Source organism: Salinispora fenicalii (assembly GCF_000514815.1).
Lineage (GTDB): Bacteria > Actinomycetota > Actinomycetes > Mycobacteriales > Micromonosporaceae > Micromonospora > Micromonospora fenicalii.
Map to the genome: position 1 here is coordinate 226,829 of NZ_AZWQ01000010.1, position 57,671 is coordinate 284,499.

General features: G+C 70.6%; 46 protein-coding genes and 1 pseudogene (2 of these 47 running past the window's edge). 32 read left to right on the forward strand and 15 right to left on the reverse strand.

Going from position 1 to position 57,671, the window contains the following annotated elements:
* From B116_RS0104160 to ilvA, 3 genes are all read left to right on the forward strand, one after another.
* Positions 1-713: the 3' portion of a cystathionine gamma-synthase gene (locus tag B116_RS0104160; RefSeq protein WP_018721128.1), read on the forward strand. 430 nt of this gene lie to the left of the window's left edge; only the last 713 of its 1,143 coding nucleotides appear in the window; the start codon falls outside the window, past its left edge; the stop codon is at positions 711-713.
* A 17-nt stretch (positions 714-730) separates the two neighbouring features.
* Positions 731-2,140 (forward strand): amidase, encoded by a 1,410-nt coding sequence (locus B116_RS0104165; RefSeq protein ID WP_027659292.1) that lies wholly within the window; start codon positions 731-733, stop codon positions 2,138-2,140.
* An 85-nt stretch (positions 2,141-2,225) separates the two neighbouring features.
* Entirely contained in the window at positions 2,226-3,446 is a 1,221-nt protein-coding gene (ilvA, locus tag B116_RS0104170) for a threonine ammonia-lyase (protein WP_018721126.1), read from the forward strand.
* Between the two features lie 96 nt (positions 3,447-3,542).
* Here ilvA and greA read toward each other — a convergent pair whose 3' ends face one another.
* Positions 3,543-4,040: a transcription elongation factor GreA gene (greA, locus tag B116_RS0104175; RefSeq protein WP_011904834.1), complete on the reverse strand. Its 498-nt coding sequence runs from the start codon at positions 4,038-4,040 to the stop codon at positions 3,543-3,545.
* A 126-nt stretch (positions 4,041-4,166) separates the two neighbouring features.
* Positions 4,167-4,601, reverse strand: a complete 435-nt coding sequence (locus B116_RS0104180) for a DUF4307 domain-containing protein (RefSeq protein WP_018721125.1) — start codon at positions 4,599-4,601, stop codon at positions 4,167-4,169.
* 297 nt (positions 4,602-4,898) lie between these two features.
* On the opposite strand from B116_RS0104180, the gene mca reads away from it, so the two are divergent.
* The 6 genes from mca (at position 4,899) to purE (ending at position 12,679) form a co-directional block, all read left to right on the forward strand.
* Positions 4,899-5,741: a mycothiol conjugate amidase Mca gene (gene mca, locus B116_RS0104185; protein ID WP_033667279.1), complete on the forward strand. Its 843-nt coding sequence runs from the start codon at positions 4,899-4,901 to the stop codon at positions 5,739-5,741.
* A gap of 83 nt (positions 5,742-5,824) precedes the next feature.
* On the forward strand, positions 5,825-6,115 hold the full coding sequence (locus tag B116_RS0104190; protein ID WP_018721123.1) for a hypothetical protein: 291 nt from the start codon (positions 5,825-5,827) through the stop codon (positions 6,113-6,115).
* 186 nt (positions 6,116-6,301) lie between these two features.
* On the forward strand, positions 6,302-8,827 hold the full coding sequence (locus B116_RS0104195; RefSeq protein WP_027659294.1) for a putative bifunctional diguanylate cyclase/phosphodiesterase: 2,526 nt from the start codon (positions 6,302-6,304) through the stop codon (positions 8,825-8,827).
* Positions 8,828-8,852: 25 nt separating this feature from the next.
* Positions 8,853-10,952, forward strand: a complete 2,100-nt coding sequence (locus tag B116_RS0104200) for a thioredoxin domain-containing protein (RefSeq protein ID WP_027659295.1) — start codon at positions 8,853-8,855, stop codon at positions 10,950-10,952.
* A gap of 57 nt (positions 10,953-11,009) precedes the next feature.
* On the forward strand, positions 11,010-12,191 hold the full coding sequence (locus tag B116_RS0104205; RefSeq protein WP_027659296.1) for a 5-(carboxyamino)imidazole ribonucleotide synthase: 1,182 nt from the start codon (positions 11,010-11,012) through the stop codon (positions 12,189-12,191).
* Positions 12,188-12,679, forward strand: coding sequence for a 5-(carboxyamino)imidazole ribonucleotide mutase (purE, locus tag B116_RS0104210; RefSeq protein WP_027659297.1), 492 nt, complete (start codon positions 12,188-12,190; stop codon positions 12,677-12,679). Before B116_RS0104205 ends, purE begins: the two co-directional genes overlap by 4 nt.
* Before the next feature lie 80 nt (positions 12,680-12,759).
* Here the strand turns inward: purE and B116_RS0104215 are convergent, their stop codons facing one another.
* Together B116_RS0104215 and B116_RS0104220 are read right to left on the reverse strand one after the other, a co-directional pair.
* Positions 12,760-17,658 carry an SCO7613 C-terminal domain-containing membrane protein gene (locus tag B116_RS0104215; protein WP_027659298.1) on the reverse strand — a complete coding sequence of 1,633 codons (4,899 nt, stop codon included), beginning with the start codon at positions 17,656-17,658 and terminating at the stop codon, positions 12,760-12,762.
* A 125-nt stretch (positions 17,659-17,783) separates the two neighbouring features.
* On the reverse strand, positions 17,784-19,211 hold the full coding sequence (locus tag B116_RS0104220; protein WP_018721117.1) for a UDP-glucose dehydrogenase family protein: 1,428 nt from the start codon (positions 19,209-19,211) through the stop codon (positions 17,784-17,786).
* A gap of 246 nt (positions 19,212-19,457) precedes the next feature.
* On the opposite strand from B116_RS0104220, the gene B116_RS0104225 reads away from it, so the two are divergent.
* Positions 19,458-20,621 (forward strand): acyl-CoA dehydrogenase family protein, encoded by a 1,164-nt coding sequence (locus tag B116_RS0104225; RefSeq protein WP_027659299.1) that lies wholly within the window; start codon positions 19,458-19,460, stop codon positions 20,619-20,621.
* 77 nt (positions 20,622-20,698) lie between these two features.
* Here B116_RS0104225 and B116_RS0104230 read toward each other — a convergent pair whose 3' ends face one another.
* Positions 20,699-21,337, reverse strand: coding sequence for a hypothetical protein (locus B116_RS0104230; RefSeq protein ID WP_027659300.1), 639 nt, complete (start codon positions 21,335-21,337; stop codon positions 20,699-20,701).
* A gap of 56 nt (positions 21,338-21,393) precedes the next feature.
* Between B116_RS0104230 and B116_RS0104235 the strand changes: the two genes are divergently transcribed.
* Both B116_RS0104235 and B116_RS0104240 read left to right on the forward strand, forming a co-directional pair.
* Positions 21,394-21,912, forward strand: coding sequence for an acyl-CoA thioesterase (locus B116_RS0104235; protein WP_018721114.1), 519 nt, complete (start codon positions 21,394-21,396; stop codon positions 21,910-21,912).
* A 150-nt stretch (positions 21,913-22,062) separates the two neighbouring features.
* Entirely contained in the window at positions 22,063-24,060 is a 1,998-nt protein-coding gene (locus B116_RS0104240; protein ID WP_027659301.1) for an acetoacetate--CoA ligase, read from the forward strand.
* A gap of 18 nt (positions 24,061-24,078) precedes the next feature.
* Here B116_RS0104240 and B116_RS0104245 read toward each other — a convergent pair whose 3' ends face one another.
* Complete coding sequence (locus tag B116_RS0104245; RefSeq protein ID WP_018721112.1) at positions 24,079-24,768, reverse strand: TIGR03089 family protein; 690 nt, start codon at positions 24,766-24,768, stop codon at positions 24,079-24,081.
* A 147-nt stretch (positions 24,769-24,915) separates the two neighbouring features.
* Here B116_RS0104245 and B116_RS0104250 point away from each other — a divergent pair, with 147 nt between their 5' ends.
* Positions 24,916-26,061, forward strand: a complete 1,146-nt coding sequence (locus B116_RS0104250) for a glycosyltransferase family 4 protein (protein ID WP_026321501.1) — start codon at positions 24,916-24,918, stop codon at positions 26,059-26,061.
* A 55-nt stretch (positions 26,062-26,116) separates the two neighbouring features.
* Positions 26,117-27,214: a mannose-1-phosphate guanylyltransferase gene (locus B116_RS0104255; protein WP_027659302.1), complete on the forward strand. Its 1,098-nt coding sequence runs from the start codon at positions 26,117-26,119 to the stop codon at positions 27,212-27,214.
* Here the strand turns inward: B116_RS0104255 and B116_RS0104260 are convergent.
* Complete coding sequence (locus tag B116_RS0104260) at positions 27,183-27,782, reverse strand: NUDIX hydrolase (RefSeq protein WP_027659303.1); 600 nt, start codon at positions 27,780-27,782, stop codon at positions 27,183-27,185. The two genes, B116_RS0104255 and B116_RS0104260, sit on opposite strands and share 32 nt — an antisense overlap.
* A 63-nt stretch (positions 27,783-27,845) precedes the next feature.
* On the opposite strand from B116_RS0104260, the gene B116_RS0104265 reads away from it, so the two are divergent.
* Positions 27,846-28,880 (forward strand): hypothetical protein, encoded by a 1,035-nt coding sequence (locus tag B116_RS0104265; protein WP_026321500.1) that lies wholly within the window; start codon positions 27,846-27,848, stop codon positions 28,878-28,880.
* Positions 28,881-28,932: 52 nt separating this feature from the next.
* On the opposite strand, the gene B116_RS0104270 is transcribed toward B116_RS0104265, so the two are convergent.
* Both B116_RS0104270 and cofD read right to left on the reverse strand, forming a co-directional pair.
* Positions 28,933-30,021, reverse strand: a complete 1,089-nt coding sequence (locus B116_RS0104270; RefSeq protein ID WP_027659304.1) for a coenzyme F420-0:L-glutamate ligase — start codon at positions 30,019-30,021, stop codon at positions 28,933-28,935.
* Positions 30,018-30,965, reverse strand: coding sequence for a 2-phospho-L-lactate transferase (cofD, locus tag B116_RS0104275; protein ID WP_027659305.1), 948 nt, complete (start codon positions 30,963-30,965; stop codon positions 30,018-30,020). Before cofD ends, B116_RS0104270 begins: the two co-directional genes overlap by 4 nt.
* A 99-nt stretch (positions 30,966-31,064) precedes the next feature.
* Here cofD and B116_RS0104280 point away from each other — a divergent pair, with 99 nt between their 5' ends.
* From B116_RS0104280 to B116_RS0104290, 3 genes are all read left to right on the forward strand, one after another.
* The gene (locus tag B116_RS0104280; protein WP_027659306.1) at positions 31,065-31,964 is read left to right on the forward strand and encodes a hypothetical protein; all 900 of its coding nucleotides are present in this window, start codon (positions 31,065-31,067) and stop codon (positions 31,962-31,964) included.
* 92 nt (positions 31,965-32,056) lie between these two features.
* The gene (locus B116_RS0104285) at positions 32,057-34,567 is read left to right on the forward strand and encodes a bifunctional FO biosynthesis protein CofGH (protein ID WP_027659307.1); all 2,511 of its coding nucleotides are present in this window, start codon (positions 32,057-32,059) and stop codon (positions 34,565-34,567) included.
* Between the two features lie 768 nt (positions 34,568-35,335).
* A complete protein-coding gene (locus tag B116_RS0104290) occupies positions 35,336-35,593 on the forward strand; it encodes a WhiB family transcriptional regulator (RefSeq protein ID WP_011904858.1) in 258 nt (85 codons plus the stop codon).
* 56 nt (positions 35,594-35,649) lie between these two features.
* On the opposite strand, the gene B116_RS0104295 is transcribed toward B116_RS0104290, so the two are convergent.
* On the reverse strand, positions 35,650-36,099 hold the full coding sequence (locus tag B116_RS0104295) for a metallopeptidase family protein (protein WP_018721102.1): 450 nt from the start codon (positions 36,097-36,099) through the stop codon (positions 35,650-35,652).
* Between the two features lie 151 nt (positions 36,100-36,250).
* Here B116_RS0104295 and B116_RS26205 point away from each other — a divergent pair, with 151 nt between their 5' ends.
* Positions 36,251-36,622: a DUF3499 domain-containing protein gene (locus B116_RS26205; protein WP_026321499.1), complete on the forward strand. Its 372-nt coding sequence runs from the start codon at positions 36,251-36,253 to the stop codon at positions 36,620-36,622.
* A 31-nt stretch (positions 36,623-36,653) separates the two neighbouring features.
* Here the strand turns inward: B116_RS26205 and B116_RS26210 are convergent.
* A pseudogene (locus tag B116_RS26210) lies at positions 36,654-37,017 on the reverse strand (aspartate aminotransferase family protein); the annotation flags it as partial.
* A gap of 43 nt (positions 37,018-37,060) precedes the next feature.
* On the opposite strand from B116_RS26210, the gene B116_RS0104310 reads away from it, so the two are divergent.
* Together B116_RS0104310 and B116_RS0104315 are read left to right on the forward strand one after the other, a co-directional pair.
* Positions 37,061-37,405, forward strand: coding sequence for a YciI family protein (locus B116_RS0104310; RefSeq protein ID WP_026321498.1), 345 nt, complete (start codon positions 37,061-37,063; stop codon positions 37,403-37,405).
* Positions 37,406-37,461: 56 nt separating this feature from the next.
* Positions 37,462-38,622, forward strand: coding sequence for an RNA polymerase sigma factor (locus B116_RS0104315; RefSeq protein WP_027659309.1), 1,161 nt, complete (start codon positions 37,462-37,464; stop codon positions 38,620-38,622).
* 491 nt (positions 38,623-39,113) lie between these two features.
* Here the strand turns inward: B116_RS0104315 and B116_RS0104320 are convergent, their stop codons facing one another.
* The 3 genes from B116_RS0104320 to B116_RS0104330 are packed head-to-tail and all read right to left on the reverse strand — an operon-like array spanning position 39,114 to position 42,299.
* The gene (locus tag B116_RS0104320) at positions 39,114-39,473 is read right to left on the reverse strand and encodes a DUF779 domain-containing protein (protein ID WP_018721098.1); all 360 of its coding nucleotides are present in this window, start codon (positions 39,471-39,473) and stop codon (positions 39,114-39,116) included.
* Entirely contained in the window at positions 39,473-40,978 is a 1,506-nt protein-coding gene (gene exaC / locus B116_RS0104325; protein WP_027659310.1) for an acetaldehyde dehydrogenase ExaC, read from the reverse strand. The genes B116_RS0104320 and exaC overlap by 1 nt, the downstream gene beginning before the upstream one ends.
* Before the next feature lie 40 nt (positions 40,979-41,018).
* Positions 41,019-42,299: a GAF domain-containing protein gene (locus tag B116_RS0104330; protein ID WP_027659311.1), complete on the reverse strand. Its 1,281-nt coding sequence runs from the start codon at positions 42,297-42,299 to the stop codon at positions 41,019-41,021.
* 75 nt (positions 42,300-42,374) lie between these two features.
* Here B116_RS0104330 and B116_RS0104335 point away from each other — a divergent pair, with 75 nt between their 5' ends.
* On the forward strand, positions 42,375-43,814 hold the full coding sequence (locus B116_RS0104335; protein WP_027659312.1) for an aldehyde dehydrogenase family protein: 1,440 nt from the start codon (positions 42,375-42,377) through the stop codon (positions 43,812-43,814).
* A gap of 233 nt (positions 43,815-44,047) precedes the next feature.
* On the opposite strand, the gene B116_RS0104340 is transcribed toward B116_RS0104335, so the two are convergent.
* On the reverse strand, positions 44,048-45,019 hold the full coding sequence (locus B116_RS0104340) for an NAD(P)-dependent alcohol dehydrogenase (protein ID WP_027659313.1): 972 nt from the start codon (positions 45,017-45,019) through the stop codon (positions 44,048-44,050).
* A 273-nt stretch (positions 45,020-45,292) separates the two neighbouring features.
* On the opposite strand from B116_RS0104340, the gene B116_RS0104345 reads away from it, so the two are divergent.
* The 10 genes from B116_RS0104345 to B116_RS0104390 all read left to right on the forward strand — a co-directional run.
* Complete coding sequence (locus B116_RS0104345) at positions 45,293-46,333, forward strand: hypothetical protein (RefSeq protein ID WP_027659314.1); 1,041 nt, start codon at positions 45,293-45,295, stop codon at positions 46,331-46,333.
* Positions 46,334-46,429: 96 nt separating this feature from the next.
* The gene (locus B116_RS0104350) at positions 46,430-47,815 is read left to right on the forward strand and encodes a phosphomannomutase/phosphoglucomutase (RefSeq protein WP_018721092.1); all 1,386 of its coding nucleotides are present in this window, start codon (positions 46,430-46,432) and stop codon (positions 47,813-47,815) included.
* 59 nt (positions 47,816-47,874) lie between these two features.
* Complete coding sequence (locus tag B116_RS0104355) at positions 47,875-48,060, forward strand: Trm112 family protein (RefSeq protein WP_018721091.1); 186 nt, start codon at positions 47,875-47,877, stop codon at positions 48,058-48,060.
* Complete coding sequence (locus B116_RS0104360; protein WP_027659315.1) at positions 48,057-49,253, forward strand: SIS domain-containing protein; 1,197 nt, start codon at positions 48,057-48,059, stop codon at positions 49,251-49,253. Before B116_RS0104355 ends, B116_RS0104360 begins: the two co-directional genes overlap by 4 nt.
* A 43-nt stretch (positions 49,254-49,296) precedes the next feature.
* Positions 49,297-50,268 (forward strand): cation diffusion facilitator family transporter, encoded by a 972-nt coding sequence (locus B116_RS0104365; RefSeq protein ID WP_027659316.1) that lies wholly within the window; start codon positions 49,297-49,299, stop codon positions 50,266-50,268.
* 3 nt (positions 50,269-50,271) lie between these two features.
* Positions 50,272-51,435, forward strand: coding sequence for a mannose-6-phosphate isomerase, class I (gene manA, locus B116_RS0104370; RefSeq protein WP_027659317.1), 1,164 nt, complete (start codon positions 50,272-50,274; stop codon positions 51,433-51,435).
* Positions 51,436-51,709: 274 nt separating this feature from the next.
* Entirely contained in the window at positions 51,710-53,200 is a 1,491-nt protein-coding gene (gene ahcY / locus B116_RS0104375; RefSeq protein ID WP_018721087.1) for an adenosylhomocysteinase, read from the forward strand.
* 329 nt (positions 53,201-53,529) lie between these two features.
* Positions 53,530-54,219, forward strand: coding sequence for an MtrAB system response regulator MtrA (gene mtrA, locus B116_RS0104380; protein ID WP_011904877.1), 690 nt, complete (start codon positions 53,530-53,532; stop codon positions 54,217-54,219).
* 12 nt (positions 54,220-54,231) lie between these two features.
* On the forward strand, positions 54,232-55,971 hold the full coding sequence (mtrB, locus tag B116_RS0104385; protein ID WP_033667284.1) for an MtrAB system histidine kinase MtrB: 1,740 nt from the start codon (positions 54,232-54,234) through the stop codon (positions 55,969-55,971).
* Positions 55,968-57,671: the 5' portion of an LpqB family beta-propeller domain-containing protein gene (locus B116_RS0104390; RefSeq protein ID WP_027659319.1), read on the forward strand. The gene runs 66 nt beyond the window's last position; the window shows 1,704 of its 1,770 coding nt (coding positions 1-1,704); the start codon lies at positions 55,968-55,970; its stop codon lies off the right edge, out of view. The genes mtrB and B116_RS0104390 overlap by 4 nt, the downstream gene beginning before the upstream one ends.

The following is a 57,671-nucleotide window of genomic DNA, read 5'->3' on the forward strand; positions in this document are numbered from 1 at the left end:
GGGTGGAGACCCCCACCAACCCGTTGCTCGGCATCGCCGACATCGCCGCCCTTGCGGCGATCGCCCACGAGGCGGGTGCGTTGCTCGTGGTGGACAACACCTTCGCCTCCCCGTACCTGCAGCAGCCGATCACGTTCGGCGCCGATGTCGTCGTGCACTCGACGACCAAGTACATCGGTGGACACTCCGACGTGGTCGGTGGTGCGCTGGTCGTTGCCGACCCCGAGCTCGGTGCCGAGCTGGGCTATCACCAGAACGCCATGGGTGCGATCAACGGGCCGTTCGACGCCTGGCTCACCCTGCGCGGCATCAAGACCCTCGGCGTACGAATGGATCGCCACTGCGACAACGCCGAGCGGATCGCCACCTTCTTGGACGGGCACCCGGCGGTCGCCTCGGTCAGCTACCCCGGCCTGCCCACCCACCCCGGGTACGAGGTGGCCGTGAAGCAGATGCGTCGCTTCGGCGGGATGATCTCCTTCCGTGCGGTCGGCGGCGAGGAGCAGGCCGTGCAGATCTGTAACCGGGCGAAGCTGTTCGTGCTCGCCGAGTCGCTCGGTGGGGTGGAGTCCCTGATCGAGCATCCAGGTCGGATGACACACGCCGGTGCGGCCGGCTCGCCGCTTGAAGTTCCCGGCGATCTCGTGCGACTGTCTGTCGGCATTGAGACGGTAGACGACCTGCTGGCTGATCTGGAGCAGGCGCTGGGCTGAACGCGGGGCTGGGGAGGGTGGCCGTGCAGGACATCGTGCCGACCTGGGTGGGGGCGACCGCCAAGCAGATCGCTCGCGGCGTACGTCGCGGCGACATCTCCGCCACCCAGGTCGTCGCCGACCATCTCGACCACGTCGCCCGGGTCGACCCCGACCTGGCCGCGTTCCGACGGATTCGGGCCGGTGCGGCGGTCACCGAGGCGGAGAAGGTCGACGAGTTGGAGGACCTGGCTGACCTTCCCCTGGCCGGGGTGCCGGTGGCGGTCAAGGAGAACACCGCCGTCGCCGGGCTGCCCACCTGGAACGGCTCGGCCGCTGCCCGGACCCCGGTGGCGGAGGCCGACCACGAGGTGGTCCGGCGGCTGCGTGGTGCGGGCGCGGTGATTCTCGGTGTCACCCGGATGCCGGAGCTGGGTCTGTGGGGGGTGACCGACGACTCGACCGCGGTGACCCGAAACCCGTGGGACCCCGGCCGTACCCCCGGCGGCTCGTCCGGGGGTTCGGCCGCGGCGGTGGCCGCGGGGCTGGTGCCGATCGCCCACGCCAACGATGGGCTCGGGTCGATCCGGATCCCGGCGGCCTGCTGCGGTCTGGTCGGCCTCAAGCCCGGACGCGGGGTGGTGCCCTGCCAACTCGGCGCGGACGACTGGTTCGGCCTCACCGAGCACGGGGTGCTGACTACCACCGTCGCCGACGCGGCGGTCGGCTTTCAGACGCTCGCCGGCCGCCGGCAGGAGAAGCTTGTCCCGCCGACCCGGCTCCGGGTCGGTGTGTCCCTGCGCTCCCCGGTACGGGGCGTCTCGCCGGATGCGCCGAACCGGGACGCGGTCGCCGCCGCCGGCCGACTGCTCGCCGCCGCCGGGCACGACACCGTGCCCGCGGACCCGAGCTACTCGACGGCACTCGGCCTGCAGGGCCTCGCCACCTGGTTCGCCGCGGCTGCCGCGGATGTCCAGGCAGCCGACCTGGACCGGCGGAGCCTACAAAAGCGCAACCGCCAGCACGTCCGGATCGGGGAGTGGGTGCAGCGCCGGGGGTACGTACGCCCGGACGACCGGGCGGCCTGGCGGGAGCGTTCGATCGGATTGTTCACCGACCACTCGATCGATCTGCTGCTCACCCCAGCCCTGGCGAGCCTCCCGCCGGCGGCGATCAGCTGGTCGGCTCGTTCCTGGCGGGCGAACGTACTGGCCAACCTCCGCTACGCCCCGTACTTCGCGCCGTGGAATCTGGCCGGACTGCCCGCGCTGGTGGTGCCGGTGGGCCGCCGCCCGGACGGGCTGCCGGTGGCGGTCCAACTGGTCGGTCCGCCCGGCTCCGAGCTTTTGCTGCTCGGGGTGGCCGGCCAGTTCGAGATGCAGGCACCCTGGGCCCGGCACGCCAATGGCTATCCCCGGGGCGGGACGCCTTCGCCGGCCGCGGGGTGACCCGCCGCCGGTCCCACCACAACGGCGAGGACCGGTGGCGGTGGCCAGGCCCGGCGCTGGTCGGCAATGGTGGCACCATCAGGGCATGACGAAATTGGTCAGCCTGGACGACGTACGGGCCGCACGGGAGCTACTTGCTGGTGTCGTTCGTACCACCCCATTGGAACCGTCCCGTCCCCTCAGCGCGGCGCTCGGTGGGCCGGTGTGGCTCAAGTGCGAGCACCTTCAGCGGGCCGGCTCGTACAAGGTGCGGGGGGCAATCGTCCGGATCTCCCGGCTGTCGGCGGCGGAGCGCGCAGACGGTGTGGTCGCGGCCAGCGCCGGCAACCACGCCCAGGGCGTGGCACTCGCCGCCGGCCTGGTCGGCACGCACGCCACCGTGTTCATGCCGGTGAACGCACCCTTGCCGAAGGTGGAGGCCACCAAGGGGTACGGCGCGCAGGTCGAACTTGTCGGTAACACGATTGACGAGTCGCTGGTGGCCGCGCAGACCTACGCCGAGCGCACCGGGGCGACGCTGATCCACCCGTTCGACCACAACGATGTGATCGCGGGGCAGGGGACGGTGGCGCTGGAGATCCTCGAACAGTGCCCGGAGGTCCGCACGATCGTCACCGGGGTGGGGGGCGGCGGACTGGTCTCCGGCGTCGCGGTCGCGGTGAAGGCACTGCGCCCAGATGTGCGTGTCATCGGGGTGCAGGCGGCCAGCGCCGCCGCCTTCCCGCCCTCGCTGGCCGCGGGTGAGCCGGTGCGGCTGCCGTCGTTCGGCACGATCGCGGACGGAATCGCCGTCGGCTGCCCCGGCGAGCTGACCTTCCGGCATGTCCACGCGTTGGTCGATGAGGTCGTAACCGTGCGCGAGGAGGAGATCTCCCGCGCGCTGTTGATGTTGCTGGAGCGGGGCAAGCAGGTGGTCGAGCCGGCCGGTGCGGTGGGGGCGGCGGCGCTGCTGGCCGGCGCGGTTGACGTCGAGGCGCCGGTGGTGACGGTGCTCTCCGGTGGCAACATTGATCCGCTGCTGATGCTGCGAGTGATCGAGCATGGGCTTGCGGCGGCCGGGCGCTACCTGCGGGTCACCGTCCGCTGCTCGGATCGACCGGGCCAGCTCGCCCTGTTGCTCAACGAGATCGCCGAGCAGCGGGCGAACGTCGTGGATGTCGAGCACCAACGTGCCAACCCGCACCTGCGGCTTGGCGAGGTCGAGGTGGCGCTGTCGGTGGAGACCCGCGGCACCGAACATTCGGACACGCTGATCAGTGTGCTGCGGGCCAGCGGCTACCAGGTGGTCTTCGCCGGCGAGGCGTGAGGCCGCCGGCCCGGGCCCCGCGGGACCCGAAACGCCGACGTGCCGGTGGCCATGGGGCCACCGGCACGTCGGGACGGATGGGTTCAGCCGCTGCGGTTAGCCGCCGAAGGGCTCGAAGGCGACCACGGTGACCTTGATGTCCGCGCCGCTGGGTGCGGTGTAGGTGCAGGTCTGGCCCGGGCGGCAGCCCAAGATCGCCTGCCCGATGGCGGACTCGGGACTGTAGACCGTCAGGTCCGTGGTCGACGAGATCTCGCGGGAACCGAGCAGGAAGCGCTCGGTGTCATCCTTATCGTCATCGAAGTAGATCGTCACTACCATGCCGGGTGCGACCGTGTCGGCGGTCGGCGCCTCGCCCACCTGAGCGGTGCGCAGCAGCTCCTTCAGGTAGACGATCCGTCCTTCGGCCTTGCCCTGTTCCTCGCGAGCGGCGTGATAACCACCGTTCTCCCGCAGGTCGCCCTCCTCGCGCCGGGCGTTGATCTCGGCGGCGATGACCGGCCGATTGGCGATCAACCCGTCGAGTTCCGCCTGGAGACGGTCGTGCGCCTCCTGGGACAGCCAGGTGGCCGGCGCCTCATTGCCAGTGGACACAGGCGATCTCCTCAGTCGTGCTGGCGGCAGGTGAAATTCCAAGTTACCAGTGCCCGCCGACGTCGTCGGCCCGACGATCAACGTCCGGCCCCGCCCGCGTCGCCCCGCCTCGGCTGTCGGGGCAGGTCAGGCCGGGGGACGACAGCGAAGTATCTCGCCGATGAAAGGGCGTCCCTCGGTCACCAGGCGGTGCTGCGCCTGTACCTGTCGTTCGTCCGGCTGGGCGGTCACCGTGACCTGCTCCCGGGCCACCTCGGCGCCGTCCCGGTCCCGGGCCCGCAGCACACAGACCGCGGACCCACCCGGAGGTACGGTGACCCGGAAGTCGATCAACACCTGCGAGTCGGTGATGTCGGTGTAGGTGACCACGGTTGCGTCGTACTCCACGCCGCCGTACTGCTGGTAGAGCCGGACCACGATCGTGCCGAGGGCTGCCACCAGGGCCAGCCCCACCAGCGCGGTCAGTACCGGACGGCGGCGGCGGGATTCCCGCCGACGGCCGTACCGGCCGGGTGGGAAAACCGGCGCGCCGGCTAAATGTGTGGCGTGCGTCTCGCTCACCGGCGGGCATCTCCTGGCGTCGTTGTCGGAAGCATCAGCAAGAATGGTTTGGTAAGAGTGACAGTTTCATTCTCCCAGCCGTCCGGGCACGTTAAGCATCGCGGGCACGTCCGGCATCGCGGGAACTCCAGCAGCGCGCCGCAAGCATCGCAGGTCAGCGCCGGTGGAGTGCCCAGGGGTGCGGGGGTGCGCGGTGGGCAGGGCGACGGTGGGGGGCTGTTCCATAGTCGGGCGGCCTGGGTAGGACCGCCGGGGCAGAGATGAGGAGCGCCGACGTTGGCAGAGCGACTGCGACTCATGGCCGTCCACGCACACCCGGACGACGAGTCGAGCAAGGGCGCCGCGACCACCGCGAAGTACGTAGCCGAGGGGGTGGACGTCCTGGTTGTGACGTGCACCGGCGGCGAGCGGGGGAGCGTGCTGAACCCGAAGATGGACCGGCCCGACGTCTGGGCCAACATCGCTGACATCCGCCGTGCCGAGATGGACGCCGCGCGGGCCATTCTCGGTATCGAGCAGGCCTGGCTCGGCTTCGTGGACTCGGGTCTGCCCGAGGGGGATCCGCTGCCGCCGTTGCCTGAGGGCTGCTTCGCCCTGCAGGACGTGGCCGATGCCGCCGGCCCGCTGGTGCGGCTGATGCGTGAGTTCCGTCCGCACGTGGTCACCACCTACGACGAGGAAGGCGGTTACCCCCACCCCGACCACATCATGACTCACAAGATCAGCATGGCGGCCTTCGATGCCGCCGGTGACCCTGAGCGCTACCCCGACCTCGGCGAGGCCTGGCAGCCGCTCAAGCTCTATTACGACATCGGCTTCTCCAAGGGCAAGATCCTGGCGCTGCACGAGGCGCTGCTCGCCGCCGGCAACGAGTCGCCCTACGGGGAGTGGCTTAAGCGCTGGGAGGGACGGCCGGACAAGGGGCCCCGGATCACCACTCGGGTCGGCTGCGCCGAGTACTTCCCGGTCCGCGACGACGCGTTGCGTGCCCACGCGACCCAGATCGACCCAGACGGATTCTGGTTCCAGGTGCCGATGGAGCTGCAGCAGCGCGCCTGGCCCACGGAGGATTTCCAACTCGTCCGGTCCCTGGTTGACAGCCCGCTGCCCGAGTCGGACCTCTTCGCCGGTGTCGCCTAGCCGGCGTACGCCCCAGAGGGGGTCCATCGGCCCTGCTCCGGGGGCGTACTAGGCTGGTCACCACTCGCGTAACGGAGGACGTCATGCTGACCGCCGCTGAGGTGCTCGCCCAAAACAACTTCGGGAACACCCGCACGGGCGGGCTGGCCGGCCCGATGGGCCTGTTCCTGATCCTCGTGCTGGCGATCGCCACCGTTCTGTTGATTCGCAACATGAACGCCCGACTGCGCCGACTGCCCAACCAGTTTCCGTCCGCCTCCGGCTCCGTTGCATCCGATGCTGGCCAGGTAGCCGTGGCCGACAGTGAGGTGACCGGCGGCACCCAGGCGCGGGATTCATCGCTGAAATCCGGCACCGGGCCCCAGCAGCCCTGAACGGGTCTTGACCGCATGATTTACGACTATCGGCGCCCTAGCCCCCTGTTGCGGTAACCGGTATTGGCCTAGCCTTCCCGCCGGGGACGGAAAGTTTCGTCGGCCTGGGTAGGAGGGGGCGCCGATGACCAGCACAGCTGCGGCTGCCCGCCGTACGGCCGTGGAGCTCGAGGCCGGAGCGGGGCGGTGACCTCCGCTCCGCCCGGCCAATCGCGGGCTGTTCCCCCCGACCGGTCGAAGTGGGCCCTCGTGTTCACGGCGGCAGTGCTGGCCACGGCCCTGGCCGCAGCCGTGGCGGCGGTCATCGCGCCGAGCGGTCTGCCCAGCGACGACCCGCTTGGTGGCCCCGCGCGCTTCGGAATCGCGGTCGCCCTGTTCGCGTTCGCGCAGCTCGCCCGACTCCAGTTCCGGGCTGCGGCCGGAGCGGTGAGCCTCACCTGGGGTGAGGCCGCGCTCGTCATCTGCCTCCACCAGGTGCCCGCTGGCTGGATTCCGGCGGCCACCCTCCTCGGCGTCAGCCTGGCCTGGTCCGGGATGTCGCTGCTCGGCACCCACCGGCCGCCGTTGGAGATCGCCCGGATCGCCGCCTCGCTGACCGTGGCGACGGCATCGGCCGGGTTCGTCACCACCCTGCTGGATCGGCCACTGCTGGCGGCGCCAACCCCACCGCTCGCGCTCGCGATGGTCGCGGGCGCGGTCACCTACCTGCTCGTCAGTGTCGGGCTCGGCGCGGTCACCGTCAACCTGCACCACGGCGCCCCGATCGGTGCCCTGCTGGGGGAGGCGCTGCGCGGCAAACTGATGACGTTCGTCGGGAACGTTGTGGTGGGTCTGGTCGTGGTCGCTCTCATCGAGGTGGACCCCCGTTGGTTGCTGATCCTCCCGCTGCCGCTCTGGCTGCTCCAGCAGACCTACCGCCACCGGCTCCGTGCCGACCGGGAACGACGTGCCTGGCGCGCCTTTGCCGAGGCGACCGCCGCGCTCAATCACCGCGACGAGCGGGGTATGGCGACGGCGGCGGTGAGCGGCGCGCTGAGTTTGTTCCAGGCCGAGCTGGTCACCTTGGAGGTCGCCGGCGGCGACGGTCGATGGCATCGGTACCGGGGTCACGCCGCCGGTCAGCTCTCCACCCGGGAGATTGGCGGCCCCGACGCGACCGATGGGGACGAACGTGAGCTGGTTCGGCTGCTCACCGTTGGGACCGCCACGGGCGGCCAACTCCGCGTCCGGTTCCCCCGGGCGGCGCCGCCAACCGACCGGGACCGTGACGTCTTCGCGGCGTACGGCGATGCCCTCGCTGTCGCTCTGCACGACGCGGCGAGCCATCGGGAGTTGCGCAAGGTGGCCGCCTGCTCCGTGCAGGATGCGGTGAGTGACGCGCTGACCGGCCTGGCTAACCGGACGGCCATGCTCAGCAAGGGAGACCAGGTGCTGCGGCGGCTGGCCCGGGACCGGCCGGTGGCGTTGCTGCTGCTGGACATCAACCGGTTCAAGGAGGTCAACGACACGCTCGGGCATGCGGCCGGTGACCAGCTGCTCCAGCTGACCGCCGACCGGCTGGGCGGGTTGGCCCGCGGCGGGGACCTGCTGGGCCGGCTCGGCGGCGACGAGTTCGCCCTCCTGCTGACCTCGGTGCCAGTGCTCGGAGACAGTGCCACCCCAATGGCGTACACGCTGCGCCAGGCCCGGGAGATCACCGAACGGCTCGCCGCCCCCACCGAGGTGGCGGGGGTCCGGATGTCCGTGGAGGCCGCCGTCGGGGTGGTGGTCGCCGGCGCCGGCACCGCCGACATGGCGGAGCTGCTGCGCCGGGCGGACATCGCGATGTACCAGGCGAAGGAGGGCAGCGGCTGCGTCGCCGCGTACGACTCCGCGCGGGACGCCACCAGTACCGACCGGCTCGCTCTCCTCGCCGAGCTGCGCGAGGCGTTGGCCGCCGACGACCAGTTGGTGCTGGTCCTGCAACCGGCGGTGGACCTGGCCACCGGGGCGCCGACCGGGGTAGAGGCGCTGATCCGCTGGCGGCATCCCCGACGCGGTTGGCTGAACCCGCATGAGTTCATCCGTCCGGTGGAGAACAGCGAGCAGCTGGGCACCTTCACCCGGTACGTGCTGGACAAGGCGCTCGGCGTGGCAGCGCAGTGGGCCCGGGACGGGCTGGACCTGCCGATCTCGGTGAACCTCTCCGCCCGCAGCCTGCTCGACCGGCGGCTGCCGACCGAGATCGCGGACGCGCTGCGCCGCCACCGGGTGCCGGCGCGCCGCCTCGTCCTGGAGATCACCGAGACGGTGATGATGAGTGAGCTGGAAGTGATCGACGAGGTGCTTGGTGCGCTGCGCACGATGGGCGTGCAGTTGGCCGTTGACGATTTCGGCACCGGGTTCTCGTCGTTGACCTTCCTCACCCGGGTTGCCGTGGACGAGTTGAAGGTGGACCGCTCCTTCGTGCTCCGGATGGCCGACTCGCCGGAGGCGGCGGCGATCGTGCGGACGACGGTGGGGCTCGGCCAGCAGCTGGGGCTACGGGTGGTCGCCGAGGGGGTGGAGACCGCCGAGCAGCGCAGCGCGCTGGCCGAGCTCGGCTGTACGGCCGCCCAGGGCTACCACTTCTTCAAACCCATGCCGGCCGACAAGATCGGTGCGGTTCTCGGCGGTCTGGTCAACGAGGCACGCCCCCGGGTTGTTCACCTCCGGGCCGATGGCGCCTCCTGACCGCCCGCGCCGATAGGGTCGTCCCGTGAACCGACTCGCCGACGCCACCAGCCCGTACCTGCTCCAGCACCAGGACAACCCGGTCGACTGGTGGCCGTGGTGCGCGGAGGCGTTCGCCGAGGCCCGCCGGCGGGACGTCCCGATTCTGATCTCGGTCGGTTACGCCGCCTGCCACTGGTGTCACGTCATGGCGCACGAATCCTTCGCCGACGAGCAGGTGGCCGCGCTGCTGAACGCGGGCTTCGTGGCGATCAAAGTAGACCGGGAGGAGCGCCCGGACGTTGACGCCGTCTACATGACCGCGACCCAGGCCATGACCGGGCAAGGCGGCTGGCCCATGACCGTCTTCGCCGCCCCGGACGGAACCCCGTTCTTCTGCGGCACCTACTTCCCGAAGCCCAACTTCCTCCGCCTGCTCCAGTCGGTCACCACCGCCTGGCGGGACCAGCGCGACGCCGTGCTCCAGCAGGGTGCCGCGGTCGTCGAGGCGATCGGCGGTGCCCAGGCGGTCGGGGGCCCGTCCGCCCCGTTCACCGCCGACCTGCTCGACGCCGCCGCCGACCGGCTCGGCGAGGAGTACGACGAGACGAACGGTGGGTTCGGCGGGGCGCCGAAGTTCCCGCCACACCTGAACCTGCTCTTCCTGCTGCGACAGTACCAGCGCACCGGCGACCAGCGGAGCTTGGAGATCGTCCGACACACCGCGGAGGCGATGGCCCGGGGCGGCCTGTACGACCAACTCGCCGGCGGCTTCGCCCGCTACAGCGTGGACGGACAGTGGGCGGTGCCGCACTTCGAGAAGATGCTCTATGACAACGCCCTGATGCTGCGGGTCTATACCCACCTGTGGCGGCTGACCGGTGACCCGATGGCCCGCCGCGTGGCCCGGGACACGGCCCGCTTCCTCGCCGATGAGTTGCATCGGCCGGGCGAGGGGTTTGCCTCCGCGCTGGACGCCGACGCCGCCGGCGTCGAGGGCCTGACCTACGTCTGGACCCCGGCCCAGCTCGTCGCGGCCCTGGGCGAGCAGGACGGCCGGTGGGCCGCCGACCTGTTCGCGGTTACCGAGCAGGGCTCGTTCACCCCCCACGCCGCCGCGCCGGCCGGGGCGGCCCGGAGCGGGGCGGAAGCCGCCGAGCAGTCGGCCAGCGTGCTTCGGCTGGCCCGGGACGTTGACGATGCGACGCCGGAGGTGCGGGCCCGCTGGCAGGAGGTCGCGCACCGGTTGCTGATGGTCCGCGACACCCGTCCGCAGCCAGCCCGCGACGACAAGGTGGTCGCCGCCTGGAATGGGCTCGCGATCACCGCGATCGCCGAGTTCCAGCAGGTCGTAGCCAGCTTCGCGGGGGATGCTCCGGGGCCGGACGCCAGTCTGATGGAGGGCGTGACAATCGTCGCCGACGGCGCCATGCGGGACGCCGCCGAGCACCTGGCGAGGGTGCACCTCGTGGCCGGGCGGCTGCGGCGTACCTCGCGGGACGGCCGGGTCGGGGAGGCCGCCGGAGTCCTGGAGGATTACGGCTGCGTGGCCGAGGCGTTCTGTGCGATGCACCAGCTGACCGGCGAGGGGCAGTGGCTGACCTTGGCGGGGCAGCTCCTCGACGTGGCGCTGGAGCGGTTCGCCGCACCGCAGGGCAGCTTCTTCGACACCGCTGATGACGCGGAGCGTCTGGTCAGCCGGCCCGCGGACCCCACCGACAACGCCACCCCGTCCGGCCGGTCGGCGATCGTCGCCGCGTTGGTCGCGTACGCGGCGTTGACCGGCGAGACCCGTTACCGGGCGGCGGCGGAGACGGCGCTGGCCACCGTGGCGCCGATCGTCGCCGCACACGCCCGCTTCACCGGGTACGCGGCCAGCGCTGGTGAGGCGCTGCTCGCCGGTCCGTACGAGATCGTGGTGGCGACTCCCGATCCGGCCGGTGAGCCGTTGGTGCACGCGGCGCACCGGCACGCCCCGCCGGGCGCCGTGGTGGTGGCGGGCCGGCCGGACCAGCCCGGGGTGCCGCTGCTCGCCGGCCGAAAGCTGGTCAACGGGCAGGCCACCGCGTACGTCTGTCGGGGCTTTGTCTGCGATCGGCCGGTAACCGGAGTTGACGACCTGGTGGCGCAGCTGACCGGCCGGTAGGCGGGGGCTGGCCCGGGTGGCGGGCTGGCTCCGCTGGCCGGATACGCTGACCTGGTTATGGACTCCCACACCGGTTTGCCCGTTGTCGGCATGGTGGGTGGCGGCCAACTGGCCCGGATGACTCATCAGGCCGCGATCGCCCTCGGCCAGTCGCTGCGGGTGCTCGCGCTCGCTCCCGAAGATGGTGCCGCCCTGGTGGCCGCCGACGTGCAGTACGGCGAGCACACCGATCTCGCGGTGCTGCGCACCTTTGCCAAGGGCTGCGACGTGGTCACCTTCGACCACGAGCAGGTTCCCACCGAGCACATCGAGGCCCTCACCAACGAGGGTGTCAAGCTGTTTCCGCCGGCCGAGGCGCTGGTGCACGCCCAGGACAAGCGGGTTATGCGGGAACGCCTCGCGACGCTGGGGCTGCCGAATCCGGCCTGGCGGCCGGTCGAGACCCCGGCCGACCTCGAATCCTTCGGCGACGCCGTGGGCTGGCCGGTGGTGCTCAAGGCGGCCCGGGGTGGTTATGACGGCCGGGGCGTGTGGCTGGTCGCGGACGCCGCTGAGGCGGCCGAACGATCGGCCACGTTGCTGGCCACCGGGATGCGTCTGATCGCGGAGGAGCGGGTGGCGCTGCGCCGGGAGCTGGCCGTGCAGGTGGCCCGTTCCCCGTTCGGGCAGGTCGCCGCGTACCCGGTGGTCGAGACCGTGCAGCGGGACGGGATCTGCGTCGAGGTCCTGGCCCCGGCACCGGAGTTGCCGGAGGCGCTGGCAGTCGGTGCGCAGCAGCTCGCCATCGACCTCGCCACCGAGCTCGGCGTGGTGGGCCTGCTCGCCGTCGAGTTGTTCGAGGTGGACGACCCGGCTGAGGCGACGGGCAGCCGCCTCGTGGTCAACGAGCTGGCGATGCGGCCGCACAACTCCGGGCACTGGACAATCGAGGGGGCCCGGACCTCGCAGTTCGAGCAGCACCTGCGGGCGGTGCTCGACTACCCGATGGGGGACACATCCCTGGCCGCGCCGGTGGTGGTGATGGCGAACGTGCTCGGTGGTGAGCCGGGCGGCATCTCCATCGACGAGCGCCTGCACCACCTCTTCGCCGCCGAGCCGGGTGCGAAGGTGCACCTGTACGGCAAGCAGGTGCGCCCAGGTCGCAAAATCGGCCATGTCACCGTACTCGGCGACAACCTGGACGAGGTACGCATCCGGGCGGCGCGGGCGGCCCGTTGGTTACGGGAGGGGCACGGATGAGCACGGTCGGGCTGATCATGGGCAGCGATTCGGATTGGCCGACCATGCGGGCTGCCGCCGAGACGCTGGATGAGTTCGGGGTCGCGTACGAGGTCGAGGTGGTCTCGGCACACCGGACGCCGGTCCGCATGATCGAGTATGGCCGCGACGCCGCTGACCGCGGCCTAAAGGTGATCATCGCCGGGGCGGGGGGCGCGGCGCACCTGCCGGGCATGGTCGCCTCGGTCACCCCACTGCCGGTGATCGGGGTGCCGGTACCCCTGAAGTATCTGGACGGGATGGATTCACTGCTCTCCATCGTGCAGATGCCCGCCGGCGTACCGGTGGCCACCGTCTCGATCGGCAACGCCCGCAACGCCGGCCTGCTCGCGGTCCGAATCCTCGGCGTCCAGGACCGGGCGCTGCTCGATCGGATGGCGGCGTACCAGTCCGATCTTGAGCAGCTGGTCGCGGAGAAGGACGCGGCCCTGCGCGCCTCGCTGAGCTGAGCCCTGCCGGGGCCGGGGCTGAGCTGAGCCGCGCCACCGCCGGGCTGAGCTGAGCCCTGCCGGGCCGCGCCGCCGCCGGGCTAGCGCATGCCGCGGAGGGCGGTCTGGAGGCGTTCCTGGGCCCGACGGCGCCGCTCGTTGCTGGCCCCAAGGACCAGCAGGAGAAGACCGGCAGGGATCAGCAGCAGCCACGGCCCGAGACTAAACAGCGCGTAGATCGCCGTGATTGCGGTGGCCGTGGCCCCCACAATCACCGGTGCCTGCTGCTGCCGCAGCGAGCCGAAGACCAGCACCGCCACCGCCCCGAGGAGCAGCAGCACCTGACGCAGCATGGTGGTCTCGGTGACCAGCACGATCGCCAGGGTCGGAGCGAAGGCGGTCACCAGGGCCGGTCCATACGCCACCCAGCTGCTGATTTCGGAGCGCCGACGCAGCTCCAGCACGCCGACGAGCAGGGCCAACGCAGCGAACGGCAGGGTGTAGGCCTCAGGCAGGGCCACGTCCGCCACCCACATGAGAATCCACCACGCAGTGACCTCGCAGACCACCACCCCCCAGAAGAGGATCCGCCGCTCGATGTCGCTGCGGCCGGGTCGGGCTGCCGCCACTCCGAGGATGGCGCCCCCGGCGGCGAGCAGGGCCGCGATGTGCCGGGGTGAGTCGTAGGCCAGCGCCAAGGCGATCAGCGCGGCGGCGAAACCGCTCCATTCCACCGTGGCCGCCTCCCACCCCGCCTCCGGACGACGCAGGCGTGGCAGGGTGGCCGCGAAGACCTGGAGGGCCGCCCCGACGGCGAGGACGCCGAACGCCGACCAGCTCGCGCTCAGCCCGGCGACCAGGCCGGTGGTGAGCACGAAGAGCTGCGCCATCAGGGCGGCGAACAGCCAGCCGAGGATGCGGGCGTGCCCGGTGGCACCGAAGAGCGCAGCCACCGTGCCCACGCCCACCGCGCCACCGAGCGTGACCAGGGTCAGGTTCTCTGTGGCCAGGCTGCCGGCCAGCCCCGCGCTGCCGGCGGTGAGGCCGATGCCGAAGACGAGCATCCGGGCCAGCCGGAGCGAGCGGGCTCGCTCCGCCAGGGCGGGCGGCGGAGTGAGCGCCAGCCCAAGCATGGCCAGGGTGAAAACGGTGAGCCCGGCGAGCGTGCTCGCCGGCCAGGCGAGATTCAGCGCCACGGGCGTGATGAGTAGGGTCACCGCCGCGCCCGGCAGGATGACCGGCACCGCCCGACTGCGCCGACCGCCACTGAAACCGGCAGCAGCCAGCGTGGCGGCGGCGGTCAGCAGCAGCGCGGTGAGTACGTGCGTCGGGTCCGCCGCCGCGGGTACGGGCACAAGTAGCTCCGGCGGCGGGCCCTGCCAGGTGCCGCCGAGGGTTCGGTGCGGCTCGACCAGCGCCATGTGCAGCGCCGGCGCGAGCGAGGTCAGGGCCAGCGCCGTGGGCAGGGCCGCCGCGGCGAGCGCCCCGGCAGCCGGGTCTACCCGCCATCGGCGGGTACCCGGCCCCGCGGAGCGGCCCAGAGCACCCCCGAGGGATACCCGCCACCGGCGAGTCGGTGCCGCGAGCCCGACCGGCGGCTCGGTGGCGCCGCGGCTCAGCTCGGCGAGGACCCCGATCAGGGCGGCCGCGGCGGCGTACACCCCGACCTGCAGGCCGGCGAGGATGGCGGCGAGGGCACTCACCGTGGCGCCGCCGACCAGCGCGGCGCTGGCCCAGGGCAGGTACTGCGGAATCCGGCGTCGGGAGGCCAGCACGGCGGCCAGACTGAGGCCAGAGGTGGCCAGGGCGGCAATCAGCACCACCTGCGGTGAGTGTCCGAACTCGGCGGCCAGGGCAGCCACCGCACCGGGTAGGGCGAAGAGCGTGGCCCCGGTCGCGGCACCACCGATCTGCGCCGGGTGGGGCGGCGGCCCCTCGGCGTCCACATCGGTACCCAGTGGCGGGGAGAGGGCACGCGCGAAGGTCGCCACGGCGACACCAATCAGCGCGATGCCGCCGAGGGCCAGTGCCGTTGTCCACGGTCGGACCAGCCCGGCGCCGGCGACATGCAGCGCCAATACGCCGGCCACGACGGCCCGGGAGAACGCGGCTCGGGCCTCCACCGACGCCACTGACGCCAGGCCGTACCCGGCTGCCATCAGCGAACCCACCAGCACCGGCGACCACCAGGGCAGCGCGAACGCGGCTGGTGCACCGATGGCGGCCAGGACCACGGCCGCGCCGGAGACATCGTGCTGCCAGGGCGGTGGCAACAGGACCGCGGCGGCGATCGCCAGCAGTGCCAGCGCGACCGGGGCTTGCCAGGTCGAGCCGCCGATCGGGGCGGCCGGCCACGTGCTTAGGTCGCCGGCCCAGATCGGGCCGGAGGTGAGGAGGACGCCGACGCCCCCGCGGAGCGCCATCCCCCCGGCCAGCAGCCCCACCAGCCCGCCCCCCAGGGCCAGGCCGAGGACTGGACCTCGCCGCCACTGCTGCGGAAGTGCGCGGGCAGCCACAGCCACCACCAGCAGCAGCCCGGCCGCGACCGCTAGCTGCGCGCCCGGCGCAAGGACAGCGGCGATCCGCACCAGGGTGGCGACCAACGCGGCGGTCACCGCGGCGCCGGCCAGGTCGGAGCCGTCCAGGAGAAGATCGGAGCGGCGACGGGCGTCGAAGGAGGGCGCGAAGAAGAGGAGAACTGCGGCGACCATCAGCAGCGCGCCGACCCAGGCGTCCGCGGCGGTGGTGGCGGGCGCCCCGAACGAGGCCGCGGCGACGACCAGGGCGCCCAGGACCGTACCCGTTGCCAGCGGCATCGGGAGATGCCGGTGCGAAATCTGCACGAGGGCGGCGTATCCGAGCGTGACGCAGACCGCGAGGAAGCTCGCCGCCAGCAGCGCGACGGTCACCTCCCGCGGCGCGGTGGAGGAGGCCACCGGACCGGCGGCGACGGCCGCCGCCACCGCGCCGGGAAGGGCGAAGGCCGCCCCGCCCGCGGCCCAGCCGGAGAGGAGGTCCGCTCCAGCGGAGGCGGCCCGGAGCCGGGGTGCCGCCGCCACCAACACGCCCGCCGCAAAGAGGATGAACAGGACGGCGGCGGTCAACGAGGGCCGGGCCAGCCCGGCCCCGGCACCGAAGAGCCCCACCCCGGCGGCGGTTACGGCGTGCGCCCGCGCCGCACGTTCGGTCCGCGCCGACAACCCGGCCACCCCGATCCCGACCGCCGCCACCACCATCGGCCACGGCGCGGCAGCCCAGCCGAGCTCGAACGATGCGGGGACAGCGAGCGCGGTCAGCGCGGCGCCCACCACCGCGAACTCCCGGCGGATACCCGGTGGCAGGGCGACCACGGCAGCGACGGTCAGCAGCAACGCGCTGGCGGCGAGCTGGCTGGCGGTGGGGATGCCCACCGCGGTGAGCTGGGCTGGGTAGCGGTCGAGGTCAGCGGCCCACGCCGGGAGGGCAGCTCGGACCGGGGCCACTCCGGCTCGCAGGGCGCCGGTGGCGACGACGACGCCGCTGATGGTCAACGCGATGGCGGAGGCGAACTGCGGGCCGCGCCGCAGGACAGCCGGCACCGCGCGTACGACCAGCCCGGTGAGCGCGATGACGGCGGTGATCAGAAGTAGTGCCTGGTCGGGTGCCGCCACCCAGGCGAGCCGGCTCGACGCGCCGATCACGGCGAGCGTGAGGAGGCCGGTGCCGATGTCGGGCAGTGGTGCGCGGCGGGTCGCCAGCATCCCCGCGCCGGCCACGGTAGCGGCGAGGAGGAGGGCGGCTCCCGCCCCGACCGTCGCCGGCACGGTGGTCCCCCGCAGCAGCGCGGTGCTGGCGTAGCCGAGGGCAGCCAGTGCGGCGGCGCTGTAGAGGACGAAGATCAATTCACGGAGCCCGGGCACTGGGCGGACGGCGGAGCCGTCCCCACCGAGCACCTCGTCGGTCGCTGCCCTGCTGTCGGTTCGTCGGCCCGGCCCCGAACGCTGGCGCGGGGCGACGGGGGTGTCCCGGGGCCGTTCCGGACCGGCTGGGCTTCCAGCCGTGGTCGGGGGTGCTTCGGGCAGGTCCCGGCGGACCGGTCGGGCCCTGGTGACGGCGGAGCCGGCCAGCGAGAAGTTCAGGATGGCCACGAGGGCCAGCACCGCGGCCCAGCCCGCCGGAGCGCTGATCCGGTCACCGGCGAGCAGCGGCAGGATCGGCTGGAGGGCCAGCACCGTTGCGAATCGTGGTGCGCGGAGTCCGGTCCAGCCGCCGTACGCCAGGGCAATCCCGGCGGTGACCGCGAAGACGGCTCCGGCGAACACCGTCCTGGACGCGCCGCCAACGTTGGCGACGGACCAGAGCGCGTACCCGGCCAGCGGCACCAGGAGGAGGCCGACGGCGGAGATGGTCTCGGCGGTGGAGGTGAGGCCGCGTCGGGCCAGCACCGGCGGGGCGAGCAGCATCAGGACCGTCGCGAGGCAGAGCACGCCCAGCCGGGCGAGGGCGTCCAGGGAGCTGGTGGCGACCGCGGCGAAGACCACCGCGGCGACGCCGAGTAGTAGCGCGCCGAGCCCGAGGGGAATGTTCTGTACCTCGCGGCTGGAGGCCTCCGGCGGATGCTCGGGGTTGTCGGCGTCGAGCCAGACGGCGGTCGGGGGCGGCGGCTCCTTCGGCCCGGACGAGGTGCCCTGCCTGGGTACTCGGGGCGGGGGTCCGGGGGGAGCGGTCGGTGGCCGCCGGTCTGGCCGGCGACGCAGCACGCGCCGGGGGCGGGCGGCCTGTTTGACCTCCTCCTCACCGGCATGCGCGAGGATGTCCCGCTGGAAGAGCGCAGCCTGCATCTTGGCGGCGATCTTCCGCTGTTCGCCGGCGATCTCGGCGTCCCGCGCCTTCATTTCCGCGATCGATCGCTCGATCTCCGCCAGGTGCTCGAGCCGCTGCGGCTGTTGTGCGCCGCAGTGCGGGCAGCGGGCGGCGGGCTTCAACTCCCGGCCGCACGAGGAGCACTGAAAGCTCACCACGACACCCCTCCAGCCGCACTGTGGACCTTACTGTCGCAGCATGCCCAATGCTGGCGTGGATTTCGACAGTTGTCGGCGGGTCCGGGGCGTGGCGCCCTACTCCGTGGAGCGCAGCCGGTGACGGGTCATGGGCGGCCCATGCCGCGGTACTCCCAACCAGCCTGAGTCCACAGTGTGGAGTCGAGGCAGTTGCGGCCGTCAACCACCCGGCGGCCGGCGACCAGGGCGCCGAGCGCGACCGGGTCGGCGTTGCGGAAGTCAGCCCACTCGGTCAGGACACAGATCAGGTCGGCGCCCGCCACCGCCTCGTTGATGCCCGGCTCGTAAGTCAGCTCGGGTGCCACGGCGCGGGCGCGCTCCATCCCCGCTGGGTCGTAGACGTGCACGTCAGCGCCGGCCTTGTGGAGCAGCGATGCCACGGCGAGCGCCGGAGCGTCGCGGACGTCGTCGGTGTTGGGCTTGAAGGTCGCACCAAGCACGCCGATTCGGGTGCCGGAGAGATCGGGGCCGGCCGGGCCGGTGCGTCGGTCGAGGAGGTCGGCGGCGAGTTGGACCACTCGGGTCCGGCGGCGCAGGTTGATCAGGTCGACTTCGTGCAGGAAGCGCAGCGCCTCGCCGGCGCCCAGTTCCTGGGCCCGGGCCTGGAAAGCGCGGATGTCCTTGGGTAGGCAGGCCCCACCGAAGCCGAGGCCGGCCTGGAGGAACCGGTTGCCGATTCGGGGGTCGAAGCCGACCGCCCGGGCCAGGTGGGTGACGTCGCCGCCAGCGGCCTCGCAGACCTCCGCCATGGCGTTGATGAACGAAATCTTGGTCGCCAGGAAAGCATTCGCGGCGACCTTCACCAGCTCCGCGGTGGCGAAGTCGGTGACCACCATCGGCACCTCGCGGTCCTCCGTGGCGGCCAGGTCGAAGACGCCCTTGTGCGCGGCGTAGAGCATCCCGTTGGCCCATTCGCTCTTGACGCCGACCACGATCCGGTTCGGGCGGAGCACGTCGTCAACGGCGAAGCCCTCCTGGAGGAACTCGGGGCTCCAGGCAACTTCAATGCCGAGATCCGCGGGTGTGTGTTTGCTCACCAGCCGCTCGACCCACTCCGCGGTGCCGACCGGCACCGTGGACTTGCCGACGATCAGCGCCCGGCGGGTTAGCTGCTGCGCCAGGCTGGTGACGGCCGCCTCGACGTACGACAGGTCCGCCCCCAGCGCATCGGCCTGCTGCGGGGTGCCGACGCAGATGAAGTGCACGTCCCCGAACTCGGCGACCTCGGCCATGTCGGTGCTGAAACGTAGCCGCCCGGCGGCGAGGTTGCGCTTGAGTAGCTCGTCCAGGCCGGGCTCGTGGATCGGCACCTCACCCGCGTTGAGCATGGCGATCTTGTCGGCGTCCACGTCGAAGCCGAGCACCTCGTAGCCCAGCTCGGCGTAGCAGATCGCGTAGGTCGCGCCGAGATAGCCGGTGCCGAGGAAGGTCACCCGGGGGCGAGGGGCGCCGGAGGGCGGGGTCACCGCCCCGATCGGTGGTACTGGCTGGGTGTTCGGGTACGGGATCGTCACGCCTGTCTTCTCCGCTCGCACTGGCGCCGCTCGTGGCGTCGCTGCCGACCGCGGCGCCTGCCAGGGCACCGAAGGTGGGTTGTTCGGTTGTTGACCATGCACCCGCGCGGGCCGGTCGGTGCGGCACATCTTGGCCTACGCGGCGGTAACATCGCCCGAGCCCGCTTCGCTATCCTCAGTCTGCGCGGTCCGCGGTCAGATGACGCTACAGACTGCGCATGATAGCGGTGAAGAGGAGGGGCCGACATGGCCGCAGAGCAGGCATTCGACGGCTACCGATTGACGGATGAGCAGCAGGCGGTCCGGGAGGCGGTCCGGGAGGTCTGTGCGGCGAAGGTGGCACCGCGCGCCGCGGAGGCGGACGAGACCGGTGAGTTTCCGAAGGCGTCCTTCGACGCGTTGCGAGCGGCTGACTTTCATGCCCCGCACATCCCCGTCGAGTACGGCGGCGCCGGTGCGGACGCCCTCGCCACAGCCATCGTGATCGAGGAGGTGGCGCGGGCCTGTGCCGCCTCCTCGCTGATTCCGGCGGTCAACAAGCTGGGCACCATGCCGCTGATCCTGGCCGGCTCCGCGGAGCTGCGGCGGAAGTACCTGACCCAGGTGGCGGCCGGCGATGCGATGTTCTCGTACTGCCTGTCCGAGCCGGAGGCGGGCAGCGACGCCGCCGCGATGACCACTCGGGCCGTCCGGGAGGGCGATGACTGGGTGCTCAACGGCGTCAAGCGGTGGATCACCAACGCCGGGGTGTCCGAGTTCTACACGGTCTTCGCCGTGACCGACCCGACCGCCCGGAGCCGGGGCATCTCGGCCTTCGTGGTCGAGAAGTCCGACCCGGGGGTGAGTTTCGGCGCACCGGAGAAGAAGCTGGGGATCAAGGGCTCGCCGACCCGTGAGGTCTACCTGGACGGCGTCCGCATCCCCGCCGACCGCATGATCGGTGCGGAGGGCACCGGCTTCGCCACCGCCATGCAGACCCTGGACCACACCCGGGTCACCATCGCCGCGCAGGCGGTGGGCATCGCGCAGGGGGCGCTCGACTACGCCAAGGGGTACGTGCAGGAGCGTCGGCAGTTCGGCAAGCCGGTCTCCGACTTTCAGGGCATCCAGTTCATGCTCGCGGACATGGGCATGAAGCTGGAGGCGGCGCGGCAGCTGACCTACGCCGCGGCGGGCCGGTCCGAGCGGGGGGACGCGGACCTGACCTACTTCGGCGCGGCGGCAAAGTGCTTCGCCTCCGACGCCGCCATGGAGATCACCACTGACGCCGTGCAGCTGCTCGGCGGTTACGGCTACACCCGGGACTACCCGGTCGAGCGAATGATGCGAGACGCGAAGATCACCCAGATTTACGAAGGTACGAACCAGGTGCAGCGCATCGTCATGGCGCGACAGCTGTTGAAGGGCTAACCCCCGGCGGCCCACACCCCCGGCGGGCCGGTTGCCGGCCTGCCGGGAGCAGGCAGGACGTGGGCTCGGTTGGTTGGTCAGCGCGGCCCGGTCGTGGTCGTCTGCCGGTGGTTGCCCCGCGGCGGAGTGGACCAGGGGGTCGCGCCGCCGGTCTGCTGGGGTAGCGCTTCGGTCGGGTCGGACTTCGGGTTGCCCAGGGTGGGGTCGGATTTCGGCTCGCCCAGGACCGGCTCGGTGCTGTCCCGTTCCGGTGCGGGCGGCCAGTCGTCGAGCAGGGTGTCCGACGGCTCCGGGTTCTCCGCCGCCTCTGGTTCCGCCTTGGTCGTGGGCCACCGCCGCCAGCGTTGACCGCTGAAGCCGGCGACCAGCAGCAGGAGACCGATCAGGAAGAGCGTCCCGTTCTCCAGCGGGAGATGCAGCGGTAGCGGGTCGCCGAGGACCGTCCAGTCCGCCGGGATGCGGTCGCGGACAGCGAATGGACTGATGGCCAACCCCAGGTACGGGACGGCGAGCAGCAGCCCGGCGACGATCGGGCCGATCGGCGAGACGCGCAGTGTGCCGAGGAGTCCGAGCAGGACACCGCCGACGAACAGCCAGACCGCGGGCTCAATCAAGTTAGCCGAGTTGAACTGATCGATCTCCACCCAGCGGTTGACGGTGCGCGTCGATCCATCCTGACCGAGAGTGACCAGGATCCACGTGACAGGTGCCACCACAAGACCCGCGAGGAAGCTCCATAGATGTCGCATCCGCGCACCGTACCGTCTCCGATATGACCGAGTACCCCGCTACCACCGCACCGGGTCGACCGACCGCATACTCCCGGGTCACGCTGAGTCGAATCATGACCGCTGTCGATGTGAACCTCTACGGCACCGTGCACGGCGGGGTGCTGATGAAGTTCGTGGACGACGTCGCCGGGGCCGCCGCCGCCCGGCACAGCGGCGGGACGGCGGTGACCGCGGCGATCGACGAGATCGTCTTCTCCGAGGCGGTCCGGGTCGGGGACCTGGTGCACGCCTACGCCCAGGTCAACTGGGCCGGGCAAACCTCGATGGAGGTCGGGGTGCGGGTCACCGCCGAACGGTGGGACTCGGCCGAGGGGGAGCCGGTACGGGTCGCCACCGCGTACCTCGTCTTCGTCGGCGTTGACGTCGGCGGTAGCCCGCGGCCGGTCCCACCGGTATCCCCGGAGACCGTCGCGGACCAGCGACGCTTCCGGGAGGCGGAGATCCGGCGGGCGCACCGACTCGCCCGCCGTCGCGCGATCCAGGCGCACCGGGGCGGCTGAGTCGTCGCCGGTCCGCATCAGTCGAAATCGTCGGCGGGGCAGCGAGGCGCCGGATCGCTCGGGACCGGGTGCGGGCGACGACGCCTCGAGGTAGGGCAAGATGGCGCCACGGCCGTACAGCGTTGTGCCGGGCCGAGGGAGGGTGGAGCGATGGGTGAGGTGCTGTGGACGCCGCCAGCGGACGTGCGTGAGCGGTCCCGGATCGGAACCTACCTGCGTTGGCTGCGTACAAACCGGGGGCTTGACTTCGCCGACTACGACGAACTGTGGCGCTGGTCGGTCACCGACCTGCCCGCCTTCTGGCAGTCGATCTGGGACCACTTCGAGGTCGTGTCGCACGCCCCGGCCACGGCCACGCTCGCCGAGCGGACCATGCCCGGAGCCCGCTGGTTCCCCGGCGCCACCTTGAACTACGCGGAGAACGTGCTGCGGATGCCGGGCCGGGGCGACGCCGACCCGGTGGTGATCGCCCACGGGCAGACCCGGCCACCGGTCACCCTCTCCGCCGCTGAGCTGCGGGAGCAGGTCCGCCGGGTTGCCGCCGGACTACGCCGGCTCGGTGTCGGCGCGGGCGATCGGGTGGCCGCGTACGCGCCGAACATTCCCGAGACGTATGTGCTGTTGTTGGCCACCGCCAGCCTCGGCGCGATCTTCTCCTCCTGCGCGCCCGAGTTCGGTACCCGGAGCGTGACCGACCGCTGGCAGCAGATCGAGCCGAAGGTTATGGTCGCCGTTGACGGCTACCGCTATGGCCAGAAGCCGGTTGACCGGCGAGTCGAGGTGGCCGCGATCCGGGCTGCCCTGCCGTCGCTGTCGCACACCGTCAGCATCGCGTACCTCGATCCGGCCGGTCTTCCGCCGGCGGACACGATCGCCTGGGCCGAGCTCGCCGCGGCCACCGACGAGCCGCTCACCTTCACCCCGGTGCCCTTCGATCACCCGCTCTACGTGCTCTACTCCTCCGGCACGACGGGCCTGCCCAAGCCGATCGTGCACGGCCACGGCGGCATCCTGCTCGAGCACCTGAAGATGCTTGCGCTGCACCACGACCTGGGCCCGGCGGACCGGTTCTTCTGGTTCACCACGACCGGCTGGATGATGTGGAACTTCCTCGTCTCCGGGCCGGCCGTGGGGGCGGCGATCGTGCTCTTCGACGGCGACCCGGGCCATCCCGATCTGGGCACCCTGTGGCGGCTGGCGGAGCGTACCGGCACCACCTACCTCGGCACCTCGGCGCCGTTCCTGCTGGCCTGCCGCAAAGCGGGGCTGGTCCCAACCCAGTTCGCCGACCTGTCCACCCTGCGGGGCGTCGGCTCCACCGGAGCGCCGCTGCCCGCCGAGGGCTTCCACTGGGTCTACCGGAACGTCGGCAGCGCCCTCCAACTCCAGTCGCTCTCCGGCGGAACCGATGTCTGCACCGGCTTCGTCGGTGGAACTCCGCTGCTGCCCGTGCACGCGGGCGAGATCGCCTGCCGGGCGCTCGGGGCGAAGGTGGAGGCCCGCTCCGGTGACGGTACCCCGGTCATCGGTGCGCTGGGTGAGCTGGTGATCACTGAGCCGATGCCGAGCATGCCGGTCGGGTTCTGGGGTGACGCCGACGGCAGCCGGTACCGGGAGGCGTACTTCGACCGCTACCCCGGCGTCTGGCGGCACGGTGACTGGATCACGATCAACTCGCGGGGTGGCTGCGTCATCACCGGCCGCTCGGACGCGACGTTGAACCGGGGTGGGGTCCGGCTCGGCACCGCCGAGTTCTATTCGGTCGTGGAAGGGCTGGACGAGGTCGTTGACTCGCTCGTCGTGCACCTGGAGGACGCCGAGGGCGGTGCTGGTGAGCTGCTTCTGTTCGTGGTGCTCGCCGGAGGCGTGGAGTGGGATGACGAGCTGCGGACGCGGATCTGCCGCGAACTGCGTACGGCCTTGTCGCCCCGGCACGTGCCCGACGAGATCCATCCGGTCGGGGCCGTTCCACGGACCCTGTCGGCGAAGAAGCTGGAGGTACCGGTCAAGAAGATCCTGACCGGTACCCCGGTTGACTCGGCGGCAGCCCGGGGCGCGCTGGCCAACCCGGAGTCGCTGACCGCCTTCGCCGGTCTGGCCCAGCGCCGAGCCACCCACGACGACACCGCCGGCGGGCGAGCCCGATGACTGCCCCGACCAGGGATCTCAGGGCAGGGTGAGGGTGGTCCGTTCGGCGACGGCACGGGCGCCGAGCCGACTGGCGTCGGGGTGCGCGACCAGGACCGTGGAGGCGTTCGCGGTCAGCGGGGCCAGGAGCCAGTCGACCGGGTCCGGGTAGCGGTCAACGTCAATCAGGACCCGCACACCGGGGGTGAGCCCGAGGTCCGCGGCGCGCGCCGCTGCCCGGGCGGCCAGCTCTGCCTGAGCCGGCCCGCCGGGCGCCGGCGCTCCGAAGTGATCGCCGTGCGTCCGTACCTCGGACGCGAAATCGGCGTACCCCGGTGGCACCTCCCGCAGCGGCCGGGCGAACGGGTCCAGCGCGAGCAGGTAGCGGTCCCCGGCGCTGGCGCCCTCCGCCTCGGCCAGCCGGCCGGTGGCGACGAAGAGAACGTCCACATCGTCTGGCGGGTCAGCCACCGTGAGGCCAGCCGACCAGCATCCGAGCAGTACGGCGGCGGTCTGCCAGTGCGGGGGCAGGAGCACCCCGGCGGTATCGCCGGGCGCGAGGCCCACCCCGTCAACCAGCAGGTTGGCGGTCTTGGCCACCCAGTTCGCGCAGGTCGCGCCGGAAAGTTCGGTGCGTTCGCCGGTGGCGTCGTCGTACCAGGTGAGCAGCGGTCGGGTCGGGTCGGGCGCGATCGCGTCGGCGAGGACCCGGGCAAGGTTGTCGGCCATCAGCGCGAACGATACGCTCCCGCCGCCCAGAGCCGGGACGACGACTTGGCTCGGCGCCGGGTCGCAGTCACCGCCCGGGCGGGGGTGCGGCGTAGGCTTACGGCGAAAGTGTTGTACCCCACACCCCCGAGTGCAAGGAGTCGCCCCTTGACCGCCGGCAGCCCGCCCCGTGTGCTCATTGACGCCACGAGTGTTCCCGCCGATCGTGGCGGCGTCGGTAGATACGTTGATGGCCTGCTCGGCGCGCTCGGGAAGGTCTGCGGCACCAGCGTCGACCTGGTCGTGGTAAGCCTTCGGACGGATCTTGAGCGCTATACCCGGATGCTGCCCGGTGCGGAGATCATCCCCGCTCCGGCCGCGGTGGCGCACCGGCCCGCTCGGCTGGCCTGGGAGCAGACTGGCCTGCCGCTGCTCGCCCAGCAGGTCGGCGCCCACGTGTTGCATTCGCCCTTCTACACCTGCCCGTTGCGGGCGGGCTGTCCGGTCACCGTGACCGTGCACGACGCCACCTTCTTCACCGAGCCGGAGCACTACGACAAGTCCCGCCGTACCTTCTTCCGCAGCGCGATCCGGACGTCGCTGCGCCGCGCTGACCGGGTGATCGTGCCCAGCAAAGCCACCCGGGACGAGCTGATTCGGCTGCTGGACGCCGACCCGACCCGGATCGATGTCGCGTACCACGGCGTTGATCACGCCGCGTTCCACGCCCCGAGCGACGAGGAGAAGGCCCGGGTCCGGGCCCGGCTGGGGCTCGGCAGCCAGAGCTACATCGCGTTCCTCGGCGCTAAGGAGCCCCGCAAGAATGTTCCCAACCTGATTCGGGGTTGGGCCCGGGCCGTGGCGGATCGGCACCAGCCGCCAGCCCTGGTGGTCGCCGGGGGGCAGGGGCACGACGACGAGATCGATCGTGCGGTCGCCGAGGTGCCGTCGCATCTGCGCCTGCTCCGCCCCGGCTACCTGCGCTACGCCGACCTGCCGGGCTTCCTCGGTGGGGCTTTGGTCTCCGCCTACCCGTCCTATGGCGAGGGGTTCGGCCTGCCGATCCTGGAGGCGATGGCCTGTGCCGCCCCGGTGCTGACGACGCCCCGGCTCTCCTTGCCCGAGGTGGGCGGCGAGGCGGTCGCGTACACCAGCGAGGCGCCGGATCAGATCGCCGCCGACTTGGTCGCGTTGCTCGACGACGAGCACCGCCGGCTGGCGCTGGCCCAGGCCGGTTTCGACCGGGCCAAGGAGTTCACCTGGCAATCCAGCGCCGAGGTGCACCTCGCAGCTTGGTCGCGGGCCCGGTCGTGAATGGTGCGGTTGTTCGGCTGACCCTGCGGCCTCAGTCGATCGGCTCGGGGAGAATGTGCGGGTGATTTACGCCGTTATCCCGGCGGGTGGCAGCGGCACCAGGCTGTGGCCGCTGTCCCGCGCCGGGCATCCAAAGTTCCTTCACCCGCTCACCGGGTCCGCTGCGTCGCTGTTGCAGGCGACCGTGGAGCGGCTCGGTTCGCTGGCGATGCCGGAGCACACCTTCGTGGTCACCGGCACGGCACACGCCACCGCGGTGGCCCGCCAACTGGCCGGGTTGCCGGAGCAGAACATCCTGGTCGAGCCGTCGCCGCGGGACTCGTGCGCGGCGATCGGACTGGCTGCCGCCGTGATCGCCCGGCAGGAGCCGACCGCGGTGATGGGCTCGTTCGCGGCGGACCATCTGATCGGTGACCCGGCCGGCTGGCGAGACACGGTGCGTCAGGCCGCCCGCGGTGCCGAGCAAGGGCTGTTGATGACGGTGGGGATCACCCCGGCCTGGGCGGAGACCGGCTACGGCTACCTGGAGACCGGCGAGCCGACCGGGGACGGATCGTTGCGGCCGGTGATCGAGTTCAAGGAGAAGCCGGACGCCGACGTGGCGGAGGCGTACCTCCGGTCTGGGCGGCACCTCTGGAACGCCAGCATGTTCGTGTGGCGGGTGGATGTCTTCCTCGCCGAGTTGGCCCGACAGCAGCCGGCGCTGCACGCGGGCGTTCTTGAGATCGCCGCCGCCTGGGGCACCGAAGAACAGGACAAGGTGCTCGGCACGGTCTGGCCGGCGCTGCCGAAGATCTCGGTCGACTACGCGGTGATGGAGGGGGCGGCGACCGCGGGGCGGGTGGCGACGGTCCCCGGCGCCTTCGGCTGGAACGACGTCGGCGATTTCCACACCCTCGGCGAGGTCCTGCCAGCGGACCCGGCCGGCAACATGATCCTGGGCGGGGATGCGAAGCCCAGCGTCCTGCTGCAGGACAGCACGAACCTGGTGGTTGTCCCGCACTCGGGCCGGCTCGTCACGACGGTCGGAGTGCACGACCTGATCGTGGTCGACACCCCGGACGCGTTGCTGGTCTGCCCGCGTGACCGCGCCCAGGACGTGAAGCAACTCGTGGACGAGCTCAAGGAACGGGGTGAAGTGGGGCTCGTCTGAGCGCCGCCAGAGCGGGCGTGATCAGCTGGGTGGTCCCGCCGGCCAACGGAGTCGGAAGCTGGCTCGGTGGGAACCAGCCCAGCTTCTCCGACTCCTCGCTGACCTGGACCTGTGCGCCGGGCGGGGCGAGGACAGCGAAGCGTACGTCGTGGTGAAATGAGCCGCCCTGGCAGGTGACTGGGTGAATGTCCACGTCGATCGGCACCGGATCGATCCGCAGGCCGGTCACGCCGGACTCCTCGGTCGCCTCCCGCAGCGCCGCCGCGACTAGCGTCGAATCGACGGGCTCGCAGTGCCCGCCGAGCTGCACCCACTGGCGGAACTTGCCGTGCAGGCAGAGCAGCACCCGGGAACCGGTGGCGTCGAACACCAGCGCGCTGGCGGTGACGTGGCCGGCCCGGTGCGTCCGGCTCATCGCTTCCGGCCCGGCAGCGAGGAGGTCCAGCGTCCGGTCCCGGGCTTCGGCGGCGGCCACCGAGGTGGGTGTCCAGCCGCGCAGCACGGCGAGAGCGTCGGCGTGCAGGGCGGGACTGGGCGGCGAGTCGACCTGGAGATCGGGCGTTGACAAGGGCCCTCCTAACAAACGGGTGCGCCCGCAACCCTACGTGTGCGGTGTTCGTAGGCTTGGCTGGTGACTTTGCGACTCCTGGAATTCGTGGTGGGCGACAACGAGGCCAGTGATCTGCTCCCGGTGCGTTCGCCGGCGCTGCTGCGCGCCCACGGTGCCCGGCGTGGGTTCTGGACGGTGCTCGACGAGGGCCCGGTCGAGCAGTGCCTCGCACTGCTCCTGGAGCTTGCCGACGGCACCTGGACGGCCCTGCATGTAAGCGCCGACGCCGGAGCCGAGAACGGCCGTACCGAGGACGGTGAGGCGTTGGCCCACCACGACGGCTGGGTGTATGTCTTCGGGTCGCACTTCGGGTCGAAGGCCGGCCCGCTGCGTCCGCGGCGGGCGTTTGTGGCCCGGTTCCGCGAGCGGGACGCGGCCCGTGGTCCGCTGCCGGTGCAGGTGGTACGCAACCGGTTCCGGCTCCACCGCGCGGTGAATGACGCCCTACTCAAGGCCCCGTTCACGCCGCTGCCGCCCGGAGATCAGGTTCGCTCCCGGTTCATCGGCGCCACCGTGGCGCGGGGGACCGCCCGGTCCAAGGGCTGGGTCGAGCGGTTGGCCGCCGACGACCTGCCGCTGAATGTGGAGGGGGTCGCCTTTACCCCGGCCGGCACGGCGCTGCTCGGGCTTCGGTTCCCGGTCACCGCCGAGGGTGACCCGATTCTGGTCGAGTTGGCCGGCGTGCCCCAGATGTTCGAGCCCAGTCCGACCTGGCCGGAGGCGCTGGGCGCGTACGTGCTGACCGGGGTGACCCCACCCGGCGCGTTGTCCGGTTTTCGGGCGGTCGTGCCCGCCGCGGACGGCGGCTACGCGGCGGTGATCGGTTCGATCGACGCGCTCGGGAAGGGCTCGGTGCTGCTGGCCGACCACCCGGCAGGTGGGGAGGTGACCTCCCGGCACGTCCGCTTCCGACTCCCGGACCAGGGACACCGGATCGCCGGTGAACTGGTCGCCGACCTCGCGCCGTTCCACCACGTCGAAGGGCTTGCCGAGCTCGACGGGAGCCGGTTCTACGTCACCGACGAGGACCACCGGGTCGCGCTCTGGGTGGGTTGACCCTGGCTCGGTCGCGGGGCAGCCGCCCCGCGACCGGTGCCACCGCCACCCCCTAGAGCGCCAGGGCCGCGGTGGCGGAGGTGCCGGGCGGGGGCGGCAGCAGGGTTGAGGGCAGGCCCTCGGCGGCTAGGGCGGCGCGCAGGCGGTGTACGTCGGCGCCGAACCGGACCAGCCCGAACGGGTCCACCGGGGTCGGTGGGGCGGCGAGTAGCAGGGTGTTCGCCGCGGCTGGCCAGCCCGGTACCGCGCCGGCTAACTGGTCGTAGGTGGCCCGGTCGGTGACGTGGGTGAAGACTGTGCCGGGGGCTACCGTCGCACCCACGACGGCGATCGCCCGGTCGATCACCCCCGGGTCGGGCGCCGTCGCGCCGGTGCCGTTCGGCAGGGCGGCGGCCTCGGCCAGCCCGGCCGCCCGCGCCTCGGCGGTGCCGAGTGAGAACAGGTCCAACGACGAGTCCCGGATCAGGACCCTGGCCCCGAGTTCGTCGTCGGCCGGCGGGGCGGCCGGGTAGCCGCGTATGACCGCGACCGGCACCTGGTCACATTTGCCCTTGACCAGTTCGCCGGCGCCGGCCAGTTCGTCAACCACCGCCATCTGGGTGAGTTCCAACTCGTTGCCGTACGGGTCGACCTCACCCCGGTGGTCGTGGACGGCGTTGAGGCCGGCGACGCCGAGTGCGACATCGGTGAGCCCGTTGCGCCACGGTCGCCCCATGGTGTCGCTGATGATGACCGGCAGATCCAGGCCGTACCGCTGTCGTAGCGCGGTGCGCAACGCCCGGGCGGAGGCGTCTGGGTCAACTGGGAGCAGCACCAGTCGGGTCTTGTCGACGTTGGAGGCGTCGATTCCCGCGGCGGCCATCACGAAACCGTGGTGGGTCTGGACGATCCGGGTTGCGCCGCGGGCGGCGACCACCCGCGCGGTCTCCGTCGCCAGCACCTCTGCGCGGGCCGCGAGCCGCTCCGGTCCGTCGGCCGGGACGTCTACCAGCCGTCCCTCCGCCTTCGAGACAACTTTGCTCGTCACCACCAGGATGTCACCGTCGCACAGCCATGGCGCCGCGGCGACAATCATGGCGGCTAGGTCGTCGCCTTCGGACACGTGGCCGATGCCGTGCACCGGCATGATCTCCAGGTTCACATCAACCCCACCGCGGCCCGGACCATCGCTGTGGTCGCCGCTTCGTCCGTCATCCGCAACGGCGCCGCGTGGACCGTCACCTCCGGTACCACGGTCGCCGCATCCTCCTCGGCCACCAGCCAGCCGTCGAGCAGGCCGCCACTGCTCCGTCCACCATAGAGACCGCCCACTCCGGCAGCGCTGCATTCGATGCCGAGTACGGCCAGGCACCGGTCGGCCATCCCGCGTACCGGCGCGGTGCCGATGATCGGGGACACTCCGATCACCGGGGCGGGACCCGTCGCGACCGCGTCCCGCATCCCGGGCACGGCCAGGATCGGGGCGATGCTCACCACCGGATTACTCGGTGCGATCAGCACCAGGTCCGCCGCGGCGATCGCCTCGGTCACTCCCGGCGCCGGCTTCGCGTCCTCCGCGCCGACGAAGACGAACCGGTGCGTGGGAAGCTCGGCCCGGTACCGTACCCACCACTCCTGGAAGTGGATCGCCCGCTGGCCGCCGTCGAGGTCAACTACCGCGTGGGTCTCCAGGCGGTCATCGGTCGCCGGCAGCAGGCGTACGCCGGGCTCCCAGCGGGTGGCCAGCGCAGCGGTGACCTGGTGCAGTGGGTAGCCGGCGGTGATCTTGGTGGTGCGGACCAGGTGGGTGGCGAGATCTCGGTCGCCCAGCCCGAACCAGGCCGGCTCTGCCCCGTAGGCGGCCAGCTCCTCCCGCACCGTCCAACTCTCCGCGACGCGTCCCCAACCACGTTCCGGGTCGGCGCCCCCACCCAGCGTGTACAGGACGCTGTCCAGGTCCGGGCAGACCTTCAGTCCGTGTAGATACAGGTCGTCGCCCACGTTGACCACGGCGGTCACCTCGGCGCCGATCGCGCGGGCGTAAGCCCGCACCCCGAGCAGGAATCGGGCGCCGCCGACTCCTCCGGTCAGAACCACGATGCGCATGTCGTCCATCCTCGCCTACCCGCCGCCTCCGGGCTCTGGGCCACCCGGGAGACTAGGCTCACGTCGGCAGTTGTCCGATTCCATGCGAAGGGGGATACCGTGACCAGCCCCGTCGAACCGACGTCTACTGAGTCGACGCCGGCCCGTCAACTGACCCGGCCGTTGCGTGAACCGGCGGCGTTCGCGCTTCTCGCCGCGAATGCCCTCCTCCTCTTTGTCGGTCTGCTTCGGCTCCTGACCTCGGGTACCTCTGCCGCCGTGTTTACCGGCATCGAGGCGGTCGTCCTACCGCTGCTGGCGGTCCTGCTCGCCACCCACCTGCACCCGGTGCTTCCCCGGGCGAAGCTGATCACTCAGGTGGCGTTGGGTCAGTACACCTTCAGCGCGTTCTTCGGCGCGTTGACTCTCTTGATCTGGTCCGTTGACCGGCTGGTCTCCGCTGAGCTGCTCGAGGCTTTCCTCGGGTTCCTGAGCCAGCTGGCCGGGCTGGGGCTGCTGCTGCTGGCCGGGTTCCCGGTGTATCGGATCTGGCGCCGGCTCTACTACGTGCCGAAGCCCAAACCCCAGCCCGGGGTCTACGGTGCTCCCCAGCCGGGCTGGCCGGCTCCGCCCCCCGGTGGGCAGCCGGGCGGCCAGCCCGGTTGGCCTGCCCCCGGGTCCGGCGGTTGGCCTGGCCCTAACCAGGGTGCTGGTTGGCCCGACCCCAGCCAGGGTGCTGGTTGGCCCGGCTCCAGCCAGGGTGCTGGTTGGCCCGTTCCGCCTCAGCCTGGTGCCGTCTATGGCCAGTCCGCTGAGCCACCCGCCGGGGCGTCCCCGTCGTCCTCCCCGCCGGCCCCGCCGTCTCCGCCGTCTCCGCTGTCCCCGCCGGCCACGCCGTTCGGGCAGCCGCCCTCGGCTGAGCCGACCCAGGCGATTCCCCGCCAGTCGGTTGAGCCCCCGGCGCCGTCGCACGACGAGGACCGCACCCGGCGCATCAACCCGTCCGACAGCCCCGACTGACCACGTCCGTCTCCGGCCCGCCCGATGGCCCAGCCCACGAAGTGATCAAGCCGGCAGGGCGCGGAGGCGGGTGGAGCGCCTACGCTGAGCGGATGGTTGATCGCACGGAGCCGGTCCCCACCGAGGCGAGTGTCCGGCGGGCGTTGCGTCGAGCGGCGTCCGGGCGGGCGCTGGACGCCGACGAGGCGACGGCGCTGCTGAGCGCTCGAGGTGCCGCGCTGGACGAGTTGTTTCGAGTCGCCGGTGCGATCCGGGACGCGGGGCTGCGCGCGGCCGGGCGGCCGGGCGTGGTGACGTACTCGAAGAAGGTGTTCATCCCGCTCACCCGACTCTGCCGGGACCGGTGTCACTACTGCACTTTCGCCACGGTGCCGCACCGGCTGCCGGCGGCGTTCCTCGACCGCGACGAGGTGCTGGCGATCGCCCGGCAGGGCGCGGAGCTCGGCTGCAAGGAGGCGTTGTTCACGCTCGGCGACCGGCCGGAAGAGCGCTGGCCGGCGGCTCGCCAGTGGTTGGACGAGCGTGGGTACGACTCGACCCTGGACTACCTGCGCTCCTGCGCGGTGGCCGTGCTGGAGGAGACGGGCCTGCTGCCACACCTCAACCCCGGGGTACTCAGCTGGTCTGAACTGCAGCGACTCAAACCGGTCGCGCCGAGCATGGGCATGATGTTGGAGACCACCGCCACCCGACTGTGGTCATCCCCGAAAGGCCCGCACTATGGCTCGCCGGACAAGGAGCCGGCCGTACGGCTGCGGGTGCTCGAGGACGCGGGGCGGGTGAATGTGCCCTTCACCACCGGCATCCTCATCGGGATCGGGGAGACCCCGGCCGAGCGGGTCGATGCGCTCTTCGCGATCCGCCGGTCACACCGGGAGTACGGCCACCTTCAGGAGGTGATCGTGCAGAACTTTCGGGCCAAGCCAGACACAGCGATGCGCGGGATGCCGGATGCGGAGCTGCACGATCTCGCCGCCACCGTGGCGGTGGCCCGGGTGCTGCTCGGCCCTCAGGCTCGCCTCCAGGCACCACCGAACCTCATCGCGGGCGAGTACGATCTGCTGCTGCGCGCCGGCATCGACGACTGGGGTGGCGTCTCGCCGTTGACCCCGGACCATGTCAATCCGGAGCGACCCTGGCCGCAGCTTGACGAGCTGTCCCGTCGCACCGAGCAGGCCGGGTTCGCACTGCGGGAGCGGTTGACGATCTACCCGGAGTACGTCCGCGCCGGTGACCCGTGGCTCGACCCGCGCCTACTGCCGCACGTGGCGGCCCTGGCGGATCCGGCGACCGGGCTGGCGGTGCCCACCGTCCGCCCGACGGGGCATCCGTGGCAGGAGCCGGACGAGACCTACGGTGGGCGGGTCGACCTGCACACCACCATCGACACCACCGGCCGTACCACCGATCGGCGGGGGGACTTCGACCAGGTCTACGGCGATTGGTCGATGGTGGCCGATCGGGTGGGCGCCGGAGCGACCGCCGGAGTCGGCGACCACGACCTACGGGCCGGTCTGCGCCTCGCCGCGGACGATCCGGCGTCGCTGCTGGAGCCCGGACACACCGCTGCCGCGCTGGCGCTCTTCGCTGCGGATGGCCCGGCCTTGGATGAGCTGTGTCGGATCGCCGACGATGTTCGCCGCGACGCGGTCGGTGACGAGGTCACCTACGTGGTCAACCGCAACATTAACTTCACCAATGTCTGCTATGTGGGCTGCCGTTTCTGCGCTTTCGCGCAGCGCGAGCGGGATGCCGACGCGTACCGCCTCTCGGTTGACCAGATCGCGGACCGGGCCGAGCAGGCGTGGCGGGCCGGGGCCAGTGAGGTGTGCCTCCAGGGAGGTATCGACCCGAGGCTGCCGGTGACGGCCTACGCCGACCTGGTGCGGGCGATCAAGACCCGGGTGCCGGGGTTGCATGTGCACGCGTTCTCCCCGATGGAGGTCGTTACCGCGGCCGGCAAGGCGGGCGTGTCCATCCGGGAGTGGCTGACCGAGCTACGGGAGGCCGGGCTGGACACCATCCCGGGCACCGCCGCCGAGATCCTCGACGACGAGGTGCGCTGGGTCCTCACCAAGGGCAAGCTACCGACGGCCGCCTGGGTCGAGGTGGTCACCACCGCGCACGAGCTGGGGATTCGGTCCAGCTCCACGATGATGTACGGACACGTTGACCATCCCGCGCAGTGGCTTACCCACTTCCGGGTGTTGGCCAACACACAAGACCGTACGGGCGGCTTCACCGAGTTTGTCGCGCTGCCGTTCGTGCACACCAACGCCCCGATCTATCTGGCCGGGATCGCCCGTCCGGGGCCTACCTGGCGGGAGAATCGGGTGGTGCACGCGATGTCCCGGCTGCTGCTGCACGACCGGATCCGTAACATCCAGTGCTCGTGGGTGAAGCTGGGGGACGAGGGGAGCGCCGAACTGCTCCGCGGCGGCTGCAACGATCTGGGCGGCACCCTGATGGAGGAGACCATCTCCCGGATGGCGGGCTCCGGCAACGGGTCGGCTCGGACCGAGGAACAGTTGGTCGCGATCGCGGCAGCGGCCGGGCGGCCAGCGAGCAGGCGAACAACCGCGTATGGGCACCGGGCCGGGTAGCGCCTGACCTACACCGCTTGCGGGACCCGGACCTACGCCGCCTTCCGGACCCGGATCTGTGCCGCTTTCCGGACCCCTGGGTTGGGCCGGTGGCCGGTGGGGGGTGGTTCCCTGCCACGGGAGTGGTCCCCTGGCGTGTGGGGTGGTCTGCGGCAATTGGGCAGTCCACCGCGGCAGCCCACCCGGCGGCGGCCAGCCTGGCCCCTCGGTCGGTCGCTGTACCGATTGGTGGGATTTTCGGGTCGGATGAGCTCGAAGCCCGTCCATGGTGGATGGACTTCCAATACCTCCTGCCTGGCTGAGGCGATAGCCGACTTGCTGTCTTTCGTACCTATCGCCTGTCGCGCAGATCGTCCACTATGTGGACTGGGGTTGCGTCTTTTGGGTCACCCTGGGCGATGGGTGTTGTGGCGGCGGGATAGCCTGTGCACCGCCAAGATCACGATCTGGTTCGACGGGTTGGCGTGTCCGGTGTTCGGTGCCGCGCCACGGAGAAAACTCCGGCAACTCGCCGGGGCGGGCGTTACCCGGCAGGGGTCTGAATCGGTAGGGCAGGTTGCGAGGCCGGGAGGCCGGATGGGCCGGACCGGGTGAGGTTTGGAGGGCAACCCCATTATCAAGATTGGCTTGACGGCGCACGTACGACACGCGTGTAATTTGACTGGGGTTGTTCGCGAAACGCTACATATCGGTATCGGACGGACAACACGCCTTTCGCGTGGGGGGTTGCAGCGGCGATGACGCCGGTGCGCGACAAGGAGGCATCGAATGGACGGCCAGCTCGAGGCGGCCGACCTGCTCGGAAACGCGCCGGAGTGGCAGGAGCGGGCGCTCTGCTCGCAAACCGACCCGGAGGCGTTCTTCCCCGAGAAGGGCGGCTCAACCCGTGAGGCGAAGCGGATCTGCTCACGCTGCGAGGTCAAGACCGAGTGCCTTGAGTACGCGCTCGGTCACGACGAGCGGTTCGGCATCTGGGGCGGTCTCTCCGAGCGGGAGCGCCGCAGGCTCAAGCGGCGTGCCGCCTGACATCAGGTTGGATCCGGGGTGGTGGGGGCTGCCCCGGACCGCTGCCCCGGACCGGCTCAGGCCAACTCATCCGGGTCCGCTCCGAGTAGGTTCGCCACCTGTTCGATGATGACGTCGTGGACGAGGTCGGCGAGGTCCTCACGGTCCATCGCCCGGAACTCCAGCGGCCGGCGGTAGAGGACGATCCGTGGCGGCATCTCCTGGCGGCCCGGTCGCCCGGGCAGCAGGCGGGCGAGGGGCACTGCGCCATCCTCGAGAACGTCAGAGTCGTAGACATTCAGCTCCGGCGGCACATCCTCCACCGCGAACTCGACCCCGGCCAACTCCTTGGCGAACCGCCGCTCAAGTGTTTCGACCGTGTCCAGCACCAGTCCGTCGAAGACCTCGGCCTTCGTTCGAGCCAGGGGCACCGTGGCCGGCACCAGGCGGCCGCGCAGGCCACGGCCATGACGGTCGCGGCGCGTGCGCCGGCCGGTGCCGGGGCGGCGGTGTTCCGGGCTTCCCATGGGCCCAGGGTAGTCCCCGACCGGTGTTGTCCCGCGACAGCCGGGGCGCGCTGGCGCGCCGGATCCGAACGGCTGAATTGTGATCACCAAGACGGGCGTGTCGGGTCGCGAACCGGTGCGCCGAAGCCGGTAATGGAGATACCCTGCCGCGGTGAGGTCATCACGGCGCTGTACCCGAAACGGCTGTCCCCGGCAAGCAGTCGCCACATTGACCTATGTCTACAACGAGTCGACCGCCGTGGTGGGGCCGCTGGCTGCTTTTGCCGAGCCGCACACGTACGACCTCTGTGAGCCGCATGCGCGCAGTCTGACCGCGCCCCGAGGCTGGGAAGTCGTCCGGCACGAGGGGGAGTTCGAGCCGCCGCCGCCCACGACCGACGACCTGGTCGCTCTCGCCGAGGCGGTCCGCGAGGCAGCCCGCCCGGTAGCCCCTCGGCCCCCGGAGGGTAGCCCCGACTCAGCGCCCTCGACGTCGTCCACCGGGCGTCGCGGCCACCTCCGCGTAATCCCCCCCAGTCACTGACCGCCGCCGCGGTCGTCCCCCGGTACGGCTGCAGCCGGGACCAGGCTTCGGTGAAGACGACTCGCAGGATCTGTTCCATCTCGTCGAACTGCTCAGGCCCGGCAATCAACGGTGGTGCGAGCTGCACCACCGGGTCACCCCGGTCGTCGGCTCGGCAGTAGAGGTCGGAGCGGAAGAGCGCGGGGGAGAGGAAGTTCGCGCAGCAGCCGCTCGGAGTCCGCCTCGTCGAAGGTCTCCTTGGTCGCCTTGTCCTTGACCAGTTCGATGCCGTAGAAGTATCCGTCGCCCCGAACATCGCCGACGATCGGCAACTCGTGCACCCGTTCCAGGGTGGCCCGGGCTTCTTGCCGAGCAAGGATCCGGGCCGCTGTCGAAATCTGCGTCCCGCCATTCGTCGGAAGGTTGTCGGACCAGAATCAGCAGCTGGAGGAGGATTTCATGGCCAAGTACCTGATCTTGATCTACGAGTCCGAGCAGGTGTGGGAGAACGCCAGCGAGGAGCAGTGGCAGGCCGCGATGGCCGAGCACGAGCGGTTCACCCTGCAGGTGCCTGAACAGGGGGGCAAGATCCTCGGTGGGGAGGCGCTCCAGCCGACCAGCGCCGCCACGACGGTCCGTGGCGACATGGTCACCGACGGCCCGTTCGTCGAGACAAAAGAGGCCCTCGGTGCCTACTACGTGGTCGAGGCCCGTGACCTCGACCATGCCATCGCGTTGGCCAAGCTCTGCCCCGCCGGCGCCGGCGGCGTGGAACTCCGCCCGATCATGGAGGTAGACGGCTGAACAAGACGAATATCGCGCGAGCTGTCGCCGATACGCACCGTCGCGAGTGGGCTTTCGTGCTCGCCGCGACGGTGCGCGTCACCGGCGACCTCGACCTCGCCGAGGAGTGCGTGCAGGACGCGTACGTGATCGCGCTCGACGCCTGGCTGCGCGACGGCGTCCCGGACAACCCCGGCGCATGGCTGACGACGACCGCACGGCGGCGGGCCCTCGACGGCCGCCGCCGCGAGCGCACCCTGCGCGCCAAGCTGCCGCTGCTGGTCGAACCCGAGGAGTCCACGGTGGAGGACATCATCGACGACCGGCTGCGCCTGCTCTTCACCTGCTGCCACCCAGCACTCGCCCGGGAGGCACAGGTCGCGCTCACGCTCCGGCTGGTCTGCGGGCTCACCACGGCCGAGATTGCTCATGCGTTTTTGATCTCCGAGGCGACGATGGCGGCCCGGATCACCCGGGCCAAGAAGAAGATCGCCGCGGCCCGGATCGCCTACCGCGCGCCGGCTCCCGAGGAACTGCCGGACCGGCTGGACGCGGTACTGACCGTGGTGCACCTGCTCTACACCACCGGGCACACCGCCCCGGCCGGCGACCGGCTGGTGCGGGTGGACCTGGTGGAGAAGGCGTTCGACCTGGCCCGGATGCTGCGGACGCTCATGCCCGATGAGCGGGAGGTACGCGGGCTGCTGGCTCTGCTGCTGCTCACCGACGCCCGCCGGGCGACCCGAACGGCTACCGACGGGCGGCTGCTTCTCCTCGCCGAGCAAGACCGCGGCCAGTGGGACCGGACCGCGATCGCCGAGGGCGCGGCGCTGGTCCCGGGCGCGCTGCGCGGCGGGGCCGGCCGTTTCGCGCTGCAGGCGGCCATCGCGGCGCTGCACGCCGAGGCACCGACCTACGAAGACACCGACTGGCGCCAGATCGTCGGCCTGTACGACGTGCTCCTGACGGTCTGGACGTCACCGGTGGTGGCCCTGAACCGGGCGGTCGCTGTGTCCATGGCGGACGGACCGACCGCCGCCCTGGCAACCATCGAGGCGCTGGACGCCGACGGCCGGCTCGCCGGCTACCGGTACCTGCCGGCGACTCGGGCCGACCTGCTGCGGCGGCTGGGCCGGCACACCGAGGCGGCGGCAGAGTACCGGCAGGCGCTGGAGCTGACCGACAACGTAGCCGAACGCGGGTCCCTTCGACGCCGTCTGGACGAGGTCAGCCGCTAGGGCTGCGCTGCTCACGGCCAGCCGCCGCACCCGGACGGTCACCTCCGTTGGATCCCTGCTGCCCACCTAGACGAGTAAGTCCGCAGTCTGGACTGACGCAAGGATTCAGCCTGCCGTTCGAGCGGACCAACGGTGAGTCCTCCGCCCGTATGGCCGGCTCGTCTCCGGGCGCGCCGACCATCACCTGGTCCTGGGAGCGACCGACCAGTCATCCGCCCTGACTGGTCGAGGGGCACAGCCAAGGTACGGCCGAAATGGGGAATAGGATGATCTTGGGGATGTGAGGGATACTTGAGCTGGTGCCCCTGAGCTGGTGCCCCTGAGCTGCGTCCCGAGCTGGGTTCGCGGGAGTTGGTGCCCTGCGGTCTGGTCGTGTGGGTAGGGGCGGGGTCAGTCAGTCCGGCTGTCGGTCGTTGTTCGACGGGGTATGTCGTTTGGTCGATGCGGTCTGTCGTTACTCGACTCTGCGCCGTCGGTGCCCGACCTGGGCCTCATTCGTGGTCGCGGCGGGCGAGGGTGGAGCGGATGAGGAAGCGCAGGCCCTCCGGGGCCTCGAGGGAGAATCCGCTGCCCCGGCCGGGAACCACGTCGATCGTGAGCTTCGTGTGCTGCCAGAGGTCCCACTGGGCGCGCGAGATCCAGAATTCGACTGGCTCTGGCACGCCACCTACCGCCAGCGCCGCCAGCCGAATGTCCGACGAGCCGGTGCGGAATTCGCCCGCGGGGTAGCACATCGGTGCGCTGCCGTCGCAGCAGCCACCGGACTGGTGGAACATCAACGGCCCGTGCTGCTCCCGCAGCGACCGGATCAGCTCGGCCGCTGCGGGGGTCACGGTGACCAGGTCGCTCATCAGAAGAAGCCCAACTTCTTCGGGGCGTAGCTGACCAGCAGGTTCTTGGTCTGCTGGTAGTGGTCCAGCATCATCTTGTGGTTTTCCCGGCCGATCCCGGACTGCTTGTACCCGCCGAACGCGGCGTGTGCGGGGTACGCGTGGTAGCAGTTCGTCCAGACCCGCCCTGCCTGAATAGCCCGTCCTGCCCGATATGCCGTATTGATGTCCCGAGTCCAGATGCCGGCACCGAGTCCGTACAAGGTGTCGTTGGCGATCTTCACGGCGTCGTCGAGGTCAGCGAAGGAGGTCACCGACACCACCGGGCCGAAGATCTCCTCCTGGAAGACTCGCATCGAGTTGCTGCCCTCGAAAATCGTTGGCTCGACGTAGTACCCACCGGACAGCTCACCGCCCAGCTCCGCTCGTGCGCCACCGGTCAGCACCCGGGCGCCTTCCTGCCGGCCGATGTCTAGATAGGAGAGGATCTTTTCCAGCTGGTCGTTGGACGCCTGCGCGCCGACCATCGTCGCGCTGTCCAACGGGTGTCCCGGCCTGATCTCCCGGGTCCGCTCGACGGCCGCCGCCAGAAAGTCGGCGTAGTGACCCTGCTGGATCAGCGCCCGCGACGGGCAGGTGCAGACCTCGCCCTGGTTGAGGGCGAACATGGTGAAACCCTCGAGCGCCTTGTCGCGGAAGTCGTCCGGCGCGGTGCTGACGTCGTCGAAGAAGATGTTCGGGCTCTTGCCCCCCAACTCCAGGGTGACCGGCTTGATGTTCTCGCTGGCGTACTGCATGATCAGCCGCCCGGTCGTGGTCTCGCCGGTGAACGCCACCTTGGCCACTCGGGGAGAGGACGCCAGCGGTCGACCCGCCTCGACCCCGAAGCCGTTGACCACGTTGACTACACCCGGCGGCAGTAGGTCGGCCACCAGGGACAGCAAGTAGTGGATCGACGCAGGTGTTTGCTCCGCGGGCTTGAGCACCACCGCGTTGCCGGCGGCGAGCGCCGGGGCGAGCTTCCAGGTTGCCATGAGCAGCGGGAAGTTCCACGGGATGATCTGCCCGACCACACCGAGCGGCTCGTGGAAGTGGTACGCGACCGTGTCGTCGTCGATCTCGGCGAGGGAGCCTTCCTGGGCCCGGATCACGCCGGCGAAGTAGCGGAAGTGGTCGATCGCGAGCGGAATGTCGGCGGCGAGTGTCTCACGGATCGGCTTACCGTTCTCCCAGGTCTCCGCGATCGCCAGGGCCTGCAGATGCTCCTGCATCCGGTCGGCGACCCGGTTGAGGACCAGGGCCCGGTCGGCGGCCGAGGTGCGTCCCCAGGCCCCGGCGGCACCGTGCGCGGCGTCGATGGCCCGCTCCACGTCCTCGGCGGTACCCCGGGCCACCTCACAGAAGGGCTGCCCGGTCACCGGAGTCGGGTTCTCGAAGTACCGCCCGCCATGCGGCTTGACGTACTCGCCACCGATGAAGTGGTCGTAGCGGGACTGCCAGTGGGTGGGCGCGTCGTAACGCGTCATGGGAACCTCCGCCGTCAACGAGGAGTGGACGGCGTCGACCCTATTTTTCTCGACGTTGCAGCGACGTTGCACGCGGGACGCCGTACTCCCGGGCGAGCTGGCGGGCCCGGGCCAGGGCGAGCGGCCGACGCGGGGCACCCGGCGGCAGTACTCGCGCCAGGGTCTCCCAAGCGGTCAGGTCGTCGGCCCCGGCGGGGGTCGCGGTCCAGGAGACGAGCAGGGCTGGATCCGCGGACGCCAGCACGGCCGCCCGGAGCTGGCCGTCGACCAGCCGGCGTAGCCGGGCCACTCCTGGCGCATCCGAGCCGGGCAGCAGACTCCCGGAGTACGCGTCGATCCCACCCGCCGGGTCACCCCGTTCCAGCCGGTCGGTGACGGTACGGAAGTCGGCGCGTACTCGACAGCGCAGCCGGTACGGGCGAGAGTCGAGCAGCTCCGGGCCGAGTACGCGGCGTAGCCGAGACAGTTCGGCCCGGAGAGTGACGGGATGCAGCCGATCCTCGCCGTACAAATCGAGGGCGAGCTGTTCCCCGGTGCGCCCCTTCGGGTGTTCCACCAGTAACACCAGCAGTTCGCTGTGCCGTCGGCCCAGCCGGATCCGGCGGTCGCCGACCCGTAGCTGGGCCTCGTCCCGGCCGAGCGCGGTCACCTGCACCATGTCCGGCTCGACCGGGGTCATCCCGGCAAGGAACGCCTCGGCGGCCCGGGCGGTAGCCCGGACCAGCGCTAGGCTCTGCGGAGTGGCAAGGTGATCGCCGCCGGTGATGTCGACCGCCCCGAGAATTCGACCAGTGGCCGGATCGTGGATCGGCGCGGCGGCACAGGTCCAGCGCTGGACGCGGCGGCTGAAGTGCTCGGTGGCGAAGATCTGCACACTGTGGTCCAGAGCGAGAGCGGTGCCGGGCGCGTTGGTGCCAGCGTGCGTCTCGTCCCAGCGGGCCCCGGGCACGAAGTTCATCTGCTCGGCCCGGCGCAGTAGCCCCGGGTGTCCCTCCACCCAGAGCAGCCGGCCGTGGATGTCGCAGACCGCCATCAGGTGTGCGCCGTCCTGGGCGATCCCACCGAGCAGATCCCGGAAGATTGGCAGCACCGGGGCCAGCGGGTGCCCGGCCCGGTAGCTTTCCAGCTTGTCGTCCACGAGGTCAACGGGCGGGGTGCCCTCCGGGTCGAGCGGCATCGACCGTTCCCATGATCGGCGTACCACCTCCCGCACCTGCCCTGGTGTCGCCCCGGTGAGAAACGCCGTGTGGGCGGCACCCACCTGCGCGATCCGCTCCGCCGGATCGACGCCGATTTCCAGGGCGAGCCACGGGTCAGCCATGGGTGACCTCCTAGCGCCCATCGTGACGCAGCTCACCCCTCATCGCCAAGCGGAATCTCGTCTACGCTGCTCGATGTGGAGTCCGTAGCCTTCCATGTCGCCTCCCGCCCTGCCCATGGTGAGCGGGAGCTGACCGTGCGCCATCCGTACGACGGCCGTGTTGTTGGGCGCACCACCTTCGCCAACGGCGATCAGGTCGAGGCCGCCGTCGCGGCGGCAGCCGCGGTGGCACCGACGGCCGCGGCCCTGCCCGCCTACCGGCGTGCGGCGGCCCTGGAGCACGTCTCGCGGCGGCTCGCTGAGCGGGCCGACGAGGTGGCGGCACTGATCACCGCCGAGAACGGCAAGCCGGTGATGTGGGCGCGCGCCGAGGTGCGGCGGGCGCTCGCGACGTTCCGGTGGGCCGCCGAGGAGGCCCGGCGCTTCTCCGGGGAGCTGCAGCGCCTGGACACCGACTCCGCCGCCGCCGGCCGGCTGGCTCTGGTCCGGCGGGCACCGCGCGGCCCTGTGCTGGGGATCTCCCCGTTCAATTTTCCGCTGAACCTGGTGGCGCACAAGGTCGCGCCGGCGATCGCGGTCGGCGCACCGATCGTCGTCAAGCCGGCCCCGGCCACTCCGCTGTCCGCGCTGCTCCTCGGTGAGCTGCTGGCCGAGACCGACCTGCCGGAGGGCATGTTCTCGGTACTGCCGCTCCCCAACGAGCAGGCCGCCGGCCTCGTCGCCGACCCGCGGCTGCCGGTGGTGTCGTTCACCGGCTCCGGCCCGGTCGGCGCGGCTATTCGCCGGTCGATACCGGAGAAGCACGTCACCCTGGAGCTGGGCGGCAACGCGGCCGTGGCGATCTGCGAGGACTGGAGCACGGAGGAGGATCTGGCCTTTGCCGCACACCGGATCGCGACGTTCTCGAACTACCAGGCCGGCCAGTCCTGCATCGCGGTGCAGCGGGTTTACGTACACGAGTGGCTCTACGACGGGTTTCTGCCTCGCCTGGTCGCGGCGGTGCGGGAGCTGCGCACCGGTGATCCCTCGTCCGAGCTGACCGAGGTCGGTCCGCTCGTCTCGGAGTCAGCCGCCCGCCGCGTCGAGGCGTGGGTGGACGAGGCGGTCGCGGCGGGCGCCACCATCGAGGTCGGCGGGCGCCGGATCGGTGCCGAGTTCCCGCCCACGGTGCTGTCCGGAGTGCCGAGCGACGCCAAGGTCAGCGCCGAGGAGGTGTTCGGGCCGGTGCTGGTGGTCGCCCGGGCGAGCAGCGACGACGCCGCGTTCGCCGCGGTCAACGACTCGGCGTACGGGTTGCAGGCGGGCGTTTTCACCCACCGGCTGGACACCGCATTCCGCGCTGGACAGGTCCTGGAGGTGGGCGGGGTGATCGTCGGGGACGTGCCGTCGTACCGGGCCGATCAGATGCCGTACGGCGGGGTGAAGGGCTCTGGCGTCGGTCGGGAGGGGGTGCGTAGTGCGATGGACGACTACACCGAACCCCGGGTCTTGGTCCTCGCCGGCATCGCCGGCTAGCTCGGTCTTCGGTCCGGGGCAGTTTCCCGGTGACGCGGGCCCGGGCCCGGGCGCGTGGGGGTAGGCCTGGAGCCCGGCCGCCGCCGCCATTCGTAGTGCGCGGTGACCGAGCTGTGCGTGTCGGCTCCCCGCGCGATGGTGCCGCAAGGAACATGCCACGGATCGACAGGGCGAGGTGCTAGGCCTCCGTTTCGCTGGCCGAACGGCTGCCCTCTCCAGGTGAGATCATGTTGTTAGTCGTCCTCAATTGTGATCACGACGTTGCCGACCTTGTGCCCACTGTCGACGTGGCGGTGGGCCTCTGCGATCTTGGACAGTGGATAGGTACGGTCGATGATGATCTGAAGGCGGTCCTCGATGAGCAGTTCCCGCAACGCGGCCAAGGCCGCGTGCTTGTCTACCGACATCCTGGTCCGTACCCGTGGTCCTCTGATCAACGCGGTGGCGGCCGCGAGTAGGGTGTTCACCGCCAGGTTGGTTGTCGGCAGGTAGCAACCGCGAGGTGTCAGCACAGACCGGCATCGAGTGAAGGAACTGCCGCCCACGACATCGAATATCGCATCGTAGCGTTCGCCGCTGGTAGTGAATTCTTCGACAGTGTAATCGAAGACGCGATCGGCACCGAGTTCCTCGACCAGCTTGGCATTCCGGCCACTGCACACGCCGTGTACGACTGCGCCCAGGTACTTGGCCAGTTGGATAGCGTACGTGCCGATGCTGCCGGAGGCGCCGATGACCAGCACCTTCTGGCCGTTTTGCACATTCGCTAGATCATGTAGGAAATGCCAAGCGGTGGTGAATCCATCGACAGTAGCAGCAGCATCCGTGTACGCCACGTTCCCCGGCATCGTAGTAAGGGAGGCGCGCTCCGACAGGCACTTGTACTCGGCGTTCGCGCCAACGCCGAAGCCGGTGAAACCGAAGACCCGTTCACCGACACGCAACTGCCGAACCGCCGGCCCGACCGCCGCGATGTCGCCGGCAAACTCCAAACCGAGCACCCGGAAACCTCTGCGAGGACGGCGAAGACCGATGATTACCCGCCCCCAGTCAGGTTTTCCTTGGCGCATTCCACATTCAGCGGAGGTAACCGTGGTGGCGCGTACCCGGATCAAGACCTGATCTGCCCGCGGCACCGGGGTCGGCAAGTCGACTTGAGTGAGCGTGTCGGGCGTACCGTATGCATCGAACTTGACAGCTCTCATGCGCACCATGATGGGGCAGCCACGCTAACCTGAGCCACCATCCGCTTCATGCAGCTTCTGATCGGTCTGATGGCCGTTCGCCTCCCGTGGGGATAGGCCGTAGTGGTGGTGTTGGTGGTGGTGGGTCGATAGGCGGATGTCACCAGCGGAGCGCCGGTTGTGTCACCGCCAGGTCGGGTCGCCCGAATGCCGCTGCGGGGCCCTGCAGGGCCGGTTGCGCTCTGAGTCTGGTAGTAGCCTGACCGGCGACCCCGGTAGGGGAGAAACGGTGAGGTGATCATGGCGGTTTGGCGGTCCACGGCACGGCTCGTAGCGGTCTGCGCGGGTGCTGGCACCCTGCTGGCGCTCGGTGTGTCGCCCGCGCTGGCCGCCGAGGACACGGTGCGTGTCAACGCGGCCGGGAAGTTCAAGGCCGGTAACTCGGCCGAAGAGGTCGTTCTCGAGGTACGCAAGCGCACCCAGGGTTGCGTGCAACTGCAGGCCGCGCTCACCCTGTACCTCGACGGCCTCCGGGCGGATCAGGTACGGGTGCAGGTCAACGCCGGGGGTAGGTGGCTTCCGGTGGAGCTCGCCGCCGGTCAGGGTGGGGTGGCCACCGCCCCGACGTCACCAGAGAACCCACAGCTCTGCAAGGGCAAGCGCGTCAAGCTGCGGTACGAGGTGGCCTTCGCCGCGGACACGGTGAACGGGCAGCTCGCCGTTGTCGGTGAGGCCATCAGCGCGGACGGCCAGGTAATAGGTCGAGATTCCGACTCCGCCAAGGTGACCGGCGGTAGCCCCGCCGCGGCCCCGACGTCCACCGCCGCGTCGGTGCCGACCGTCGCGGCGACAGAGGCCGCAACTGCGGCGGCGTCGACGGCCGTTGACGCCGTAACCGATCCGGAGGACGACGTCGACAGCGCGGCACCGGCCGAGTCGTCCGGCGGTTCGGGCTTCCTCTACGCCGGCCTGGCCATGGTCGCGCTCGGCGTCGTCTTAATCATTCTGTTGGTCCGGCGGTTCCGGGAGGACCGGTCGGCCCCCGCCGGCGATGCCCACCCCGTTGGGTTCGGATATTCCGGCCCGGCTCAGCCGCCGGTCCCCGGGCGCCCGGCGACGCCGGGTCTGTACGGCAGCCCGGCGACGCCGGGTCGGTATGGCAGCCCGGCAACGCAGCGACCGAACCCGGGGCTTTACGGCACCCACCCCGATAGCGCGTCGCCGATGTCGGGCGGACCGGGCACCCCGCCGGTACCCCCGGTTCCCGGCCAGCGCGGGCCCGCCGCGCCGGCGCCGGACGACCGCACCCGGTTCATCCCCCGCTTGCCGGACTGAGCTCGGTACCGTCAGCTCTTCGGCTGGGCCGGAGCGATCATCCATGCTCCGATACGCTCAGGCCGTTGACGACGCCAGCGCGAGGAGCGGAGCACGGTGACTGACCTGTCCCAGATCGTGAAGGCCTACGACGTGCGTGGGGTGGTGCCGCACCAGTGGGACGAGCAGGTCGCCGAGGCGCTTGGTGCCGCCTTTGCCCAGGTTCTTAACGCTGGCGGGGAGCCCGGTGACGCGGTGTTGATCGCGCACGACATGCGGGACAGTGGCCCCGGGCTCGCCGCGGCCTTTGCCGCTGGCGTCCGAGCCGCCGGCCGGGCGGTCATTGAGCTGGGCCTGGCCTCGACCGACATGCTGTACTACGCCTCCGGGTCGCTCGATCTGCCGGGGGCGATGTTCACGGCGAGCCACAATCCGGCCGAGTACAACGGCATCAAGATGTGCCGCTCGGGGGCGCGTCCGATCGGGCAGGACAGCGGCCTAGCGGAGATTCGGGCGCGGGCCCAAGCGCTGCTGGATGCGGGTGCGGCCCGGCCGGTGGGTGCGCCGAGCGCACCGGTCCAGCAGCGCGATCTGCTCGCCGACTACGCGGCCTACCTGCGCAAGCTGGTCGACCTGACCCAGATTCGACCGTTGAAGGTCGTGGTGGACGCCGGAAACGGCATGGGCGGCTACACGGTCCCGACGGTGCTCGGCGACGCCGCGCTGCCGGCGTTGCCGCTCGAGATTGTGCCGCTCTACTTCGACCTGGACGGCACCTTCCCTAACCACGAGGCGAATCCGCTGGACCCGAAGAACCTGGTCGACCTGCAACGGGCAGTGCGGGCCGGGGGGGCGGATATCGGCCTGGCCTTCGACGGCGACGCCGACCGCTGCTTTGTGGTGGACGAGCGTGGGGAGCCGGTGTCACCGTCGGCGATCACCGCGCTGGTCGCCACGCGGGAACTGGCCAAGCACCCCGGCTCGACGGTGATCCACAACCTGATCACCTCGGTTGCCGTGCCGGAGATCGTCCGGGAGAACGGTGGGAAGCCGGTCCTGTCCCGGGTCGGGCACTCGTTCATCAAGGCCGAGATGGCCAGGACCAACGCCATCTTCGGCGGGGAGCACTCCGCGCACTACTACTTCCGGGACTTCTGGTTCGCCGACACCGGGATGCTCGCCGCGATGCATACCTTGGCGGCGCTGGGCGAGCAGTCGTTGCCGCTGTCGGTGCTGGCCGGAGAGTATGAGCGGTACGTCGCCTCCGGCGAGATCAACTCTACGGTCGAAGACCAGGCGGCGCGGGTGGCCGAGGTGCGGGCCGCGTACCCGGACGCGGAAGTCGACGAGACCGATGGCCTTACCCTGCGCTTCGCCGACCGCGCCTGGTTCAACCTCCGAGCCTCCAACACCGAGCCGTTGCTGCGGCTCAACGTCGAAGCCCCGACCCGGGAACGCATGGCCTCGCTCCGCGATGCGGTGCTTGACCGGGTTCGCCGATAAGATCCCGTGCGCCGGTCGGCGCCACCGACCGGTAGCCCAGAGGTGGAAGGAGCCGCGCCGTGGCCCTGGATCCGCAGTTGCTGGAGATTCTCGCCTGCCCGGACACACATCACGCCCCACTCGACTATGACGCCGAGGCACAGACGCTCACCTGCACCGAGTGCGGTCGGATCTTCGAGGTCCGCGACGATGTGCCGGTGCTCCTGCTGGATGAGGCGCGCGGCGGTCCGGCGGAGCAGTCGTGATCGACGGCACGGCCGGGGTCAGCGGCCACCGGGAAGTCGACGAGGCCCGGCTGGACGATCTGGACGCACTCGCTGAGCGAGATCCGGGTGGGATGCTGCGGCACATCGCCTCCGGTGGGGCGCAGGTCCGCGAGTCCGCCGCCCTCACCGCCGAGGCCAACCTGTCGGTGCTGGCCGATGAGGGGCGTCCGCGCGCGGTTGTCATCGCTGGGATCGGCACGGCCGGGCGGACCGGGGATGTGCTGGCGACGGTCGCCGGGCCGCGCTGCCCGGTACCGGTGATCCCACATCGCAGTGCGGGCGTGCCCGGCTGGGTGGGCGCCGCCGACGTGGTGATCGCGGTCAGTGCCTCTGGCCGCAGCCCGGAGGCGCTTGGGGCGGCTGAGGCGGCCCATCGGCGGGGTGCCCGCCTGGTCGCGGTCGGTGCTCCGGACTCCCAACTGCAGTCGGTTGCGGAGCGGGCCCGAGCGCCGTTCATCCCGGTACCCCGACGGGCCCCGGCGCGGGCGAGCCTCTGGGCACTGACCGTGCCGGTGCTGCTGGCCGCTCGGATGCTCGGCCTGGTCAAGGTCAACGAGGCGGATCTGGCGGAGACCGCCGCCCGGCTGGACGCCGAGGCTGATCGGTGTCGGCCTTCCGCCGAGTCCTTCGTCAATCCGGCCAAGTCCCTCGCGCTGGGGCTGGCCGGCTCGATCCCGATCGTCTGGGGGTCGTCGCCACTGGCTACTGTCGCGGCCCGCCGCTTCGGTGACACGCTTTCGGCGAACGCCCGGTACCCGGTTGTCTCCGGAGCGCTCGGCGAGGCCGGTCGCGGCCGGGTCGGCCTGCTCGACGGTGTCTTCGGCGGGCTGGTTGAGGGGGAGCGGGACATCTTCGCCGATCCCGACCTGACGGCGGTGGTGGGGACGCGGCTGCGGCTGGTGTTGCTGCGCGACGGCGGCCTCAACCCGGAAGACGACGCCGACGAGCCGCTCGCGGTTGAGGAACGGCGCGCCGACGCGGTCCAGACCCTCGCCGAGCGGCGGGGGGTGCGCGCTGACGTGGTCACCGCCGAAGGCGGCTCGGCGTTGGAGCGGCTCGCCTCGCTGATCGCGGTGCCGGACTTCGCCTCGATCTATCTCGCCCTGGCGCATGGCCTGGATCCGATGGCCGTTCCCGCGGTCACCGAGATGAAGGAGTTGGCCAATCAGTGAGCGCGGGTAGGGTCGTCGCGACCCAGCGAAGTGGGGCCGGGACGTGAGCGCCAGCGGCGGGACGCGGGCAATCATCGCCGCGCTGTTGGCCAACACGGGCATCGCGGTAACCAAGTTCGTCGCGTTCTTACTGACCGGTTCGTCATCGATGCTGGCCGAATCGATCCACTCGGTCGCAGACGCCGGCAACCAGGGCCTGCTGCTGCTCGGTGGGCGGCGGGCGAAGCGGGCCGCTACCCCACAGCATCCGTTCGGGTACGGCCGGGAACGCTATATCTACGCGTTCATCGTCTCGATTGTGCTGTTCACCGTCGGCGGCCTCTTTGCCCTGTACGAGGCGTACCACAAGTGGTCGCACCCGGAGGGCATCGAGAGCTGGCAGTGGGTTCCGATCGTTGTCCTGGTGAGCGCTATCGTCATGGAGACGGTTTCGTTTCGGACCGCGATCCAGGAGTCGAATCGTGTCCGTGGAAAGCAGTCCTGGGTGCGGTTCGTGCGGCGCGCCAAGGCCCCCGAGCTGCCGGTGGTGCTCCTGGAGGACCTGGGTGCGCTGGTCGGTTTGATCTTCGCGCTCTTCGGGGTCGGCATGACCCTGGTCACCAACGATGGCCGGTGGGACGCCGCCGGCACCGCCATGATCGGCGTTCTGCTGGTGGTGATCGCGGTCATCCTCGCGATCGAGACCAAGAGCCTGCTCCTCGGCGAGGGCGCCGAGGAGCACGAGACCCAGGCAATCGAGAAGGCGATGACCGCGGGTGGAGAGGTCGAGCGAATCATTCACATGAAGACGCTCTATCTCGGCCCCGAGGAGTTGATGGTGGCGGCGAAGATCGCCGTCACCTCGGTTGGCAGCGCCGAGGAGTTGGCCCGGGGCATCAACGCGGTGGAGGCAAGGGTCCGCGCCGCCGTGCCGACTGCCCGCGTGATCTATCTGGAGCCGGACGTCTATGTCGCGTCTGGTGCTGAGCGGACCGAAAGTGAACCCGGCGAGAATGTCGGGCTGTCTGGGGGTTGACCCATGGAATTGTTGTACGGGCCGATCCGAAACTATGCCTGGGGCTCTCGCTCGGCGATCGCCACCCTTCAGGGGCGACCTTCGCCGAGTCCGGAGCCGGAGGCGGAGCTGTGGTTGGGCGCGCATCCGGGCGCACCGGCCAGCGTGGACCGGGACGGGACCCGGGTCAGTCTGGTCGAGTTGTTGTCGGCCGAGCCGGGGCACTGGCTGGGCCAGCAGGTCGTTGATCGGTTTGGCGTTCGGCTGCCGTTCCTGCTCAAGGTCCTCGCCGCCGATGCGCCACTCAGTCTTCAGGCCCATCCCGATCCGGAGCAGGCCCGCGTCGGCCACGCCGCCGACGCGGCGCGGGAGGCGGGGCAGCGCAACTACGTTGACCCGTTCCACAAGCCGGAGCTGCTGGTGGCGCTGACGCCGATGGAGGCGCTTTGCGGGTTCCGTGATCCGGCGGAGTCCGCGGAGGTGCTTGCCGCCTTCGGCGTACCGGCGCTGGAGCCGGTGGTGGCCGCCTTGCGGACCGGAGCCGCGGGTCTCGCCGACGCGGTACGTCTGCTGCTGACCTTCCCCACCGATCAGCGCGCCGGACTGGTGGCGGCGGTGGCGTCGGCGGCGGTGGATAGTCCGGACGCGCGGCTGGCCCGGTCGCTCGCCGACAGCTACCCGGGCGATCCCGGTGTGCTGGTGGCGCTGCTGCTCAACTGGGTGCGGATCGCGCCGGGGGAGGCGATCTGGATGCCGGCCGGGAACCTGCACGCATACCTGCGCGGAACCGGCGTGGAGATCATGGCGGCGAGCGACAATGTGCTGCGCGGGGGGTTGACGCCGAAGCGGATTGACGTCGACGAGCTGTTGCGGGTGCTGCGGTTCGAGGTGTTGGACGATCCGGTGGTGCGTCCGGTGCCGGTCGCGCCGGGGGTGGTCTGCTGGCCGGTGCCGGTGGACGACTTCGCGTTGTACCAGGTCCAGGTGGACTCGGATCGGGCGGAGGTGACGGTGCCGCTGGTGGGGCCGCGGGTGGTGCTCTGCAGCGCCGGTGCCCTCACCGTGGACGACGGCGCCGGGTCGGTGGAGCTGGGGCCGGGGCAGGCCGCGGTGAGCCCGGCTGCCGCCGGCGAGTTGCGGATCGCAGGTACCGGCGAGGCGTACGTGGCGAGCGCTGGGCTGCGTTGAGCCGCACGACGGGCAACTGTATGTCCGACTTTTCCGGAATAGCTTGACTCGCCCGGATAGCAGTGTGACCCTTTAGGCACACAGCGTTGTCGCGACGACGGTCTCGGGGGCGTGTGGGGAACCAAACCGGGGGGATGTGCGGGGCGGTCGGACCAGGGACGGAGCTTTCGTTTCGGGGTCGACCGCCTCGTGCGCTGTCCAGGGAGGGGCGCGGTCGACCGGTACGCGCGCGTAAGGTGTTTATCGCGCTGCACATCGTCGACAGGAGTACTTCATGACCAGCACCCTTCCGGCGTCCGCCAGCGGGACGTCCCAGCCCACCACCGTCTCCGACGGTGACTACAAGGTTGCGGACCTGTCGCTTGCTGAGTTTGGGCGCAAGGAGATTCGGCTCGCGGAGCATGAGATGCCGGGCCTGATGGCGCTTCGGCAGGAGTTTGGGCAGTCGCGGCCGTTGGCTGGTGCGCGGATTTCGGGTTCCCTGCACATGACCGTGCAGACGGCCGTGTTGATCGAGACGTTGGTGGCGTTGGGGGCGCGGGTCCGCTGGGCGTCGTGCAACATCTTCTCCACCCAGGACCATGCCGCTGCCGCCGTGGTGGTGGGTCCGGAGGGCTCCCTGGAGGCGCCGGCGGGAGTGCCGGTATTCGCCTGGAAGGGCGAGTCGCTGGAGGAGTACTGGTGGTGCACTGAGCAGGCGTTGACGTGGCCGGGTGACGAGGGTCCGAACATGATCCTCGACGACGGTGGCGACGCCACGTTGCTGGTGCACAAGGGCGTCGAGTTCGAGCGGGCCGGTGCGGTGCCGGCAGCGGGCGCCGGTGACAGCGAAGAATTCACCATGGTTCTTGACCTGCTGCGTCGGTCGCTGGAGCGCGACAGCGGAAAGTGGACCCGGTTGGCGGACGGCATCCGTGGCGTGACGGAGGAGACGACCACGGGTGTGCATCGCTTGTATGAGATGCACCGGGCGGGGTCGTTGCTGTTCCCGGCGATCAATGTTAATGATGCGGTAACAAAGAGCAAGTTCGACAACCGGTATGGGTGTCGGCATTCGTTGGTCGATGGGATTAACCGAGCTACCGATGTGTTGATCGGTGGCAAGGTCGCGGTGGTAATTGGCTACGGCGACGTGGGCAAGGGGTGCGCGGAATCGCTGCGTGGCCAGGGGGCCCGCGTGGTGGTGGCCGAGATCGACCCGATCTGTGCGCTCCAGGCGGCGATGGACGGCTACCAGGTCGCCACGGTGGAAGACGTGGTGGAGACCGCCGACATCTTCATCACGGCGACCGGTTGCTTCGATGTGATTACCAACGAGCACATGGCGCGGATGAAGCACCAGGCGATCGTGGGTAACATCGGGCACTTCGATAATGAGATCGACATGGCGGGGCTGGCGCGTCGCACCGATGTGACGCGGGAGAACGTCAAGCCGCAGGTGGATGTGTGGCGGTTCGATGACGGGCACGCAGTGATTGTGCTCTCGGAGGGACGGCTGCTGAACCTGGGCAACGCGACCGGCCACCCGTCGTTCGTGATGTCCAACAGCTTCGCCGACCAGACGATCGCGCAGATCGAGCTGTTCACGAAGACCGACGAGTACCCGACGGGCGTGTACGTGCTGCCGAAGCACCTGGACGAGAAGGTCGCGCGGCTGCACCTGGACGCCTTGGGCGCGCGGCTGTCAACGCTGACGAAGGAGCAGGCGGCGTACCTCGGGGTGCCGCAGGAGGGTCCGTTCAAGCCGGACCACTACCGCTACTGAGTCGCGACGCCCAGAACGGTTAGGTGTCTCGTGGGCTGGCCGGCACCGCCCGACCGGGCGGTGCCAGCCAGCCCCGGGGCGGCTGTTGCTTCACGCCGCCAGCCCGGGGTTGGTGCCGGAATCCGCGTTCGGTGCTGGCGCCGGTGGGCGTACCCAGGGATCATGGTGGCAGGCTGATCCGATCAGCTGACCGCGCGGCAGACGGTGACGTCTGGGCCGCGGGGGCGCTGGGTTACGGCGGCCGACGGCATCGGTGCCAGCGGACGTGGATCCCGCTACGGAGGCGGACGTGGATCCCATGACGGAGATGGGGATGGAAGATTAATCCCATGAGAGCTCGGGTACTGGTGGTTGACGATGATCCCGCCCTCGCCGAGATGCTGGGCATTGTCCTGCGCAGCGAGGGCTTCCTGCCTTCGTTCGTGGCCGACGGCGAACGTGCCTTGGCCGCGTTCCGGGAGAACCGGCCGGACATCGTGCTGCTCGACCTCATGCTGCCCGGCATGAGTGGCATCGACGTGGCCCGGTCGATCCGTGGCGAGTCGGGCGTACCGATCGTCATGCTGACTGCCAAGAGCGACACGGTTGATGTCGTCCTGGGGCTGGAGTCCGGGGCGGACGACTACGTGGTGAAGCCGTTCAAGCCGAAGGAGCTGGTGGCCCGGATGCGGGCCCGGCTCCGCCGGGGTGAGGATGCCGCCCCCGAACTGCTCACCATCGGTCCCCCGGGCAACCAGATCACCATCGACGTGCCGGCGCATACCGTCAGCCGGAACGGTGAGGAGGTGAAGCTCACGCCGTTGGAGTTCGACCTACTGGTCGCGCTCGCCCGCAAGCCGCGGCAGGTCTTCACCCGGGAGGTCTTGTTGGAGCAGGTTTGGGGGTACCGGCATGCCGCCGACACCCGCCTGGTCAACGTGCACGTCCAGCGACTCCGGGCCAAGATCGAGCCAGATCCGGAGCGCCCGGAAATCATCCTCACCGTGCGCGGCGTGGGCTACAAGGCGGGTACCGGATAACCTGGCCACACTGTGGCCGACTCTCTGGTTCCCGATCCCACCACGACCGGCTCCCCGCGCCGCCTCGCCGCCGGGGAGCTGTGGCGTGCTGTGGGCGGGTGGGGCGCCCGGCTGCACCAGGCCTGGCGGCGCTCGTTGCAGGTGCGGGTGGTGACCATCACGCTCCTGGCCTCCAGCCTGCTGGTTGGTGGCTTCGCGTATCTCATCGCAGACAAGATCACTAGCATCCTGCTGGAGAACGCCGAGGCCGATGTGCAGGACCGGCTGAACAGCGGCGCGGCGTACGCGGCCAAACAGCTCGGGTTGTATCACAAGCCGCAGGAGGCGCAGTTCCAGGAGACCGTGGACGGGACGGTGAACTACCTGGCCGGCGGCGATCCCCAGCAGGCGACCGGGGTGGTTGTCGCGCTGATCGCGGATAGCGCCGAAGGGGTGATCCAGCCCCGAACCGCCCCGGCGGTGAACAACTTTGGTTCGTTGATCAGCCCGGAACTGCGCGCCACCGTCGCCGGGGGTGAGGTGGCCAGCCAGATCAGCACCGGCCGCCTCGGCGAGACCGATACGAAGTATCTGGCCTATGGCTCGCCGGTGCCGACCCAATTCGGTCAGGTCGAGCTCTACTACCTCGTTCCCTTGACCCGGCAGGACGCCACCGCTGCCGATGCCCGGGCGACCGTGGTCGGCACCGGTGTCGCACTGGTGGTGTTGCTCGGGCTGCTCGCCGCCCTGGTCACCCGGCTGGTGGTGACGCCGGTCCGGGTGGCTGCCCGGACGGCGCAACGTCTCTCCGCCGGCCTGCTGGACCAGCGGATGGCCGTCAACGGCGAGGACGATCTGGCGCTGCTCGCCGAGTCCTTCAACCAGATGGCGACCAACCTGCAACGGCAGATCCTTCGGTTGGAGGAGATGTCGCGGCTGCAACGCCGCTTTACCTCGGATGTCTCGCACGAGCTGCGGACTCCGTTGACCACGGTCCGAATGGCCGCAGATTTGATCTTCACCGAACGGGATGGGTTCGACCCAGCCGTGGCCCGGAGCGCCGAGCTGCTTCAGACGGAGCTGGACCGGTTCGAGGAGTTGCTCACCGACCTGCTGGAGATCAGTCGATTCGATGCCGGCTTCGCCGCGCTGGACGCCGAACCCACCGACCTGGTGCCGGTGGTGCACCGGGTTGTGGGCCGGCTGGCCGGTCTCGCCGAGCGGGTCGGGGTCGCCGTCGAGCTGGATCTGCCTGGTGGCCCGGTCATCGCCGAGGTCGACCCGCGTCGCGTCGAGCGGGTGCTGCGGAACCTGGTCGGCAACGCCGTCGAGCACGGCGAGGGCAAGCCGGTGCGGATCACCCTGGGGGTGGACGAGACCGCGGTGGCGGTCACTGTGCGCGATCGCGGGTTGGGGCTCAAACCCGGGGAGGAGAAGTTGATTTTCAACCGGTTCTGGCGGGCCGACCCGTCCCGGGCCCGACAGACCGGGGGCACCGGGTTGGGCCTGTCGATCAGCCTTGAGGACGCCCGGTTGCACCGCGGGTGGCTGGAGGCGTGGGGCGCACCAGGGCAGGGCGCCCAGTTCCGGCTCACCCTGCCGGCGCGGGCCGGCGACCGGCTGACCTCGTCGCCGCTGCGACTGGTTCCCGCTGACGCGCGGCTGCCTTGTGGCGGCCCACGGGAGGGTGGACTGCTCGCCATCGGTCAGGGCAGCGCGGGGGCACTGGCGGTCGATCCCGCACCAGCCGACGGTGTGGAGGCCCGCCCGTGAGCCGCCAGTCGCTCGTCGGCCTGCTCGGTGGCGTGCTACTCGTCACCGTGGCCGGCTGCGGGATCCCGGGAGAGACCGAGGTGCGCATCGAGGGTCCCGGCCCGGCGGCCGAGACGGGTACGAGTAGCGGGGGCCGGTTCGCGCCGCCAGCTCGTACCGCGGCGGACAGCCGGGAGGAGTTCATCGACAACTTCCTCGCTGCCGCGGCCGGGGAGCCGGATGGGGCGTACGACCGGGTGAGCGAGTTCGTCCTCCCCGAGGACCGAGCCCGGTTGTCGCAGAAAGAGGGGAGCGAGGTCGCGCTGACCGTGGTGCGGCTGATCGAGGAGCCGGTTATCGTCCCGGGGCCGGAGGAGGTCCAGGTCACCCTCACGGTGCAGCAGGTCGGGCAGCTGACCGCCGACGGGGTGCTGGCGCCACCGGAGGCCGCTCCGGCGACGTACGACTTCGGTCTGCGTCCGTTCTCCCCGGAGGGCGGGGACGAGATCGAGTGGCATGTGACGGATCCGCCGAACGTGCTCCTGCTCAGCGTCGATGCGCTGCAGCAGTACTACAAGCCTTGGACGATCTATTTCTGGAGTTCGGACCGGCTGCGCCTGGTGCCGGACCAGCGATACCTGGCTCGCGCCGTGTCCGATGACCGGCTGGTCAGCGAGGTGGTTCGGTGGCTGGTCGGAGGCCACTCCGCCTGGCTGAAGCGAGCGGTCAGCGGGTTGCCAGACGGCACCAACCTGATCAATAACGCCACTCGGACGGACGACCGCTGGGAGGTCAACCTGGATCTGGCCGGTGCGGACCGCGCCCGGCTGCATCTGCTCGCCACCCAGCTCGTGTGGTCGCTGCCGGAGCTAACCGGGCAGCTCGAGTTGAAGATCCGTAACCAGTCGTATCTGATCATCGAGGATGTGGGGCAGCACCGGCAGCTGAATCCGCTGTATCGGGTCGAAGCCATCCCACAGGCGTTCTGCATCTACGAGGGCGCGATCCATTCCCTCGGCCCAACGGCTGTGCCGGTGGCGCCGGTCGAGAACGAGCGGGTCCTCTCAGCCGGAATCAGCCGCTCCGGGCAACGCATCCTCGCGGCACTCGCGGTTGACGCCGGGGGCGGGCGGCAGCGACTCGCGGTCGAGGTCGGCTCCGCCCCCCTCACCTCGTTCAGCGCGAGTCAGGAGACGTTCCGGACGGTGAGCCGCCCGCTCTGGCTGCGGTCGGCGCAACCGCAGCGGCCGATCGGCCTGGTCGTCGCCGACGGTGGGCTGTACCGCTTTGACGAGGAGGCCAAGCTGGAGCCGGTGCAGCTGAGCCTCGGGGGCGTGGCAGCGGTGGCCGCTGCCCTGGATGGGCATCGGCTGGCGCTCGTCAGCGGTGGCGAGCTCTATCTGGCGACGGTGGTTCATGATGGGGACACGCTCGCCGTCGGGCCGCCCCGCCGGATTCACACCTCCCTCACCGGGTTAACCGCAGTCGACTGGTACGGCGAGAACAGTCTGGTCGTGGCTGGCTCGAAAGGCGGCAAACGGGTGCTCTACGAAGTCGGAGTGGATGGGGCCCGGGAGACCAAACTGCATGTCACCGGCGCCATCGTCACGCATCTGGCGGCGTACCCGGGGCATCCGGAGGCCCCGTACGGCACAGTGATGTATGAGGCCAACGATGTGGCGTACCAGGGCTTCCCGATTAAGCGGATCACCCCGGACCAG

Coding starts and splice junctions, on each gene's coding strand:
- ilvA (WP_018721126.1), top strand. CDS start 2,226: ATGACGAAATTGGTCAGCCTGGACGACGTACGGGCCGCACGGGAGCTA.
- mca (WP_033667279.1), top strand. CDS start 4,899: ATGGCCGTCCACGCACACCCGGACGACGAGTCGAGCAAGGGCGCCGCG.
- B116_RS0104190 (WP_018721123.1), top strand. CDS start 5,825: ATGCTGACCGCCGCTGAGGTGCTCGCCCAAAACAACTTCGGGAACACC.
- B116_RS0104205 (WP_027659296.1), top strand. CDS start 11,010: ATGGACTCCCACACCGGTTTGCCCGTTGTCGGCATGGTGGGTGGCGGC.
- purE (WP_027659297.1), top strand. CDS start 12,188: ATGAGCACGGTCGGGCTGATCATGGGCAGCGATTCGGATTGGCCGACC.
- B116_RS0104225 (WP_027659299.1), top strand. CDS start 19,458: ATGGCCGCAGAGCAGGCATTCGACGGCTACCGATTGACGGATGAGCAG.
- B116_RS0104235 (WP_018721114.1), top strand. CDS start 21,394: ATGACCGAGTACCCCGCTACCACCGCACCGGGTCGACCGACCGCATAC.
- B116_RS0104240 (WP_027659301.1), top strand. CDS start 22,063: ATGGGTGAGGTGCTGTGGACGCCGCCAGCGGACGTGCGTGAGCGGTCC.
- B116_RS0104245 (WP_018721112.1), bottom strand. CDS start 24,768: ATGGCCGACAACCTTGCCCGGGTCCTCGCCGACGCGATCGCGCCCGAC.
- cofD (WP_027659305.1), bottom strand. CDS start 30,965: ATGCGCATCGTGGTTCTGACCGGAGGAGTCGGCGGCGCCCGATTCCTG.
- B116_RS0104285 (WP_027659307.1), top strand. CDS start 32,057: ATGGTTGATCGCACGGAGCCGGTCCCCACCGAGGCGAGTGTCCGGCGG.
- B116_RS0104290 (WP_011904858.1), top strand. CDS start 35,336: ATGGACGGCCAGCTCGAGGCGGCCGACCTGCTCGGAAACGCGCCGGAG.
- B116_RS0104295 (WP_018721102.1), bottom strand. CDS start 36,099: ATGGGAAGCCCGGAACACCGCCGCCCCGGCACCGGCCGGCGCACGCGC.
- B116_RS0104310 (WP_026321498.1), top strand. CDS start 37,061: ATGGCCAAGTACCTGATCTTGATCTACGAGTCCGAGCAGGTGTGGGAG.
- B116_RS0104320 (WP_018721098.1), bottom strand. CDS start 39,473: ATGAGCGACCTGGTCACCGTGACCCCCGCAGCGGCCGAGCTGATCCGG.
- exaC (WP_027659310.1), bottom strand. CDS start 40,978: ATGACGCGTTACGACGCGCCCACCCACTGGCAGTCCCGCTACGACCAC.
- B116_RS0104330 (WP_027659311.1), bottom strand. CDS start 42,299: ATGGCTGACCCGTGGCTCGCCCTGGAAATCGGCGTCGATCCGGCGGAG.
- B116_RS0104340 (WP_027659313.1), bottom strand. CDS start 45,019: ATGAGAGCTGTCAAGTTCGATGCATACGGTACGCCCGACACGCTCACT.
- manA (WP_027659317.1), top strand. CDS start 50,272: ATGGAATTGTTGTACGGGCCGATCCGAAACTATGCCTGGGGCTCTCGC.
- ahcY (WP_018721087.1), top strand. CDS start 51,710: ATGACCAGCACCCTTCCGGCGTCCGCCAGCGGGACGTCCCAGCCCACC.
- mtrA (WP_011904877.1), top strand. CDS start 53,530: ATGAGAGCTCGGGTACTGGTGGTTGACGATGATCCCGCCCTCGCCGAG.